This is a genomic window from Streptomyces sp. SJL17-4, from assembly GCF_036826855.1.
Lineage (GTDB): Bacteria > Actinomycetota > Actinomycetes > Streptomycetales > Streptomycetaceae > Streptomyces.
The window spans coordinates 8,396,866-8,454,536 of sequence record NZ_CP104578.1 but is presented as its reverse complement, the minus strand read 5'-3'; the positions used below and the strand labels follow the sequence as shown (position 1 = coordinate 8,454,536).

Annotated in this window: 44 protein-coding genes and 3 pseudogenes (1 of these 47 running past the window's edge); 23 read left to right on the top strand and 24 right to left on the bottom strand. The window is 69.6% G+C overall.

Annotated elements, in window-relative coordinates:
• Nucleotides 1–10,298 carry the 5' portion of an amino acid adenylation domain-containing protein gene (locus tag N5875_RS38040; protein ID WP_338499008.1) on the bottom strand. The gene continues 2,602 nt to the left of window position 1, outside the view, so 10,298 of the gene's 12,900 nt are visible here — the first part of the coding sequence; the start codon lies at nucleotides 10,296–10,298; the stop codon falls past the left edge of the window.
• Between the two features lie 253 nt (nucleotides 10,299–10,551).
• Here N5875_RS38040 and N5875_RS38035 point away from each other — a divergent pair, with 253 nt between their 5' ends.
• Nucleotides 10,552–11,817 (top strand): cytochrome P450, encoded by a 1,266-nt coding sequence (locus tag N5875_RS38035; protein WP_318212293.1) that lies wholly within the window; start codon nucleotides 10,552–10,554, stop codon nucleotides 11,815–11,817.
• Nucleotides 11,818–11,890: 73 nt separating this feature from the next.
• Here N5875_RS38035 and N5875_RS38030 read toward each other — a convergent pair whose 3' ends face one another.
• The gene (locus N5875_RS38030) at nucleotides 11,891–12,859 is read right to left on the bottom strand and encodes a TauD/TfdA family dioxygenase (RefSeq protein ID WP_318212292.1); all 969 of its coding nucleotides are present in this window, start codon (nucleotides 12,857–12,859) and stop codon (nucleotides 11,891–11,893) included.
• A 484-nt stretch (nucleotides 12,860–13,343) separates the two neighbouring features.
• On the opposite strand from N5875_RS38030, the gene N5875_RS38025 reads away from it, so the two are divergent.
• Nucleotides 13,344–14,204: an alpha/beta fold hydrolase gene (locus N5875_RS38025; protein ID WP_338499005.1), complete on the top strand. Its 861-nt coding sequence runs from the start codon at nucleotides 13,344–13,346 to the stop codon at nucleotides 14,202–14,204.
• A 9-nt stretch (nucleotides 14,205–14,213) separates the two neighbouring features.
• A complete protein-coding gene (locus N5875_RS38020) occupies nucleotides 14,214–14,858 on the top strand; it encodes a GNAT family N-acetyltransferase (RefSeq protein WP_318212290.1) in 645 nt (214 codons plus the stop codon).
• Between the two features lie 86 nt (nucleotides 14,859–14,944).
• On the opposite strand, the gene N5875_RS38015 is transcribed toward N5875_RS38020, so the two are convergent.
• From N5875_RS38015 to N5875_RS37990, 6 genes are all read right to left on the bottom strand, one after another.
• A complete protein-coding gene (locus N5875_RS38015) occupies nucleotides 14,945–17,410 on the bottom strand; it encodes an aminotransferase class I/II-fold pyridoxal phosphate-dependent enzyme (protein WP_338499003.1) in 2,466 nt (821 codons plus the stop codon).
• Nucleotides 17,407–18,426, bottom strand: a complete 1,020-nt coding sequence (hppD, locus tag N5875_RS38010) for a 4-hydroxyphenylpyruvate dioxygenase (protein ID WP_318212288.1) — start codon at nucleotides 18,424–18,426, stop codon at nucleotides 17,407–17,409. The genes N5875_RS38015 and hppD overlap by 4 nt, the downstream gene beginning before the upstream one ends.
• Before the next feature lie 217 nt (nucleotides 18,427–18,643).
• Nucleotides 18,644–20,227, bottom strand: a complete 1,584-nt coding sequence (locus tag N5875_RS38005) for an MBL fold metallo-hydrolase (RefSeq protein ID WP_318212287.1) — start codon at nucleotides 20,225–20,227, stop codon at nucleotides 18,644–18,646.
• A 288-nt stretch (nucleotides 20,228–20,515) separates the two neighbouring features.
• Complete coding sequence (locus N5875_RS38000; protein WP_338499001.1) at nucleotides 20,516–21,049, bottom strand: YbaK/EbsC family protein; 534 nt, start codon at nucleotides 21,047–21,049, stop codon at nucleotides 20,516–20,518.
• 286 nt (nucleotides 21,050–21,335) lie between these two features.
• The gene (locus N5875_RS37995; RefSeq protein ID WP_318212285.1) at nucleotides 21,336–22,202 is read right to left on the bottom strand and encodes an ABC transporter permease; all 867 of its coding nucleotides are present in this window, start codon (nucleotides 22,200–22,202) and stop codon (nucleotides 21,336–21,338) included.
• Nucleotides 22,199–23,110 carry an ABC transporter ATP-binding protein gene (locus N5875_RS37990; protein WP_318212303.1) on the bottom strand — a complete coding sequence of 304 codons (912 nt, stop codon included), beginning with the start codon at nucleotides 23,108–23,110 and terminating at the stop codon, nucleotides 22,199–22,201. The genes N5875_RS37995 and N5875_RS37990 overlap by 4 nt, the downstream gene beginning before the upstream one ends.
• A 133-nt stretch (nucleotides 23,111–23,243) precedes the next feature.
• Between N5875_RS37990 and N5875_RS37985 the strand changes: the two genes are divergently transcribed.
• The gene (locus tag N5875_RS37985; RefSeq protein WP_338498999.1) at nucleotides 23,244–24,476 is read left to right on the top strand and encodes a sensor histidine kinase; all 1,233 of its coding nucleotides are present in this window, start codon (nucleotides 23,244–23,246) and stop codon (nucleotides 24,474–24,476) included.
• A pseudogene (locus N5875_RS37980) lies at nucleotides 24,385–24,750 on the top strand (transposase); the annotation flags it as partial. The gene N5875_RS37985 and the pseudogene N5875_RS37980, both read left to right, overlap by 92 nt.
• A 71-nt stretch (nucleotides 24,751–24,821) precedes the next feature.
• Here the strand turns inward: N5875_RS37980 and N5875_RS37975 are convergent.
• The 3 genes from N5875_RS37975 to N5875_RS37965 are packed head-to-tail and all read right to left on the bottom strand — an operon-like array spanning nucleotide 24,822 to nucleotide 27,798.
• Complete coding sequence (locus tag N5875_RS37975; RefSeq protein WP_318212283.1) at nucleotides 24,822–25,211, bottom strand: DUF6009 family protein; 390 nt, start codon at nucleotides 25,209–25,211, stop codon at nucleotides 24,822–24,824.
• Nucleotides 25,208–26,740: a phage/plasmid primase, P4 family gene (locus N5875_RS37970; protein WP_338498997.1), complete on the bottom strand. Its 1,533-nt coding sequence runs from the start codon at nucleotides 26,738–26,740 to the stop codon at nucleotides 25,208–25,210. Before N5875_RS37970 ends, N5875_RS37975 begins: the two co-directional genes overlap by 4 nt.
• The gene (locus tag N5875_RS37965) at nucleotides 26,737–27,798 is read right to left on the bottom strand and encodes a bifunctional DNA primase/polymerase (protein ID WP_318212281.1); all 1,062 of its coding nucleotides are present in this window, start codon (nucleotides 27,796–27,798) and stop codon (nucleotides 26,737–26,739) included. Before N5875_RS37965 ends, N5875_RS37970 begins: the two co-directional genes overlap by 4 nt.
• A 556-nt stretch (nucleotides 27,799–28,354) precedes the next feature.
• Here N5875_RS37965 and N5875_RS37960 point away from each other — a divergent pair.
• The 3 genes from N5875_RS37960 to N5875_RS37950 all read left to right on the top strand — a co-directional run bounded on the left by N5875_RS37960 (nucleotide 28,355) and on the right by N5875_RS37950 (nucleotide 29,378).
• Nucleotides 28,355–28,501: a hypothetical protein gene (locus tag N5875_RS37960; protein WP_338498996.1), complete on the top strand. Its 147-nt coding sequence runs from the start codon at nucleotides 28,355–28,357 to the stop codon at nucleotides 28,499–28,501.
• 80 nt (nucleotides 28,502–28,581) lie between these two features.
• The gene (locus N5875_RS37955; RefSeq protein ID WP_338498994.1) at nucleotides 28,582–28,713 is read left to right on the top strand and encodes a hypothetical protein; all 132 of its coding nucleotides are present in this window, start codon (nucleotides 28,582–28,584) and stop codon (nucleotides 28,711–28,713) included.
• 14 nt (nucleotides 28,714–28,727) lie between these two features.
• Nucleotides 28,728–29,378 (top strand): response regulator transcription factor, encoded by a 651-nt coding sequence (locus N5875_RS37950; RefSeq protein ID WP_338498993.1) that lies wholly within the window; start codon nucleotides 28,728–28,730, stop codon nucleotides 29,376–29,378.
• A 652-nt stretch (nucleotides 29,379–30,030) separates the two neighbouring features.
• On the opposite strand, the gene N5875_RS37945 is transcribed toward N5875_RS37950, so the two are convergent.
• Nucleotides 30,031–31,065, bottom strand: a complete 1,035-nt coding sequence (locus N5875_RS37945) for a hypothetical protein (RefSeq protein ID WP_338498992.1) — start codon at nucleotides 31,063–31,065, stop codon at nucleotides 30,031–30,033.
• A gap of 269 nt (nucleotides 31,066–31,334) precedes the next feature.
• Between N5875_RS37945 and N5875_RS37940 the strand changes: the two are divergent.
• Both N5875_RS37940 and N5875_RS37935 read left to right on the top strand, forming a co-directional pair.
• Nucleotides 31,335–31,758, top strand: a pseudogene (locus N5875_RS37940) (transposase family protein); the annotation flags it as partial.
• 133 nt (nucleotides 31,759–31,891) lie between these two features.
• Nucleotides 31,892–32,041, top strand: a complete 150-nt coding sequence (locus N5875_RS37935; protein ID WP_318212276.1) for a hypothetical protein — start codon at nucleotides 31,892–31,894, stop codon at nucleotides 32,039–32,041.
• 513 nt (nucleotides 32,042–32,554) lie between these two features.
• Here the strand turns inward: N5875_RS37935 and N5875_RS37930 are convergent.
• A complete protein-coding gene (locus tag N5875_RS37930) occupies nucleotides 32,555–33,406 on the bottom strand; it encodes an NAD(P)H-binding protein (RefSeq protein ID WP_318212275.1) in 852 nt (283 codons plus the stop codon).
• Nucleotides 33,407–33,511: 105 nt separating this feature from the next.
• On the opposite strand from N5875_RS37930, the gene N5875_RS37925 reads away from it, so the two are divergent.
• The 6 genes from N5875_RS37925 (at nucleotide 33,512) to N5875_RS37900 (ending at nucleotide 38,946) form a co-directional block, all read left to right on the top strand.
• Nucleotides 33,512–34,405, top strand: a complete 894-nt coding sequence (locus N5875_RS37925; protein WP_338498990.1) for a hypothetical protein — start codon at nucleotides 33,512–33,514, stop codon at nucleotides 34,403–34,405.
• Between the two features lie 259 nt (nucleotides 34,406–34,664).
• Nucleotides 34,665–34,934: a hypothetical protein gene (locus N5875_RS37920; RefSeq protein WP_338498988.1), complete on the top strand. Its 270-nt coding sequence runs from the start codon at nucleotides 34,665–34,667 to the stop codon at nucleotides 34,932–34,934.
• Nucleotides 34,935–35,997: 1,063 nt separating this feature from the next.
• Entirely contained in the window at nucleotides 35,998–37,185 is a 1,188-nt protein-coding gene (locus N5875_RS37915; protein WP_338498986.1) for a hypothetical protein, read from the top strand.
• On the top strand, nucleotides 37,182–37,460 hold the full coding sequence (locus tag N5875_RS37910; protein WP_338498984.1) for a hypothetical protein: 279 nt from the start codon (nucleotides 37,182–37,184) through the stop codon (nucleotides 37,458–37,460). The genes N5875_RS37915 and N5875_RS37910 overlap by 4 nt, the downstream gene beginning before the upstream one ends.
• A 330-nt stretch (nucleotides 37,461–37,790) precedes the next feature.
• Nucleotides 37,791–38,623 (top strand): IS5 family transposase gene (locus N5875_RS37905; protein WP_338498982.1). Its coding sequence is split into 2 segments (ribosomal slippage): nucleotides 37,791–38,114 and nucleotides 38,117–38,623, totalling 831 coding nucleotides; the frame shifts between segments, so codons are not numbered across the junction.
• Complete coding sequence (locus tag N5875_RS37900) at nucleotides 38,620–38,946, top strand: hypothetical protein (RefSeq protein WP_318212270.1); 327 nt, start codon at nucleotides 38,620–38,622, stop codon at nucleotides 38,944–38,946. The genes N5875_RS37905 and N5875_RS37900 overlap by 4 nt, the downstream gene beginning before the upstream one ends.
• Nucleotides 38,947–39,126: 180 nt before the next feature.
• On the opposite strand, the gene N5875_RS37895 is transcribed toward N5875_RS37900, so the two are convergent.
• On the bottom strand, nucleotides 39,127–39,258 hold the full coding sequence (locus tag N5875_RS37895) for a hypothetical protein (protein WP_338498981.1): 132 nt from the start codon (nucleotides 39,256–39,258) through the stop codon (nucleotides 39,127–39,129).
• 3,349 nt (nucleotides 39,259–42,607) lie between these two features.
• Here N5875_RS37895 and N5875_RS37890 point away from each other — a divergent pair.
• Nucleotides 42,608–42,805 (top strand): hypothetical protein, encoded by a 198-nt coding sequence (locus N5875_RS37890; protein WP_338498979.1) that lies wholly within the window; start codon nucleotides 42,608–42,610, stop codon nucleotides 42,803–42,805.
• Between the two features lie 1,346 nt (nucleotides 42,806–44,151).
• Nucleotides 44,152–45,102, top strand: coding sequence for a hypothetical protein (locus tag N5875_RS37885; protein ID WP_338498976.1), 951 nt, complete (start codon nucleotides 44,152–44,154; stop codon nucleotides 45,100–45,102).
• A 758-nt stretch (nucleotides 45,103–45,860) separates the two neighbouring features.
• On the opposite strand, the gene N5875_RS37880 is transcribed toward N5875_RS37885, so the two are convergent.
• Complete coding sequence (locus N5875_RS37880) at nucleotides 45,861–46,304, bottom strand: hypothetical protein (protein WP_338498974.1); 444 nt, start codon at nucleotides 46,302–46,304, stop codon at nucleotides 45,861–45,863.
• Nucleotides 46,305–46,428: 124 nt separating this feature from the next.
• Between N5875_RS37880 and N5875_RS37875 the strand changes: the two genes are divergently transcribed.
• A complete protein-coding gene (locus N5875_RS37875; protein ID WP_338498971.1) occupies nucleotides 46,429–46,737 on the top strand; it encodes a hypothetical protein in 309 nt (102 codons plus the stop codon).
• Between the two features lie 53 nt (nucleotides 46,738–46,790).
• Here N5875_RS37875 and N5875_RS37870 read toward each other — a convergent pair whose 3' ends face one another.
• Nucleotides 46,791–47,666, bottom strand: a complete 876-nt coding sequence (locus tag N5875_RS37870; RefSeq protein ID WP_338498969.1) for an IS5 family transposase — start codon at nucleotides 47,664–47,666, stop codon at nucleotides 46,791–46,793.
• A gap of 135 nt (nucleotides 47,667–47,801) precedes the next feature.
• On the opposite strand from N5875_RS37870, the gene N5875_RS37865 reads away from it, so the two are divergent.
• The gene (locus tag N5875_RS37865; RefSeq protein WP_338498966.1) at nucleotides 47,802–48,251 is read left to right on the top strand and encodes a nuclear transport factor 2 family protein; all 450 of its coding nucleotides are present in this window, start codon (nucleotides 47,802–47,804) and stop codon (nucleotides 48,249–48,251) included.
• Between the two features lie 21 nt (nucleotides 48,252–48,272).
• Here N5875_RS37865 and N5875_RS37860 read toward each other — a convergent pair.
• Both N5875_RS37860 and N5875_RS37855 read right to left on the bottom strand, forming a co-directional pair.
• A protein-coding gene (locus N5875_RS37860; RefSeq protein WP_338498965.1) for an IS5 family transposase occupies nucleotides 48,273–49,146 on the bottom strand; the annotation gives its coding sequence in 2 pieces (ribosomal slippage) (nucleotides 48,273–48,759 and nucleotides 48,758–49,146; 876 coding nt in all).
• A gap of 938 nt (nucleotides 49,147–50,084) precedes the next feature.
• Complete coding sequence (locus N5875_RS37855) at nucleotides 50,085–51,335, bottom strand: HEAT repeat domain-containing protein (protein ID WP_338498963.1); 1,251 nt, start codon at nucleotides 51,333–51,335, stop codon at nucleotides 50,085–50,087.
• Between the two features lie 420 nt (nucleotides 51,336–51,755).
• Between N5875_RS37855 and N5875_RS37850 the strand changes: the two genes are divergently transcribed.
• Nucleotides 51,756–52,070: a hypothetical protein gene (locus N5875_RS37850; protein WP_338498961.1), complete on the top strand. Its 315-nt coding sequence runs from the start codon at nucleotides 51,756–51,758 to the stop codon at nucleotides 52,068–52,070.
• A 170-nt stretch (nucleotides 52,071–52,240) separates the two neighbouring features.
• Here N5875_RS37850 and N5875_RS37845 read toward each other — a convergent pair whose 3' ends face one another.
• The 4 genes and pseudogenes from N5875_RS37845 to N5875_RS37830 all read right to left on the bottom strand — a co-directional run bounded on the left by N5875_RS37845 (nucleotide 52,241) and on the right by N5875_RS37830 (nucleotide 54,681).
• The gene (locus N5875_RS37845) at nucleotides 52,241–52,744 is read right to left on the bottom strand and encodes an N-acetyltransferase (RefSeq protein WP_338498959.1); all 504 of its coding nucleotides are present in this window, start codon (nucleotides 52,742–52,744) and stop codon (nucleotides 52,241–52,243) included.
• A gap of 189 nt (nucleotides 52,745–52,933) precedes the next feature.
• Nucleotides 52,934–53,557, bottom strand: a complete 624-nt coding sequence (locus N5875_RS37840) for a hypothetical protein (protein WP_338498957.1) — start codon at nucleotides 53,555–53,557, stop codon at nucleotides 52,934–52,936.
• Nucleotides 53,558–53,616: 59 nt separating this feature from the next.
• Nucleotides 53,617–54,145 (bottom strand): annotated as a pseudogene (locus N5875_RS37835) (transposase).
• Nucleotides 54,142–54,681: a winged helix-turn-helix domain-containing protein gene (locus N5875_RS37830; RefSeq protein WP_338498955.1), complete on the bottom strand. Its 540-nt coding sequence runs from the start codon at nucleotides 54,679–54,681 to the stop codon at nucleotides 54,142–54,144. The pseudogene N5875_RS37835 and the gene N5875_RS37830 overlap by 4 nt, the downstream one beginning before the upstream one ends.
• Nucleotides 54,682–54,861: 180 nt before the next feature.
• Here N5875_RS37830 and N5875_RS37825 point away from each other — a divergent pair, with 180 nt between their 5' ends.
• The gene (locus N5875_RS37825; protein WP_338498951.1) at nucleotides 54,862–55,449 is read left to right on the top strand and encodes an Imm21 family immunity protein; all 588 of its coding nucleotides are present in this window, start codon (nucleotides 54,862–54,864) and stop codon (nucleotides 55,447–55,449) included.
• Nucleotides 55,450–55,898: 449 nt separating this feature from the next.
• On the top strand, nucleotides 55,899–56,177 hold the full coding sequence (locus tag N5875_RS37820; RefSeq protein WP_338498948.1) for a hypothetical protein: 279 nt from the start codon (nucleotides 55,899–55,901) through the stop codon (nucleotides 56,175–56,177).
• A gap of 674 nt (nucleotides 56,178–56,851) precedes the next feature.
• Here N5875_RS37820 and N5875_RS37815 read toward each other — a convergent pair.
• Both N5875_RS37815 and N5875_RS37810 read right to left on the bottom strand, forming a co-directional pair.
• Nucleotides 56,852–57,130 (bottom strand): hypothetical protein, encoded by a 279-nt coding sequence (locus N5875_RS37815; protein WP_338498945.1) that lies wholly within the window; start codon nucleotides 57,128–57,130, stop codon nucleotides 56,852–56,854.
• A 190-nt stretch (nucleotides 57,131–57,320) separates the two neighbouring features.
• On the bottom strand, nucleotides 57,321–57,611 hold the full coding sequence (locus N5875_RS37810) for a hypothetical protein (RefSeq protein ID WP_338498942.1): 291 nt from the start codon (nucleotides 57,609–57,611) through the stop codon (nucleotides 57,321–57,323).
• Nucleotides 57,612–57,671 lie beyond the last annotated feature (60 nt).

Below are 57,671 nucleotides of genomic sequence, written 5' to 3'. Positions count from 1 at the left end.
TCGGCGCGTTCGACGCCCCCACGGGCCTGGGCGACGAACGTCCGGAACGGCAGCGGGTCGGGCAGGGTGTCGCCGCGCCCGGCGAGGAACGCGGTCACCTCCTGGAGGAGCACGTCGAGCGCGGTGCCGTCACGGACCATGTGGTGGGCGCGGATCAGCGCCAGCCACCGCTCGGGACGCTCCTCGCCGGGCACGGCCGCGCGGTGCAGGTCGAGCAGCGGAGCCGTACCGAGGTCCATGCGCGCGCCGCCCGCGTCGACGAGGTCGGCGACGGCGTCGGTGGTGCCGGGGTCGAGGACGACGTCGGTGACGGACAGTTCGGCGTGGCGCCGCACCACCTGGACGGGTTCGCGGAGCCCTTCCCAGGCGTACGAGGTGCGGTAGATGTCGTGCCGGTCGACGACCCGCCGCAGGGCGTCGGTGAACGCGTCGAGTCTCTCCCGGGAGTCGAACTCCAGGACCGCCGGCATGACGTAGGCGTCGTCGCCGCCGTCGGCGAGGATGTGGTGGAAGAGCAGGCCTTCCTGGAGGGGGGCGAGGGGGTAGATGTCGGCGATGTTCGCGGCGCCGCCGTCGACGGTGGCGACGACGGCGGCGAGCTCGTCCTCGGTGAGGTCGACCAGCGGCAGCATCGCGGGCGTCAGGGCGGTGGCCCCCGCCGGGATCAGGTTGTCGGGGACGGTGACCTGCGGGGCGCCGGAGGTCGCGGCGAGGCTCGCCGCGGTCGGGTGGTCGAACAGGGCGCGTACGGAGACGGAGACCCCGCGGGCGCGCAGCATCTCGATGAGGCGGACCGCCACCAGCGAGTGGCCGCCGAGCTCGAAGAAGTCGTCGTCGACGCCGACGTGGTCGAGGCCGAGGACCTCGGCGAAGGCCGCACAGAGGATCTCCTCGCGGACGTCGGCCGGTGCCCGGCCCGCGCCCGCGGTGGCGGCGAAGTCGGGTGCGGGCAGGGCCTTGCGGTCGAGCTTGCCGTTGCCGGTGAGGGGCAGGGCGTCCAGGACGACGACCGCCGACGGGACCATGTGCTCGGGGAGTCGCTGCCCGGCGAACTGGCGGATCGTGGTGGAGAGTTCGGTGCCCGACTCGTGATGGTCGACGGGGACGACGTAGGCGACGAGCCTGCGGTCGCCCGTGGTGTCCTCGCGGGCGACGACCGCTGCCTGGTCGATCAGCGGGTGGCCGGTCAGGACGCCCTGCACTTCGCCGGGTTCGATGCGGTAGCCGCGGATCTTGACCTGGTCGTCGGCGCGGCCGAGGAAGACGACCTGGCCGTCCGCCGTCCACTTCGCGCGGTCGCCCGTGCGGTACATGCGCTGACCGGTCTCGTACGGGTTGGCGACGAACCGCTCGGCGGTGAGGGCCTCCCGGCCCACGTATCCGCGGGCGAGGCCGGCGCCGGAGACGTACAGGTCGGCCGTCACGCCGACCGGGACCGGTTGGAGGCGGGAATCGAGCAGGTAGAAGCGGGTGTTGGCGATCGGTGTGCCGACCGGGACGGTCCCGTCGGCGATCGCCTCGGCGGTGAGCCGGGTGGTCGCGATGCCGATGGTGGTCTCGGTCGGGCCGTAGTGGTTGTGGACCGCTCGCACGCCGGCCGCGGCGAGCAGCTCGCGCAGCCAGACCGTCGAAGCGGCCTCACCGCCGAGGACCACGGACTGCGCGGGCAGTACGGCCTCGATGCCGGAGGCCGTCAGGGCGGCGAGGTGCGAGGGGACGGCCTTGAAGTGGTCGATCCCGTGCTCGGTGAGGTAGGCGGCGACCAGTCCCGGGTCGGTGACCGCCGCCTCGTGGAGGATGTGGAGTTCGCCGCCGGTGGTGAGGCTGGCGAAGACGACGGTGTTGCCGAGGTCGGTGGCCTGGGCCTGGAGGAGTGCGTAGCGCGCACCCTCGTCTCCGAAGCCGAGGCGGTCGGGGATGGAGGCGGTGTAGTTCGCGAGGCCGCCGTGGGTGACGGCGACGCCCTTGGGCTGGCCGCTCGAACCCGAGGTGTAGATCACGTACGCGAGGGACTGCGGGTCGACAGGACGCTCGGGGCGGTCGGTCGGGGCGGCGGCGAGCTGCATCTCGACGAACGTGTCGTCGATCGCCACCAGACGCGAACGGCCCGCGGGCAGTTCGTCGAGGATCTCCTCCGTGGTCAGGGCCAGGGCCGCGCGGCTGTCGCGGAGCATGTACGCGATCCGGTCCGTCGGCTGCGCCGGATCGATGGGCAGGTAGCCCGCGCCCGCCTTCCAGACGCCGAGGATCGCGGCGATCATGTCGGCGCCGCGCGGCATGCACAGGCCCACGACGGACTCGGGGCCGATGCCCTGACCGATCAGGTAGTGGGCGATGCGGTTGGCCCGCGCGTCCAGTTCCGCGTACGAGACCGACGTTCCGTTGGCGACGATCGCCTTCGCGTCGGCCATGCGGTCCGCCGACTGCTCGAACCGCTCGTGGACCAGGGCCGGTCGGCCCTCGGTCGCCGTGTCGTTCCAGATCGTCAGGACCCGGTGCCGCTCCTCCTCCGGCAGGACCACGATCGAGCCGAGCGGTGTGTCGGGGCCGCCGTCGAGGGTGGTCTCCAGGGCGGAGAGAAGCCGGTCGGTGGCGGTGCGGACGAGGACGCCGACCGCGAAGGAGTCGATGGGGGCGACGGAGTCGACCGCCACCTCGGTCCGGTCGCCGTAGTCGTCGACCAGGATGACCAGGGGGTAGTTGGTGCGCTCGCGGACCGAGAGCAGCTGCACGCCATCCATGCCTTCGTCCACGGCCCGGCCGCTGTTGCGCCGGTAGTTGAGGAAGGAGGTGAAGAGGGGGGTGTCTCCCGTGATCCCGCTGGCGCGCTGGGCGACGGCGAGGGGGGCGTGCTCGTGTTCGAGGAGTTCGGCGAGCTGTCCGCGCGTGGCGGCCAGGGCCTCGTGGGCGCCGAGTTCGCCGGTGCGTATGCGGACCGGCAGCGTGTTCATGAAGGGGCCCGCCACGCGGTCGGCGCCGTGGCCGGCGTTCAGCCGGCCGTACAGCACCGATCCGAAGACGACGTCCTCGCGGCCACTGAGGGCGGCCAGGACACGGGCCCAGGCGACGTGCAGCACGGTCGCCGTGCTGGTGCCGAGGCGCTGGGCGACGCTGCGCAGCCTGTCGTGCAGCTCCGGTGCGAACGGCACGACCGCGTGGACGGTGTCGGCACCGTCGCCGCGCGCGTCGGTCACGCCGTAGGGGGCGGTGGGTTCGGTGACGTCGCCGAGGAGGTCGGTGAAGTACCGGGTGTGGTCGGTGCGCGCGGCCGCTCCGCGTACCTGGGCGACGAACGTCCGGAAGGGCAGGGGCGCGGGCAGGGTGTCGCCGTGGCCGGCGAGGATCGCCTCGACCTCGTCGAGGACGATCTGCAGGGCGGTGTGGTCGCGGACGGTGTGGTGCATGCGGACGAGGACCAGGTGGCGGTCGCCGGCGGGGTCGGCCGCGACGTGCGCGTCGAGCAGGGGGGCCTGGCCGAGGTCCATGGTGCCGCCGGCGGCGGCGAGGAGCTGCTCGGTCGGGTCGCCGCCGTCGGCGTCGAGGGTGACCTCGGTGACGGGCAGGGTGGCGTGGCGCCGGACGACCTGGACCGGTTCGCGCAGGCCTTCCCAGGCGAAGGAGGTCCGGTAGATGTCGTGCCGGTCGACGACCTGCTGGAGAGCCGCGGCGAAGGCGGTGGCGCGGTCGCGTGAGTCGAGTGCGAGGACGGCGCGCATGACGTACGCGTCCTCGCCGCCGTCGGCGAGGATGTGGTGGAAGAGCAGGCCTTCCTGGAGGGGGGCGAGGGGGTAGATGTCGGCGATGTTCGCGGCGCCGCCGTCGACGGTGGCGACGACGGCGGCGAGCTCGTCCTCGGTGAGGTCGACCAGCGGCAGCATCGCGGGCGTGAGGGCGGTGGCGCCGACGGGGATGAGGTTGTCGGGGATCTCCGCCTGGTAGGCGCCGGCCGAGGCCGCCAGGCCCGCGACGGTCGGGGTGTCGAAGAGGGCGCGGACGGAGATCGTGACGCCGTGGGTGCGAAGGGTCTCGATGAGGCGGACGGCGAGGAGGGAGTGGCCTCCGAGGCGGAAGAAGTCGTCGTCGACGCCGACGTGGTCGAGGCCGAGGATCTCGGCGAAGGCCGCGCAGAGGATCTCCTCGCGCACGGTGACCGGGCCGCGGCTGCCGGGGCCCGCGGTGTACGCGGGGGCGGGCAGGGCCTTGCGGTCGAGCTTGCCGTTGACGTTCAGCGGCAGGGCGTCGAGGACCACGACGGCCGACGGGACCATGTAGGAGGGCAGCCGGTCGGCGGCGAGGGCGGTCAGGAGCTGCGGCAGTTCGTCGGCCGCCTCGTCCTGGGCCGGCACCGCGTAGGCGACCAGGCGCTTGTCTCCCGGGGTGTCCTCGCGGGCCAGGACGGCGACCTGCGCCACCTGGCCGTGCCCGGCCAGGACGGACTGGATCTCGCCGAGTTCGATGCGGAACCCTCGGATCTTGACCTGTTCGTCGGCGCGGCCGAGGTATTCGATCTGGCCGTCGGTGTTCCAGCGGACGATGTCGCCGGTGCGGTACATGCGCTCGCCCGACTCGAAGGGGTTGGCGACGAAGCGTTCGGCGGTGAGCCCCGTACGTCCCTGGTAGCCGCGGGCGAGCTGGACACCGGCGAGGTAGAGCTCCCCCGCCACACCGACGGGTGCCGGGGAGAGCGTGGCGTCGAGGACGTACACGCGGGTGTTGGCGACGGGCGCGCCGATCGGGACCGACGCGCTGTCCGTGCCGGGAACGCACTGCCAGGACGTGACGTCGACGGAGGCTTCCGTCGGCCCGTACAGGTTGTGCAGCTCGACGCCGGGGAGGAGGGAGAAGAACCGGTCCTGCACCGCCGCGCCCAGGGCCTCGCCCGAGCAGATGACCCGCCGCAGACCGGTGCACTCCCCCGCCGCCGGGTCGGCGACGAACGCCTCCAGCATCGACGGCACGAAGTGCACTGTCGTCACCGCGCGTTCACGCACGACCGACGCGACATACGCCGGGTCGCGGTGACCGCCGGGTCGCGCCATCACGAGGGCGGCGCCGACCGACAGGGGCCAGAAGAACTCCCACACCGACACGTCGAAACCGAACGGCGTCTTCTGCAGCACCCGCTCGTCCGCGTCGAGCCCGTACCGGTCCTGCATCCATACCAGCCGGTTCACGATGCCCGCGTGCGGAACGACCACGCCCTTCGGGCGGCCCGTCGAACCCGACGTGAAGATCACGTACGCGGGAGACCGCGGGTCGACACGTACGCCCAGCGGGCCGTCGTCGAGATCCGCGACCGGAGTGTGGTCGAGGACGACGAGGGACGTGTCCGACGCCGGGATGCCCGGTGCGATGTCGGCCGAGGTCACCACGGCGACGGGGGCGGCGTCGGTGAGGATGCTCGCGATGCGGTCGGTGGGGTGGTCCGGGTCGATCGGCAGGTAGGCGCCGCCGGCCTTCAGGGCCGCGAGCAGCGCGACGACCATCTCCGGACCGCGCTCCAGACACACCCCGACGACCGACTCCGGACCCACGCCCAGACCCGCCAGGTGCCGGGCCAGACGGTTCGCCCGGGAGTCCAGCTCCCCGTACGAGAGGACCTCGTCGTCCCAGACCACCGCGTCCGCCTCCGGCGACCGCGCCGCCTGCGCCTCGAACAGCTCCACCAGCGAACCCGAAACCCGCTCCGTGGCGGTGTCGTTCCACTCCACCAACACCCGGCCGCGCTCCCCCGCGTCGAGGACGCGGAGCGTGCGCAGCGGCACGTCGGTGCCGCCGTCGAGGGCGGTCTCCAGGGCGTCGAGGAGCTGCTCGACGGTGGTGCGGGTGAGGGTGGTCACGGCGCTGGGGTCGATGGGCTCGGCGGCGTCGACGGACAGGCTGATGCGGTCGCCGTTGTCGTCCACGAGCAGGGCCAGCGGGTAGTTGGACATCTCACGGGCGAAGAGCAGGCGGGTGCCGTCGAGTGTGGCGTTCCAGCTCGCCTCGGCGTCCTGGCCCGCGTTGTGGCGGTAGTTGAGGAAGGAGGTGAAGAGCGGGGTGTCTCCCGTGATCCCGCTGGCGCGCTGCGCGACGGCGAGGGGGGAGTGCTCGTGTTCGAGGAGTTCGGCGAGCTGTCCGCGCGTGGCGGACAGCGCCTGGAGCGCGCCGAGTTCGCCGGTGCGTATGCGGACCGGCAGCATGTTCATGAAGGGGCCCGCCACGCGGTCGGCGCCGGACCCCGCGTTCATCCGCCCCAGCAGGACGGTGCCGAAGACGACGTCGTCGCGGCCGCTGAGGGTGGCGAGGACGCGGGCCCAGGCGACGTGCAGCACGGTCGCCGTGCTGACTCCGGCCCGGCGTGCCGCGGTGCGCAGCCGGGCGGTCAGTCCGTCTGCGAGGGGCAGCAGGGCGAGTCGGGCGTCCGAGCCGTCGCCGCGTACGTCGGCCATGCCGTAGGGGGCGGTGGGTTCGGTGACGTCGCCGAGGAGGTCGGTGAAGTACCGGGTGTGGTCGGTGCGCGCGGCCGCTCCGCGTACCTGGGCGACGAACGTCCGGAAGGGCAGGGGCGCGGGCAGGGTGTCGCCGTGGCCGGCGAGGATCGCCTCGACCTCGTCGAGGACGATCTGCAGGGCGGTGTGGTCGCGGACCAGGTGGTGCATGCGCAGGAGGACGAGCACACGGCTGTCGCTCGTGGCGGCGAGGTGCAGGTCGAGCAGCGGAGCCCTACCGAGGTCCATGGTGCCGCCGGCGGCGGCGAGGAGCTGCTCGGTCGGGTCGCCGCCGTCGGCGTCGAGGGTGACCTCGGTGACGGGCAGGGTGGCGTGGCGCCGGACGACCTGGACCGGTTCGCGCAGGCCTTCCCAGGCGAAGGAGGTGCGGTAGATGTCGTGCCGGTCGACGACCTGCTGGAGAGCCGCGGCGAAGGCGGTGGCGCGGTCGCGCGTGTCGAACTCGAAGACCGCCGCCATGACGTAGGCGTCGTCGCCGCCGTCGGCGAGGATGTGGTGGAAGAGCAGGCCTTCCTGGAGGGGGGCGAGGGGGTAGATGTCGGCGATGTTCGCGTCGCCGCCGTCGACGGTGGCGACGACGGCGGCGAGCTCGTCCTCGGTGAGGTCGACCAGCGGCAGCATCGCGGGCGTGAGCGCGGTGGCGCCGACGGGGATGAGGTTGTCGGGGACCTCGATCCGCTCGGCTCCGGCGGAGCGCGCGACGGCGTGGGGGGTCGGGGCGTCGAACAGCGTCTTGAGCGAGATCGTGACGCCGTGGGTGCGGAGGGTCTCGATGAGGCGGACGGCGAGGAGGGAGTGGCCTCCGAGGCGGAAGAAGTCGTCGTCGACGCCGACGTGGTCGAGGCCGAGGATCTCGGCGAAGGCCGCGCAGAGGATCTCCTCGCGCACGGTGGCCGGGCCTCTCCCCTCGCCCGCGACCGCGGTGAAGTCGGGAGCCGGCAGGGCCTTGCGGTCCAGCTTGCCGTTCACGCTGAGCGGTAGCTCGTCCAGGACCACGACGGCCGACGGCACCATCGCGGCGGGCAGTCGCTCGGCCGCGAACTCGGTTACGCGGGAGGCGATTTCACTGACCGATGCGCCGCCAGTCGATGCGGCGCCGGCCGATGCGTCCGCGGTCGGTACGACGTAGGCGACGAGCCTTACGTCTCCCGGGGTGTCCTCGCGGGCGACGACGGCGATCTGGGCGACCTGCCCGTGCCCGGCCAGGACCGTCTGCACCTCACCCGGCTCGACCCGTATCCCTCGGATCTTGACCTGTTCGTCGGCGCGGCCGAGGTATTCGATCTGGCCGTCGGTGTTCCAGCGGACCACGTCGCCGGTGCGGTACATGCGCTCGCCCGACTCGAAGGGGTTGGCGACGAAGCGTTCGGCGGTCAGTCCGCTACGTCCCTGGTAGCCCCGGGCGAGCTGCACACCGGCGAGGTAGAGCTCCCCCGCCACACCGACGGGCACCGGGGAGAGCGTGGCGTCGAGCACGTACACGCGGGTGTTGGCGACGGGCGCGCCGATCGGTACCGACGCCGTGCCGGGGGTGCACTGCCAGGACGTGACGTCGACGGAGGCTTCCGTCGGCCCGTACAGGTTGTGCAGCTCGACGCCGGGGAGGAGGGAGAGGAACCGGTCCTGCACCGCCGCGCCCAGGGCCTCACCCGAGCAGATGACCCGCCGCAGACCGGCGCACTCCCCCGCCGCAGGGTCGGCGACGAACGCCTCCAGCATCGACGGCACGAAGTGCAGCGTCGTCACGGCACGTTCACGGATCACCGAGGCCACATAGGCCGGGTCGCGGTGACCGCCGGGTCGCGCCACCACGAGGGCGGCACCGACCGACAGGGGCCAGAAGAACTCCCACACCGACACGTCGAAACCGAACGGCGTCTTCTGCAGCACCCGCTCGCCGGCTTCCAGCCCGTACCGGTCCTGCATCCACACCAGCCGGTTCACGATGCCCGCGTGCGGAACGACCACGCCCTTCGGGCGGCCCGTCGAACCCGACGTGAAGATCACGTACGCGGGAGACCGCGGGTCGACCCGCACGCCCAGCGGGCCGTCGTCGAGGCCTGTCAGAGGCGTCTGTTCCAGCACCACCAGCGTGGCGTCCGAGGCCGGCAGTGACGGGGCGATGTCCGCCGAGGTCACCACGGCCACCGGCGCGGCGTCGGCCAGCAGTTGCGCGATGCGGTCGGTGGGGTGGTCGGGGTCGATCGGCAGGTAGGCGCCGCCGGCCTTCAGGGCCGCGAGCAGCGCGACGACCATCTCCGGACCGCGCTCCAGACACACCCCGACGACCGACTCCGGTCCCACGCCCAGACCCGCCAGGTGCCGGGCCAGACGGTTCGCCCGGGAGTCCAGCTCCCCGTACGAGAGGACCTCGTCGTCCCACACCACCGCGTCCGCCTCCGGCGACCGCGCCACCTGCGCCTCGAACAGCTCCACCAGCGAACCCGAAGCCAACTCCGTGGCGGTGTCGTTCCACTCCACCAACACCCGGCCACGCTCCCCCTCGTCGAGGAGGTCAGCGTGGGCGGCGAGGGCGGTGGGTTCGGCATGGGCCAGCCAGGTGGCGACGTTGAGGTAGTGGCGTGAGACGGCGGCGGTCGCGTCGAGGTCGTGGGCGTCGGGGTTGGCGTCAATGTTGATCTGCATGCCGCCGCGGTCGTAGATGTCGATGCGGAGGTTGTCGACGGGGCCGGTGGACAGGTTGTGGGTCACGGTGAGGCAGGTGCCGAACCGCAGGTCGTAGTCGAAAGCCATCACGTTGATGTGGAGGCCGCACAGGTCGCCGTCGGTGATCTTGAGATCGCCGAGCATGTCGCGGTAGCGGTAGCGCTGGTGCTTCATGCCGTCGCGGACGGCGCGGGAGGTCTGGCGTACGAGGTCCTCGACCGTGGTCCGGGGGCCGATGCTCAGGCGCAGGGGCAGGATGTTGGAGGTCATGCCGGGGACGGCGAGCGTGTGGCGGTCACCTCGGGCGCGTACGGGCAGGCCGACGGTGATCTCCCGTTCGCCGCTGACCCGGTGCTGGTAGAGCGCGGCGGCGGCGATCATGAGGCCGGGGAAGCTGGTTCTGAGGCGGCGTGCGCCGCGCTTGAGGCTGTCGGCCGCGTCGGTGTCGATGCCGTCGGTGTGCCGCAGCGGGGCGTGCTGGGCGCGGCGGGACTTGTAGGCGTCGCCTCCGTCCAGGGCGGGGTGGCCGGCGAGGCGGTCGAGCCAGTAGAGCCGGTCCTGCTCGTACTGCGGGGAGGTGCGGTAGGCGCGGTCGTCCTCGTGCAGGACGGAGAAGGGGGCGAGCGCGCCTTCGGCGGGGTCGCGGCCTTCGAGGAGGGCGGCGTAGATCTCGGCGCCTCGGGCGGCGGCGACGACACCGCTCTGGCCGTCGAAGACGAGGTGGTGGACGCGGATGTACCAGTAGTGGAGTTCCTCGTCCAGCGTGATGATCGCGGCGTTGTAGAGCGCTCCGCCGTCGAGTTCGGCGGGACGGCGCAGGTCGGCGTCCATCCAGGCGCGGGCGGCGGCGCGGGGGTCCGTCTCGCCGCTGAGGTCAACGGCCTGCACGGGGTAGTCGGCCGCGTCGTGGAGGTATTGGACGGGGGTGCCGTCGGCGGTCTTCAGGCGCAGGCGTACCGTCTCGGTCTCGCGGATCCGCAGTTCGGCCGCGCGCACGAGCAGGGCGTGGTCGACGGGTCCGTGGATCTCGATGTACTCGGCGAGAAAGAATGACCGGTTTTCGGGGGCGAGCTGCTGTGCATACCAGATGCCGAGCTGTCCGCCCATCAATTCGATGAACTCGCCCTCGTTCTTGGTCATGCCCACGCACTCCAATCGTTTGAATCGTCGACTGGAACAGCACGGGCTGCCTCAACCGGGGCACGCGCATGACCGCCCAGCTCCTGTTGAACAAAGCTGCGACCTGAGAATTCGTCTTCATCGAGCACTGGCGCGGCGACCCACTATGACCGAGCCACGGTGGCGGATCAACGTACGTCGGGGGTGCGTTCAACTGTGCGAGAAGGGCAGTTGAACGGCTGCTTCACAGGTCAGGGGCAGACCTTGACGGGGTGTGAAGGCCTTTGGGACGGTGAATGGCGCCTATGGCTTCTCTCCCTCCTTCCCGCTTTCACTGCGAGGCACCCGTATGCCCGATTCAGCGCCGCACATCGATCTGGTGGATCCGGAACTCTATTCCCGTGGCGATCCCTTTTCGCAATGGGCCTGGCTGCGTGCCAACGATCCGGTGCACTGGCACCGGCCGGGGGAGCTTCCGGGTTTCTGGTCCCTGACGCGTTACGAGGACATCCGTACGGCTTACCGGGACGCGGAGACGTTCAGTTCGGCGCAGGGGATCCTGCTGCGGCCGGCCGAGCACGGGGCGGACCCGGGCGGTGGGCGGACGCTGGCCCTCACCGACGCGCCCCGTCACAAGCAGCTGCGGGGCCTGGTCGACGGCTGGTTCGCCGTCCGCTCGGTCCGCGCGCTGGAGGCGGAGATGGCGTCGATCGCCGAAGGGGTGGTCGACGCGGCGCTGGAGCGGGGCAGTTGTGACTTCGTCGCCGATGTCGCGGCCCGGATCCCGCTCTATGTGATCTGCCGGATGATGGGGGTCCCCGAGTCGGACTGGGAGCGTCTGTACGACCTGACGAGCCAGGCGTTCGCGGCGGGCGATCCGCTCGCGCGGCGCTTCGCGCACCTGGACATCCTGGGGTACTTCGAGACCCTGCAGGCCGACAAGGCGCGCAACCCGGGTGACGACCTGGTGAGCGTCCTGGCGACGGCGGTGGTGGACGGTGAGCGGCTGAGTCCCGACGACGTGATCCTGAACTGCGACAACCTGCTGGTCGGCGGTACGGAGAACACCCGGATCGCCGCGGCCGGGGGGATGCTCGCGCTCCTGGAGCACCCGGAGCAGTGGAGTGCGGTGCGCGGGGATCCGGCGCTGCTGCCGTCCGCGGTCGAGGAGGTGCTGCGCTGGACGTCGACGGCCACGCACATCATGCGTACGGCCGTGAAGCCGGTGCGGATCCATGACCGGCAGATCGAGGCCGGCGACAAGGTGGTGTTCTGGCTGCCGTCGGCGAACCGGGACGAGACGGTGTTCGACGCGCCGGACGTGTTCGACGTGCGGCGCTCCCCCAACCGTCATCTGTCGCTGGGGTTCGGTGAGCACTTCTGCCTGGGCAGCATGCTGGCGCGGGTGGAACTGCGGCTTCTGTACGGCGAGTTGGTGAAGCGGGGGGTGCGCATCGAGCTGGACGGTGAGCCGAAGCTGCTGGATTCGATCGTCGTGAACGGTCCCGAGCTGCTGCCGGTGCGCCTGAAGGCCTCCTGAACCGCGTACGCGAGCGGGGCGCCCACCGTGGAGGTGGGCGCCCCGCTCGCGTGTGCGTGTGTGTGCGTGGGGGTCAGCCGGACATGGCGACCAGGACCCTGCGGTCGCCGGTGTAGGGACGTCGGCCGTGGGCGGTGGCGACGTTGTCGATGACCATGAGGTCGCCCTTGCGCCAGTCCACGTCGACGGCCGTCTCCAGGCCGCGGTCGTGGATGTGGAGGATGTAGGCGTCGGGGATGGGGCTGCCGTCGGCGAAGGTGACGGACTGGGGCAGTTCCTCGGGGGGCAGGATCTGTGCCAGTTCGCGGGCGGTCTCGTCGCCGAGGGCGGCGGGGTGGAAGTGGTCGGCCTGGTTGAACCAGACCTCGGTGCCGGTGACGGGGTGCCGGACGGTGGCGGGGCGGACGGGGCTGATCATGCGCAGGCCGCCGTCGGTGTCCCAGTGCCAGGTGAACTCCCCTGCCTTCAGGAAGGCTTCGACCTCGTCGCGGTCGTCGGTCTCGAACGTCTGGCGCCAGCTGCGGCCGAGGCCCATGCCGTCGTGCAGGTTCTGGGTGTAGCGGATGCCGCCGGCGAAGGCCTTGCGGACCTCGTCGTCCAGGGCGGCGAGCCAGCGCGCGCCGTCGGCGACGGGTGTGGCGCCGCCGCCGCCCGGGGTGGTGGCGCAGTAGAAGAAGAGCCGCTCGGGCCACTGGTGGCTGTACGACAGTTCGCTGTGCATCGCGATCGTCATGTGCTGGGGGTACTCGGTCGACGTGTAGAGGTTGCCGCCGAGCTGCGTGCGGGGCGAGGTGCCGTGCAGGTAGCCGAGCCGGTTGGGCAGCAGCAGGTCCATCACCGTCTCGACGTCCTCCTCGGGCACGTCGAAGTCCCGGAAGACCAGTGCCTTCTCGCGTGCGAGGAGGTCCCCGGGGTCTCCGAGGGCCGCCAGCCTGTCGCGTACTCCTTCGGCGCCGGTCGGACCGCCCTCGGGGCGTATGACGAGCGGGCTCCAGGCGGTGCTCGTGACGGGTGTGCTGGTGATCGTGGTGGTGTCGCTCATGGCTGGGCTCCTCGGCTCCTGACTCGATACGCGTGACCGGACGTCGTCGGGGCGGTGAGGCGGGCCGTGCTCCCGGGCCCCGCCGGGCGGGGGTCTGTCGAAGGCGGGGGCCGGGAGCCGCGCGGGGCCACGGCCCCGGCTCCGGCCGCTGTGGGCTGCCCGACGGGCGCGGCCGGACGCCCACTATGACCACGGCCCACCGGTGCGGGTCAACGCACTGTTCAACCGCGCGGTCGTCTTCGTTGAACGGCGTTGATCGGCGGGTCGTGGCGGTGTCATGGTGGACCGTCCGGCACGGCCGGGGGCCGTGGCCCCGGGTGGCCGCCCCGCTGTGGCCGGCGCCGTACGCGCGGTGTGCGGCATGGCCGCGCCGTCGCGGCCGGTGACGTCCCGCGCCGCCTCTTGTGCCCGCTGACTGCGACGACTTCGTCCCGGACGACCTGGAGTTCCTCTTGCGCACCGAGACTGTGACCGGAGGCATGTCATGCCGTATGTGACCTCCAACGGGATCCGGCTCTCCTACCAGCGTCAGGGCAGCGGCGAGCCGGTGCTGCTCATCATGGGCTCGGGCGCCGCCGGGCACGTGTGGACGACGCACCAGACACCGGCGATCAACGCGGCCGGCTACGAGACGGTGATCTTCGACAACCGGGGCATCGGCGCCTCCGACGCACCCGAGGGCATGTACACGCTGGCCGACATGGTGGCCGACACCAAGGGCCTGATCGAGGCCCTGGGGATCGGTCCCTGCCGGATCGTCGGTACGTCGATGGGCGCGATGATCGCGCAGGAGCTGGCGGCGCAGTATCCGCACCTGGTGCGCTCTGCCGTGCTCATCGCCACCCGTGCGCGCTCGGACGCGACCCGGCGGGCGCTGACCGAGGCGGATCTCGCGCTGCGGGAGAGCGGGGTGCGGCTGCCACCGAAGTACGCCGCGATGCGGACCGTCCTGGAGATGCTCTCCCCCGCCACGCTCAACGACGACACGTCGGCGCGGAGCTGGCTGGAGATCTTCGAGCTGACCGACGGTGGCGACGGCGGTGGCGGGCAGGCCGGCGTCGACCGGGCCGGCGACCGGCGCGGGGTGCTGCGTTCCATCGGGGTCCCGTGCCGCACGATCGCCTTCTCGGACGACCTCATCTGCCCTCCGCATCTGGTGGCCGAGGTGGCTGACGCCATTCCCGGGTGCGACCACGTGGAGATCGCGGACTGCGGGCATCTGGGGAACCTGGAGCGTCCGCAGGCCGTGAACGACGCGATCATCGAGTTCCTCGACAAGCACTGGCCCCGGGCGCGCACCGCCACCCGCCCCGCCCTTCCTTCTTCTTCCGTCCCTTACACGTAAGGCCGCGCCATGAACCAGCCTGAGCACGTCGATCCGGGTCCCGGGGCGAAGATCGTCCGGCAGGACGTCACGACGTGGACGCTGCGGATGTCCTCGCCCGAGCAGCTGCGGCCGGCCCGGTCGGAGACCGAGATGCGGGTGGAGCGTTCGCAGGTGCCGTCGGTCGATCTGAGCCGGGCCCTGTACGCGGCCGTCGGGTCCCACGTGTGCTGGACGGACCGTTTCTCGTGGAGCCACGAGACGTGGCGCGCGTGGGTGCACCGGCCGTCGATGGCGACGTGGATCGCCACGGTGCAGGGCACGGTGGCGGGCTTCTTCGAGCTGGAGGCGCAGCCGGACGGCGGGGTGGAGGTGGTGCTGTTCGGGCTGCTGCCCCAGTTCTACGGGCGTGGCCTGGGCGGCGCCCTGCTGACGGCCTGCGTGGAACGGGCTTGGCGCGGTGGTGTGGAGTGGGGCGGGCCCGAGGCGCTTCCCGCGCGGTACGTGTATCTGCGGACGAGCACGCTGGATCACCGTCATGCCGTGCGGAACTATCTCGCGCGGGGTTTCGAGACGGCGGAGGCGCGGACCGATGCCAAGCCGATCCCCGATCTGCGGATGGCGCCGTGGCCGCTGGCCCGGGATCCGCGGCAGGTGCCGGCTGGCGACCTCTAGGCCTGTTCGGAGTCCCTTGGAATCCGTTGGACTCGGTGAAGACGGCGGTGGCCCCTTCCCTGTGGGGAGGGGGCCACCGTCGTCTCTCATCGTCCGTTCGTCGCGGCCCTGGCTCTGGTGAAGCGGGCCAGGCGGCCGATGCCGTCCTTGATCTGCTCGTGCGTCAGGTAGCTGACGGAGAGCCGCAGGGCGTGTTCGCCGCCGCCCTGGGGGTGGAAGTACGCCATGGGGGTCCAGATGACGCCGAACTCCTCGGCCGCCTGGGTGAGTGCGGCCTCGTCGGCGCGGAAGGGAACGGTGAGGGAGAGGAAGAAGCCTCCGCTCGGTTCGTTCCAGCGCACGCCGAGCGCGGTGCGCTCCTGCGGCGGGAAGGCGTCCTCGAGGGCGTCGAGAGTGACGCGCATCGCGTCCCCGTAGTAGGCGGCGGTGGCCGTGTTGAGTTCGCCGGCCCGGCCGTCCGCCGTGAGCAGCATGCCGGCCACGAGGGCCTGGCTGATCGGCGAGGTGTTGACCGTCACCATCGACTTGATCTTGCTGAGCGCGTCGGCGAGGACCGTGGTGCGGCCCGTTTCGTCGGTGACGGGCTGGTCGGCGACGGCGAACCCGACGCGCGCACCGGGGAACAGCGTCTTGGAGAGCGAGCCGATGTGCACCACGCGGTGGTTGCGGTCCAGTGCCTTCAGCGTCGGGAGCCGCTCCCCCGGGCTGACCAGCCGGTAGGGGCTGTCCTCCAGGAGGAGGATGTCCTCGCGTTCGGCGAGGTCGAGCAGTTCCTGGCGTGCCTTGAGGGACAGGGTGGCGCCGGAGGGGTTGGAGTGGTCGGGGATGACGTAGAAGGCGCGGGGCCTGCGGCCCCGGGCGCGTTCGGCGTCGATCGCGGCGGCGAGGCGGTCGACCCGGACGCCGTCCTCGTCCTCCTCGACGGCGACCGGGGTGATGTCGAGGAGCCGGGCGGCGCCCGTGATGCCGACGTAGCAGGGGCTGGAGGCCAGCAGGACGTCGTCGGGGCCGGTGATCAGCGCGCGGACGGCGAGCAGCATCGCCTCCTGGGCGCCGACGGTGACCACGACGGCCTCCGGCGGGACGTCGATGCCCTCGTCCTTGCGCAGCGAGTCGGCGATCAGCTCGCGGATGTGTCCGCTCGTGGGCCCGTACTGGAAGAGCGTAGTGCGTATCTGCTCGGGTGTACTGCCCTGCTGGTGCAGGTGGTCCACGTAGTGGCGCAGGTAGGTGAAGATCTGCTCGGTGTCGAAGAAGCCCTCGTAGGGGCGTCCGGGTGCGAAGGAGACGGCGTCGGGGTAGCGGGTGGTGATCTCGTTGAGGAAGTTCATCGTGTCCAGGACGGGGTCCGAGACGCTGGCGTGGAGGTCCCGCGTCCGCAGCCCGCTGCCGGCGGGAGCGGCGACGGCGGGCCTGACGGGAGCGGGCCCGGCCGTCACGAGGGCGGGGGTCACGAGGGCGGGGGTCACGAGGGCGGGGGTCACGAGGGCGGGGCCCGCGTTCGTCACCGTCCCGGTGCCGGTCAGGGCCATGGCGTCGGTCAGTTCGTCGCGGACGATGCCGAGCACGTCGGCCACGCCGTCGGCTCCGGCGACGGCCAGTCCGTGCAGGGCGGGCCGGCCGAGGAGGACGGCATCGGCGCCGAGCGCGAGCGCGGTCAGGACGTCGGTGCCCCGGCGTACGCCGCCGTCGAGGAGGACGGGGCAGGCACGGTCGACGGCCTCGGCGACGACGGGCAGCGCGGTGAGGGTGGCCGGGGCCCCGTCGAGCTGGCGTCCGCCGTGGTTGGAGACGACGATGCCCTGCGCGCCCTCGGCGGTGGCCCGCCGGGCGTCCTGCGCGGTGAGGACGCCTTTGAGGAGGATCGGCAGGGAGCTGACGGTGCGCAGCCAGGCGAGGACGGACCAGTCCAGGGCGGGGTCGAACTCGGCGAGCGCGTGTGCGCTGGGCGAGTCGAATCCGTCGCCGGTGAGGTTGGCGGGTGCGATGCCTCCGGGGAGTTCGAAGCCGTTGCGCAGGTCGCGCAGCCGGCGGCCGAGGCGTGGCGCGTCGACGGTCAGCACGAGGGCTTCGAAGCCGGCCCGTTCGGCGCGTTCGATCAGCGCCCGGGTGACGCCCCGGTCGCGGAAGCAGTACACCTGCAGCCACAGCGGGGAGGTGGCGGCGGCGGCGATGTCCTCGAAGGTGCGGCCGGCGAAGGTGCTGACGGTCAGCGGGACGCCCGCGGCCCCCGCGCCGCGGGCGGTGGCGACCTCGCCCTCGGGGTGGGCCAGGACGTGGTAGGCCATCGGGGCGATCCCGAGGGGGGCCGCCCAGTCGCGGCCCAGGATCCGGGTCGTGGTGTCCGGTGCCTGGTGTCCGGCCAGGACGCGGGGGTGCAGGTGGACGGCGTCGAAGGCGGCGGTGTTGGCGGCGAGGGTGCGTTCGTCGCCCGCGCCGCCTTCCAGGAAGTCCCTGACGGCCGGCGTGAAGCGCGGCCGCGCCGCCGTCGCGTAGTCGGCCAGGGTCAGCGGACGGTCGGCGGCGGTGGGTGGGCGGTCGGCGGGGCTCATCCGGTGGTCAGCCGCTCGCGTTCCACCGCTTCGTACAGGGCGCGGATGTTGGAGCTGCCGAAGCCGCGCGATCCCTGGCGCTGGATCAGTTCGTAGAAGAGGGTGTTGCGTTCGTGCGGGGAGCGGCTGAACAGCTGCAGCAGGTGTCCCCATTCGTCGCGGTCGGCGAGGACCTGGGTGTCGCGGAGTTCGCCGACGATGGCCCGCAGGTCGGGGAAGCGGTCGGCGAGGACGTCATAGTAGGCGTCGGGGGTGGTGAGGAAGTCGACGCCGCGCTGCTTGCACTCCCGTACGGCCGGGATGATGTCGTCGACGAGGAAGGCGAGGTGCTGGACGCCGGGGCCGCCGTTGCGTTCGAGGAACGAGTCGAGCTGGCCGGTGTGCTTGTCGGGGTCCGGTGCGACGAGGGTGAAGGTGACGCCGCCGCGGGGGTTGCGGACGACGATCGAGTCCATCGCCTGGTCGCCGACGCTGACGTACTCCGAGTAGAAGCGGTCGAGGCCGAAGCCGTCCTGGTAGAAGCGCGCGTACGGGTCGAGGGTGCCGCCGGAAAGGCAGACGGCTATGTGGTCGAGGGACTGCACGCGGCCGGGCGGGTGGTGCGGTCCGTCGAGGGGGACCCAGGTGCGGCGGGGTGGCAGCCGGTCGGCGGCGGAAGCGGGGGCGGGGACGAGGGTGTGGACGACGTCGCCGAAGCCGCTGACGACGGTGTCGCCGCGGGGGGAGGTCTCGGTCCTGGCGCCGGCGCGCAGGGCCGCGTCGCGGGTGGCGGTGACGTCGTCGCAGGTCATGGCGATGTCGGCGATGCCGTCGCCGTGTTCGTCACAGAACTTCCAGGTGCCTCGGCCGGTGGTGACGACGACTTGGACGTCGCCCTGTCGCAGCAGGACGGAACTGCGGTCGACCTCGACGGAGTCGGCGACCCGGGTGAAGCCGAGGGCGGAGACGAAGTAGTCGGTGGTCGAGCGTTTGTCCTTGGTGAACAGCTCTACGTACGCGATGTCCTGCACGACCATGGAGCGGCCTCCTCAAGGCAGATGCCGTGTGACGTGTGTGCCGACGGCCGGGCGGGACACCCTGGGCAGTGCCTGGGTGCCCCGCGCCGGGCCGTGCTCGATCGGGTTCGGTTGCGATCGGGTTCGGTTGCGTTCGGATGCGGTCAGGTGGGGATGTGGTCCGGGTCGGACAGGGGTCGAGGACCGGTTCCGGCCGGGTGGGGGCCGGGCGGGCGGGTTACCAGCGCCACTCCTGCTGCTTGAAGAGGTGGCCGGCGGGGATGTCGCGCTCCTTGCACCAGGTCAGGAACTCCTCGATCTGCTTGATCTGGTAGGTGTCCTCCGTGTACGTGGTCGCCATGACGTGTCCGAGCCAGTCCTCCTCGCCCATCGCGTAGACGTAGGCCTCCTTGGCGCCGAGCTCGGTCATGATCGCGGCGGCCTGCTCGGCGTTGGAGCCGGAGAGCTTGCGGGAGTTGCTCATCTTCTTGGTGACCGGGATGGTCAGCAGCGCCTGGTAGAGCCAGGTCAGCGGCGCGCCGTCGCACTCCATGCCGAGGAAGGCGATGTCGGCCTGGCCGAGGTGGTTCTTCATGTAGCGGTAGAGGGACGGCTCGATGCCAGAGGAGTCAGCGCCGATGAAGACCTTCTTGCCGGCCAGTTCCGCCCAGTAGGTGGACTTGGCGCGGATGTCGAGGTCGCAGTGCTCGCCGAGGAACGGGGTGGCGGTGATCTTGCCGCCGGGGAAGGGCACCTCGTCGAAGTCGTCGACCTCGATGACGGTGAAGCCCTGGTTGCGGAGCATCAGCGCCATGGAGGGGTCGGCGAGGTTGCCCCGCGAGGAGCGCGGGACGACGATGGCGCCGAGCCGGCCGCGCAGCTGCAGCAGCGTCTCCAGGACGATGTGGTCCTGGTGGCCGTGGGTGATGAGGACGAGGTCGATGTAGTCGGGCAGGTCGTCCAGCGTGTATCGGTCCGTCTTGTCGCTGTCCGCGCTGATGAACGGGTCGGTGACGATGGCGGCCTCGGGTGTCTGCAGGACGAGGCAGGCGTGCCCGAAGTAGCGGATGCGGCCGCCGCTTTCGATGTGGCGGTCCTCGGACAGGCTCGGCTTGTCGGTGAGCAGGGTCCGCAGCTGCTTGGTCTGGGCGTCGTCCAGGCCGAGCGCGTCGCGCAGGTGCGCGAGGGTCGTGGGGTGGACGCGGCTCTTGAAGAGCTCGGCGAGGCCTTCGTGGCGGAAGGGGATCTGCAGCTCGAGGACGTCGGGCGAGGGCAGGCGCGGGGTGCTGAGGATGAACGGGCGCTCGATGCCCGTCTCCAGGGAGAGCTGCACCGACTGGCGCTCCTCCTGGTAGACGTTGCTCTTGTAGACGACCGGCTCGAGGAAGCGCATCTGCGCCTGGTTGTCGGTGTCGTAGGCGAGCTCGACGAGGCCGGCGAGCTCGGTGGGGAGCTTCGGGTAGAGCGGGGTCAGGTCGAAGCCGGTCGCGTTGGCGCGCAGGATCTCCTGGCCGGCGGCTATGGCGTGGGCGAAGCGGAGCATGTCGGCGCGGTCGCGCTTGATGGTGGCGAGCAGGTCGCGCACCTCGTCGGCGCGCTCCTCGGGGATGTTGATGAAGTAGCCGCCGCGGAGCTCGGGGTTGTTGCTGGCCGCGACGTGGACCTGCGGGGACTGCAGGTAGGACTCGAGGAGCGGGACCTGGAGGAAGGCCAGGTTCATCGCGGCCTGGACCGGCGCGATCGTGTAGGGCCAGGCGAAGAAGCGGTCCACGAGCGGCTCAATGATCGCCTTCGACCGCAGGTACAGCTGTTCGTCAGCCATGGGTGCTTTCCCTCCAGGAGAGCCAAGGAAGAGGACCGCCTGGGGGCACACGCATGCCCGTGACGCACAGCGGACCGTGAGAAAAGGAGAAGGAGTGCGGGGACGCCGGGTGTGTTTTCGGGCGTGCCTGCCGCAGCAGAATGACCGGCTGTGCGGGTGACGATCAATACGCGCTGGGTGGTGGCGGGTTGAACAGGCGGTCGAATCGGGCGTACGCCGGTGTTCCCCCTGGGTGGGGGGTGTTCAACCGCGGTGGTGGTGGCGGTTGAACACCGGTGGGGGTGGTTCTCAGGCCGCTACGGGTGCGGCGATGGGTGCCACGGCAGGCATGGCGACTTCGAGGTAGTCGGATACCGCGAGGGCGACGGACAGGTCGAGGCGTCCGGCGTTGAAGTAGATCTCGTCGTGGACGAGCAGGCCGTCGTCGACGAGGAGGTCGAGTTCGCGGCTGAAGGCGAAAGGGGCGATGGAGCCGCTGACGCTGCGGGTGAGGCGTTCGGCGACGGTCCGTTCGGCGAAGTTGGCGGTGCGCCCGCCGTAGCGGGCGGCGAGGGCGGTGAGGTCGACCCGGCGGTCGCCGGGGACGACGGCCAGGACGTAGCGGCGGGAGCGTTTACCGGTGGCCACGCGGACGACGAGGGATTTCGCGGCCTGTTCCAGGGGGTGGTCACGCAGTGCGCTGGCGGCCTCGGTGGACCCTTCGGGTGGGTGCCGGATGATCCGGTACGCGTCGGGGCGGGCGGTCAGGAGGGCGGTGATGCGCTCGAAGGCGTCGGGTGCCGTGACGGGGGTGGGGAGTGTGGCGGTGTCGGGTGGGTGCACGGTGCCTCCGCGAGGAGAGGAGCGGGAAAGGGAGGAGGGGGGTGTGCTCCTGCGGGGTGTCCGCCGGCATGCGGGGGTGCACCGCTCGTGGCGGCCGTGGCGGTCGCGGTGGTCGTCATCCTAGAAATTCGGGGGCGTGACCGGTACGTGTTCAGGCCGGGGTCCGGACGGCGGCGCGGGGGCGTGCGGGTGCACGGGCGTGCGGGCGTGCGGGCGTGCGGGCGTGCGGGCGTACGGGAAAGCCGCTGCCGTTTCCGCGTGGCAGCGGCTTCTTCGTGCGCGGGTGTCACTGGTCGCGGCGTTTGACGGCGAAGATCGTGATCGCGGCGGCGGCGACGGCCCAGACGGCGTAGACGGTCCACGCGCCCTCGGCGGACCAGGGGTGGTGCGCGGGCTTGTCGGCGATCTGCATCAGTCGGGCCCAGGCGCTGTAGGGCAGGGCGTGGTCGATGACGGCGGAGCTGTAGTGGTCGTCGCTGACGCCCATGGGGACGAGGAGGAGCAGGGCGAAGCTGGTTCCCATGGTGGCGGCGCTGGCCCGGATGATCGTGCCGACGGCCATGCCGACGAGGGCGGCGAGGGGGGCGGCGAGGACGCAGGCGGCGAGTGCGGACAGGACGCCGGGGTCGGTCAGGGAGAGGCCGGTGTCGCGTGCGGACAGGATGGCCTGGGTCGACCAGAAGGAGCCGCCCGCGGCGAGGAGGCCGAGTCCGGTGGTGACGACGCTGACGACGACGACCTTGGCGGCCATGACGGCGCTGCGGTTGGGGACGGCGGTGAAGGTGGTGCGGATCTGGCCGGTGCTGTACTCGCTGACGACGCTCAGTGCGCCCATGGCGCTGGCGATGAGCAGCAGACACAGCAGGGCGGCGTCGGTGAAGGAGTCGAGCATGGCCCAGTTGGGGGCGAAGTCGGCCTTCTCCTGGGCGCTCCAAGCGGGCCAGTTGCTGTAGTCGTCGTAGGTGGTGAAGACGTTGAAGCCGATGATGGCGAGGGTGCCGACGGCGATGGTCCACGCGGTGGAGCGCAGCGACCACATCTTGATCCACTCGGATGCGACGAGGTCGGCGAATCGGGCCCGGGGGGTGGGCTCGGGGTCGGGCTTGCGGGAGGCGCCAGTGGGGGTGGCGGGGGCGGTGGAAGTGAGGGTCATCGGGCTTCTCCTGCCGCGTACTCGACGCTGTCGGCGGTCAGTTCCATGAAGGCGGACTCGAGGGATGCGTTGTTGTTGGTGAGTTCGTGGACAGGGATCATGTGGCGGAAGGCGATGTCGCCGATGTGGGGTGCGCTCATGCCGCGGACGGTGAGGGCGTCGTCGGGGTGGGTCTCGACGGTGGCGCCGGCGTCGCTGAGGAGGGGGTGCAGCGAGGCGGCCTTGGGGGTGCGGACGGTGACGCTGCGCTGGGTGCCTCGCGCGGCGAATTCCTTGAGGCTCTCGGCGGCGATGAGCCGGCCCCTGCCGACGACGACGAGGCTGTCGGCGGTGTTCTCCATCTCGGACATGAGGTGGCTGGAGACGAAGACGGTGCGTCCTTCGGCGGCGAGCCGCTGGAAGAGGCCGCGGACCCATTTGACGCCTTCGGGGTCGAGGCCGTTGAGGGGCTCGTCGAAGAGGAGGACGGGCGGGTTGCCGAGCAGTGCCGTGGCGATGCCGAGGCGCTGCTTCATGCCGAGGGAGTAGCCGCCGATGCGGCGGTTGCCGGCGTCGGCGAGGCCGACCTCTTCGAGGACGTCGTCGACGCGGCGGCGGGGCAGCCGGTTGCTGACGGCAAGGGAGGCGAGGTGGGCGCGGGCGGTGCGGCCGCCGTGGACGTGGTGGGCGTCGAGCAGGGCTCCCACGTCGCGCATGCCGCGGGTGCGGTCGGTGTAGGGCCGGCCGTTGATGGTGACGGAGCCGCTGGTGGGCCGGTGCAGTCCGAGCATCATGCGCAGGGTGGTGCTCTTGCCCGCGCCGTTGGGGCCGAGGAAGCCGGTGACGTGGCCTGGTTCGACGGTGAAACTGAGGCTGTTGACTGCGGTCTTCTGTCCGTAGCGCTTGGTGAGTTCCCTTGCTTCGATCATGTGATTCATCATGGCGAGGGCCGCGCGAAGCGTCATCAGTCCCAGGGTGACACCGTTTGAACAGGGGTGTCATCCCTGGTTGTACGGCGGTGGGCTGATCCGGCGGGCGGGGCCGCGTGGTTACGATCCGCTTATGTCCTTCTCGTACCGTGCTGTGTTTCGTCGGGTGCCGCCGGGTTGGTGGGCGGGTGGTCTGTGGTCGCTGGCGGCGTTGTCTCCGCTGGTGTGGTCGGGGCGGGGGGCGGGGGGTGCTGATCCCGGGCCGGTCGCCGACGCGTTGGGCGGGTTGCGGGGGCAGTTACTGCTGGTGTTCGCGGTGCTGGCGGCGTGGGGCGGGTGTGCGGTGCTGATGCGCCGGCCGTGGGTGGGATCGGCGCTGCTGCTGGCGGGGACGGTGGCGTACGCCGGGGCGTGGGGGCTCGATGAGCTGCCCGTGCTGCAGTTCCTGGCGGTGGACGTGGCGGTCGCCCTGGTGGCGGCGGTGCGGGCGCCGCGGGTGTCATTGCCAGTCGCGGGGGCGGCGCTGGTGGTGCTCGGTGTGTTCGCGGGGGTGAGGTGGGGCAGCGGTGTGGAGACGGGGACGGCGTCGGAGCCGTATGTCGCGCTGACGGTGGTGGTGGCGTGGCTGGCGGGCCGGTCGGTGCACCAGTCGCGTACGTACGAGGAGGAGGTGCGGCGGCAGTTCTCCGAGCGGGTCGCGGCGGGTGCGGTGGCCAGTGAGCGGCTGCGGATCGCGCGGGAGCTGCATGACAGTGTGGCGCACAGCATCGGGATCATCGCGTTGCAGGCGGGGGCGGCGGCGCGGGTGGTGGAGGCGCGGCCTGATGAGGCGCGTGTGGCGATGGTGGCGGTGGAGCGTGCGGGCCGTGAGGCACTGGCGGGGCTGCGCCGGATGCTGGGGGCGCTGCGGGAGGCCGAGGGCGGGGACGCGGCGGCGCCGTTGGATCCGCTGGAGGGGCTGGGTGGGGTCGAGCGGCTGGCGGCGGAGGCCGGCGGAGCGGGGGTGCGGGTGGAGGTGTGCTGGGAGGGGGAGCGCCGGCCGTTGCCGCAGGAGGTGGATTTCGCGGCGTTCCGGATCGTGCAGGAGTCGGTCACGAATGTCATCCGGCATGCGGGGACGGGTGCGTGCCGTGTGGTGATCGCCTTCAGGTCCGGTGAGCTGGGGGTGGAGGTCACGGACGGCGGGTCGGGTCCTGCGGACCGGGTGGGAGTGGGGTACGGGCTCATCGGGATGCGTGAGCGGGTGGCGTTGCTGGGTGGTGAGTTCTCGGCGGGTGGTGTGCCGTCGGGGGGGTTCCGGGTGGCGGCGACGCTGCCGGTGGGGCGGGTGTTATCTGCGGGGCCTGATGCTGGACGGGCGGCGTAAGTCGGTCCAGCCGATGGCCGGGCGGTTGCCGGACGGGAACATGCAGGCCCTGCAGCAGTTCGTGAACCAGTCGCGTTGGGATCCGCTGCCGGTGCGGCAGCGGATCGCCGAGCGATTGAGCAAGGCGATCAGCCTTGAGGTGTGGGTGATCGACGATGTGTCGTTGTTCCTGCCCGAGGAATGGGCGGACGACGAGGGACGGCGAAGAAGGGCTGGGATCCCCGACGACGTCCGGCGCGTCTCCAAAACCCATCTGGCTCTCGGGCTGCTGGACCGGCACCTGCACCACCTGCGGCCGACGCCCGCCCCGCAACAGAACCAGACGAAGAACCTCACGAAGCACTACTAGGCGGGTGGTGGTGGTGTGGGGCAGTCGTGCCGGTCGCCTTCGGAGCGGGGAGTTTTCCGGCCCTTCTCGCGGGCGCTGACGGTGCGGGGGTCGACGGCTTCGGCGGGGGTGCATTTGGTGTAGAGGCCGTCGGGGGTGGTGTCGCGGTCGTTGGGTGTGAGCCAGAAGACGCGGCGCAGGAAGGTTCCGGAGGCACGTGAGGGCTTGGCCTGGGGGGTGAGGGTGGCGTAGCCGATCATGCGGCCGTCGCGGTGGTAGGGCGGTCTGCCGCGGCGGGTGGGGAGCCGGTCGAGTGACTGGCGTACGTAGTCGAGGGTGTCGACGGGTTCGAGCCAGACGATGTCGTGCTCGTGGGTGAGTTCGTCGTTGGTGATCAGGGAGCTCACGGGGCCTCCGCGTCGGCGAGCAGACCGATGCCCGGATAGTACTTTCGCGAGTTCGACAGGACCATCTCCTTGGGTGAGGTCAGGCCGGCCAGTTCGCGTGCGCGTTGCGCGAAGGCGCGTGAGGTGATGGCCGGGGCCCCTTCGCTCTGGCACCACTTTTTGTAGGCATCGTACAGGCGTGCTTGTTCGGCGCGGTGGTGATGTCCGAGGGTGCACCGTTCTTCGAAGAAGCGGCCGGTGTGGTCCTCGGTCTCGGCGTAGGAGGTGGTGGCGACGCGGATCTGTTCGGGGCCGGTGAGGTCGCGGTCGCCGGAGAGGTAGCGGCGTGCGCCGTCGATGAGCCAGCCGAGGATGCCGGGGCCTTCTTCTGTGACGAGGATGTCGGCGAGGTTGTCGACCTTGCGTTCGTCTCTGACGACGCGTTCGAAGGGGATGAGCCGCATGCGGCGCCAGAAGGCGAAGCCGCCGGTGCCGACTTCGGGGCGGTGGTTTCCGAGGAGCCAGAGTTTGTGGGTGGGCTGGAAGGAGAAGAAGTCCTGGCGCATCCGGCGGGCTTTGATGCGGTCGCCGCCGGTGAGGAGTTTGACGCGGGCTTCGTCGAATTTGTCGCCGGGGCGGACCTCGTTGCAGACGACGACGCGGCGGCCGTGGAGTTCGGCGAGGTCGGTGGGGTGTCCTTCGTAGGGGCGGGCCATGAGGAAGCCGGGTGGTGCGGCGTCGGCGTAGTCGCCGAGGAGTTTCATCAGGACGTCGAGGAGGACGGATTTGCCGTTTTTTCCGGCTCCGAAGAGGAAGGGCATGACCTGGCCGCCGACGTCTCCGGTGATGGAGTAGCCGAGTAACAGCTGGAGGAAGTCCGTCATCTGCCGGCCGTCGGTGTCCTCGCCGAAGGTGTCGGCGAGGAAGCGGTGCCAGCGGGGTGTGGGCATGTGGCTGGCGGCTGTGGTGGTGGAGCGGGAGTGGAAGTCTTTGTCGGGGTCGGGCAGGCGGGTGCGGCCGGTGCGCAGGTCGACGATGCCGCCGGGGGTGCACAGGGCGTAGCTGTCGGTGTCGAGGAGGGCGGCGTTGAGGGTCATGCCGGGGGCGCTGCGGGCCTGGACGAGCATGGCGTTGATGCCGGTGGTGGACAGGGCGCGGCGGCGGTGCTGGAGGAGGGTGTGGACGGTGTGGCGGCCGGTGATGTCGGTGGTGGCGAGGGTTTCGGCGAGGTCGCCCGCGGCCCACAGGACCGTTTCTTCTTCGTCGGCCTGCCAGCGGGAGCCATCCCAGCGGTACCAGCCGAGTCCGGGGACGTAGCGGTAGTCGCGGGCGTAGAGGCGGGCGAAGAGTTTGGCGTTGCCGCGGTCGGTGAGGGTGTCGGGGAGGAGGCCTTGGTCGGTGACTCCGGCGGTGCCGTGGGCGGCGAGGGGGCTGGGGTTCTGGTGGGGGGTGGTGGCGGACTGGGCGAGGATCTGGGCGGCGACGGTGTGTGCGTCGAAGACGTCTGCTGCGGGTCTGGTGGTGGGGGGCGGGGTGGTGGGGGTGCTCACCGGCGCCTGCCGGGGGTGAGGGGGCGGGCCAGGCCGGCGCTCATGCCGCCGGCGATGATCTGCATGGAACGCCGGTCCTGTCCGGGGCGGGCGGCGTGGGCCGCTTCCCGCAGGGCCTGGGTGGCGGCGTCCTGGGTGATATGGCCGGCGGCCACCAGTCCTCCTAAGGTGTAGGCCGCCCGGTTGAGGACGGCGGTGAAGCCGGCACCGTCGTGGACGCGTCCGCAGTCGTTGATCTCCTGCAGGACGGTGGTCATGATCCGGGTGATCCGCTGGTGACCCGCGCCTGCGGCCTGTACGGCCTGCTGGGCGCGTGCGGGGGTGCGGCGGGGGTTGCGGGGGTGCGGGACGTGGGGGCGGTGGTGGCCGGTGCGTTCGAGTTCGGCGGCGAGCCAGCCGGGCAGGGGGGCGGGGGTCAGGGAGCCGTCGAGGGGCTGGTAGGTGCCGGTGGGGGTGGTGGTCGTGGGGGCGACGATGTAGCCGCCGTGGGCGCGGATGTCGACCTGCCAGGCGAGGGCGCGCTGGGGGCTGTTGCCCGAGGAGCAGCGCCAGTGGCGTGTGGCGTCGGCGCGGTACCAGAGGTGCAGTCCGCCGGAGGGTGTCCGTACGCGCAGGGTGGAGGTGTCGTGGGCGGGGTTGTCCTGGCCGCGCAGGGCGGCGAGGACGGCGAGGGTGTCGAAGCCGTTGGTGAGGCCGGTGAGGTCGACGGTGTCGCCGATCTCGATTCCGGGCCAGATCCGGTCGCGGGCGGGCGGGGGTGCGGGGTGGGTGTCGATGTCGATGACGACCAGGCGGGCGGGGCCGCAGGCGACGCCTACTCCGTGGTGGGGGTTGTCCGTCCACCAGCGGGTGATGCGGTCGGTGTCGAGGGTGGCGGCGTGGAAGCCGTGGCACCAACGGTGGGCTGCGGGGCAGGGGCAGCCGGCGGGTGTGTGTCCCGGGGTGCGGCAGGCGGTGCAGTTGGCCAGGGGGATCTTGCGCCCCGGGAGCAGGGGGTGAACCGGCCAGCCCTGCTCGGCGCACCACAGCGCGGTGGCGAGTCGTGTGTTGCCGGGCATGGCGCCGCGCCATGCATCAGTGTGATGACGTCGCAGGTCATCAAGCATCCGCATCCCCCCAGAGCGACCGAAGCGACCCTTCGGTGAACACAGACTAAAACAGCTTGTCGATCGAGGACACAGCCAAATTTTTTGCGGCCACCGCCGCGCGCAGCGACCGGACTTCGCTCGGTCGCTGCGCGGCTCTGGCGGCGAAACCCCAGCTGGGAGAGGCTCGGCGTCCCCTCAACAGCGACTGAAGCGACCGAAGTTCCGGTCTATGAAGGCGGCAGCACACTCCTTCATGGCTTCCATATATGGAAGATGAGAGTCGCTTCGGTCGCTCGCCGCGCCCCGACAGGCCCGTGACCTGCGAGAATGCACTTCCAGTGCAGCGACCGAAGTCCCCGTGGGCGCAGGTTTCTTTGAGTCGCTGCCCCGCCCCTGCCGGACAGGAGTGGCTTTTTGGTGTGGGAGATGCGGATGCTTCGTGTGGCTGTCCAACTGCGCCCGGGGCGCTGTCCGTCCGGCGGGTGTGGCTGTCAGGCTCGCGGCCCTGTGCAGAAGGGAGCGGGGCATGGACGACGAGTACCGGTGCGAGATCTGCGGCGAGAGGAACAGTGTGTGGGACAGGCCGTCCGGGCTGTGGGCGGAGCAGTACCTGCTGCCGGTGGAAGCGGACTGCTGGAACTGCTCCGCCGTCAACATGCTTCCGGACTGCTGACGGTGGGCCTGCGGGAGTGGGCGGAAGGGGTGGCCGTGGGTGGAAGGGTGGTCGGGGGCGGGTCGCACTACGATGGACGGATGCCCGCCGCCACACCCGCGCCACCGCCCGCCCGCCGCACCCCCGGGAACCACCACCCTCTCCTCCCTTCCTCCGGCACCCGCGCCGTCGCGGGACGCGCGGACGCGGGTGCCGAGCGGGGTGTCCGGTGATCAGGGTCGGGCTGGTGGACGACCAGCCGCTGGTGCGGACCGCGCTGCAGATGGTCATCGCCCAGGCCGATGACATGGAGGTCGTCGGCGAGGCCGGTGACGGGGCGGAGGCGGTCAGGCTCGCAAAGGACGCGGCGCCGGACGTCATCGTGATGGACATCCGGATGCCCGGCATGGACGGCATCGAGGCGACCCGGCGGATCGCGGCGGGCCCTTCGGCGGCACAGGTCATCGTCCTGACGACGTTCGACGAGGACGAGTACGTGTACGGGGCACTACGCGCCGGCGCGGCGGGTTTCCTGGTCAAGGACATGGCCCTGGAGGAGATCCTCGGGGCGATCAGGGTGGTCGCCGCCGGGGACGCGCTGATCGCGCCGGGAATCACCCGGCGCCTCATCAAGGACTTCACCGCCCAGCCGCCGTCGACCACCGCCGCCGCGCCCACGGGCCGGCTGCAGGGCATCACGGACCGGGAGAAGGAGGTCCTCGTCCTCATCGGCGCGGGCCTGACCAACACCGAGATCGCCCACGAGCTGACCATCAGCATCGCGACGGCCAAGACCTACGTGACCCGGCTCCTGGCGAAACTCGGCGCCCGCGACAGGGTTCACCTGGTGATCCTGGCGTACGAAAACGGCCTGGCGGGCCCCTCACCACACCCCTGACACACCACACACCGGCACTGTACGCCCACCCGCGCGGCGCCCTGGAGCACGTCCGGGCCCAACAGGTACGCGCCACGGACGGCGCGGGCGGCGGACTGCTCGCGGTCACCGGTGCGCAGGAGGCCCCGTCTCCCCCGCAGCTGCGGCAGGACCCCCGCCGACGACCTGGCTGCCGCCGGTCACGTCACCGCCCTGATCGGCGAGCGCGCCAACGCGGAGCCCGCGGCACTGCCCGTGCACTGCCCGTCTGACCCGCCTACCGAAACGGTCCGAGCGGCCGCCCCAAAACGCCCACCCGGGAACCGGCCACGACCGCCCCAGGGCCGGCCACTCACCCCTCAGTACCTCAACTCACCCCCATCACCCCCACAGGGGAAAGGGGGAACCCACCAACGGGGGAACCCACCAACATGGCGCACCCGGCATCAAAGTCCGGCACCCGCTCCGCGCCCCCCGGAGCGCGGAGCGCTCCAGGACGGAACCGATCGGAACAGAAGAGATCTCCGTCTCCCTTCTTCTCCCCCCCTTTCGCCGCGGAGCGGCGAAGACGTGTGTGCAGGACTCGCCGCGGAGCGGCGGGGAAAGCACCCGCCGACCGTCGCGTAGCGACGGCGCGATGAGTCTGCGGAGCAGACCGCGCGCAAGGGTCACGTTATTTACTGGTGCCGGTAAAGGGCACGGGGAGGGGTTCGGGGGTGAGGGCGCGGCGCAGCTGCTCCATGCGGATCGGCATGGGCTCCCAGCCGGGCTGGCCGGCCATGACCCAGTTCAGCGCGGTCATGCCGCGGGCGAAGGCCTGGGTCAGTCCCTGGTGCCGCAGGGTGATGCCGGGAGGCCCCGCCTTGGTGGGGACCAGCGTGACCCACAGCGCGTTACGTCCCCCTTGGAGGGGCTCCACGAGCCGTTCCCGCACCTCGAACCAGCGCCGCAGGGCCACTTGGGTGCCGGGCTGCAGCGCGTACCACTCGGTGTCGGGCAGCGGCTCGAGCTGGTCCCGGGCGGCTTCGACACGCCGGCGCAGCGACTCGGAGAGCCGGTGGCCCTGGCCCCACAGCACCGCACGCGCCGACGACGGTGCGACTCCGGCGAGTTCGGCGATCTCCTCGGCACGGTTCGGCGACGCTTTCTGCTGCCGGCGCCGCAGCCCGACGGTCTGACGGCCGGGCGGCAGATCGTCCAGGCGCAGCGCCGCGAGCTCCCCCGATCGCGCGCCGGTGTCCAGTACGAGACACACCATGGCCAGCAGCCGCGTACGGTCCTGGAAGGACAACGTCTTGCCCTCCCGCTCCACAGGGCCCCCCGCGGCCAGCTCCACCAGTCCCCGGTACACCTCCCCCAGCATCTCCACCCGTACCACCGCCTTGGGTTCCGGCTGCTCCACCACAGGCAACGACACCGTGACCCCCTCGGGCACCACCAGCCCCGCCATGATCCCCAGGCAGTCCCGCACGATCCGCAACGTCGCCACTGGCAAGGCTCGTTCACGCCCCTGCCCGGGCTCCAGCGCACGCAGCTCCCCCGCGCGCGCCAGGTCCCAGAACACCCGCAACACGGGCCGCTCGAACAGCCCCTGCACCGGACCGGCCCCGATCTCCCGCAGGCGTTGCGAACTCAACGCCCGCTCCCACATCCCCACCACCATCCACAACTGCCGCGCCCGCACCCGCGACACCTTCACCCCCACCACGGGCAATCGCTCCTCCCACACCCCACCCCGAGGAGCCACCCGCTCCACCGCCCCCACAAGCCCCCGCACCGCCCGACACGTCACACCGGACAACCCAACCCCCACAAAGCCAGACACCATCCGACACACCACCGACCACACCCGAAGCGCATGAGCAAGGGTCACGTTATTTACCGTACCCAAGCGCATGCCTGAAGCGCAGGATCACGTTATTTACCGTACCCACTCCCGCGCCACCCCACGACGGCACGAACTCCCCCACCAGCGAGCTGTCAGCCGACAGCCCGTATTACTCCCGTAAGCACAAGCGGCACGGCATGAACGTCCAGGTCCTGACCGACCCCTTCGGGCGTCTGTTGTGGGCTTCGCCCGCGCTGCCCGGAGCCACCCGCGACCTGACTGCCGCCCGTACCCACGGAAATCATCGATGCCCTCGCCGCTGCTGGGCTGAAGTGCTGGGTGGACAAGGCGTACCAAGGCGCCGGCCACCTCGTGCGAGTGCCCTTCCAGAGCCGCCGCCTCAAGGGATGGAGGCGGCGTCACAACAACACTCAGGCCAAGATCCGGTGCCTCGGCGAGCACGCCATGGCCACCCTGAAGGGCTGGCGCCTGCAACAGAAGCTCCGCTGCAGCACCAACCGGATCACCAACATCGTGAAGGCCGTCCTCGTCCTTCACCACGCCTCAACCTGAGGTTGGAAAGGCTCAGCAACTGCTGGCGCATCTGAACGACCGCGCCGGGAAGTACGCCCAGCGCAACAACGGAATCTCGCCGTACGACGTCGGAGACATCAGAAAGCTGTTCGCGACCCGCGAGCGGGCCCACATGCTGGAACCCCGCTTCCACACCATCGTCGCCCAGCCCGGCCTGCACGCCGGTCAGGCCACCAACGACCAGCTACTTCTCCTGGCCGGTGCGGAGAAGTACGTCCGCGAGACCACGGCCGGCGACTTCACTATCCACTGCAGTCAATAGCCGGGCCTGACAGCGCCGCGCAGAACCTCTCGGAGTCTGCGCGGCAAAGTGGAAGACGCCGTTCGCCCCCGTCCAGACCGACGACGTCGAACAGCGCGGCTGGATCGGCGACCTCTTCCGACCCACCCGCACCCTCACCGCCCACGGCTCCGTCCCCACCGCCGAGACCGACCGCCCCGGGCGGCGGTCTCGGCGGACACCTGAACTGACACCACTGCCGCGTGCCCGCCCTCCACCACACGGTGGCCGTACTGGGTGTTCAACTTGTCGATGGGCGGAGGGCGGAGGGCGGCGGGAGGCGTTTGGCGCGCTGGGTGGTGGCCCGCCGACGAGGTGTACGGCGAGGGTGAGGCCGCGGGTGATCTGTCCGCGGCTGCGGATCCGGTCCCAAGCAGACGATGGCCTTGCCTGTGGACAGTGTCCGCCCCTCGGCCCCCGGTCCCCGGTCCCCTGCCGTGGCGGGGTCTGGTGTGACTTGCTTCGTTGGTGGCCAGGGGCGTACTGACGTCCCTCTCAGCGGAAGTCCGCCGCGTGGTCCACCGCCCACTCCCGGAAGGATTTGGCCGGCGTGCCCGTGATGCGCTCCACTTCATCGTTGACCGGTTCCGGATTGCCGAGCATCTCCACCTGGGCCGGCAACACAGCCTCCACCAGCTCTGCCGGATAGCCTGCGGCCTTCATCTGCTCGATGGCCTCGTCCAGCGCGACCTCCTCGAACCGCACTGGTCGCCCGATCGCCTCACTGATCAGCGCCACCTGCCGTTCCTGGGTGATCAGTTCGAGGCCGGTGATCAGGGGGCGGGCGCCGAGCAAGGCGTCAGTCGTCAGCGCCTGGACGGCGACCGCAGCCATGTCCGCCTCGTGGATCAGCGGGCGGGCCAGCCGTGCCAGCGGCGCCCGCACCACGCCGGTGGTGCGGACCTCCTCCGCCCAGCCCAGCGTGTTGCTCGCGAACCCGGTGGGCCGCAGTGCCGTCCACTCCAGGCCCGATGCCTCGATCAGCCGCTCCAGCTCCGTGTGGAACATGGTGATCGCCTCGCCCGGCCTCTCCCTCTCGCTCCCGACTCCGGCGGATGACAGGTACACCACCCGCCGGGCGCGCTTCCCGATCGCGTCGATCACATCGGATGCGCCCTCGGCGCTCAGGAACGGCCACACCAGGAAGACCGCATCGACGCCCTCCAGCGCCGCGCCCAGCGACGCGGGATCAGCGAGATCACCGTGTATCGCCTGCACACCCTGCGGGAAGGAGGCCTCCCCTCGCACCAGCGCCCGTACGGGCACCCCCGCCGCGTGCAGTTGGGCGACCACCGCGCCGCCGACCCTTCCCGTTGCGCCGGTCACCAGGATCTTGGGCTGTTCCATCGGAATCTCCTTGTCTCGCCGTTCGATGGCACAACTCTCGAACATCAACCAAGGTTCAGGTCAAGCACCGGCCGGTCGGACATCACATCTGGGAGGATCCGGGGCATGCTCACAAACCAGGCCTCGGTGGCCGGCTTCGACGACGACGCCCCCTTCAGCGCCCTGCACGAGCAGGCCGCCCACGACGCCAACGACCTCGTCTCGGAGGTGCGCACCGCGGTCGAGTACGGCATGTGTGATCCCCGGGACTCGGTGGAGATGGTGTGCGCGGGCGCGGAGACCGCCGAGGCCGTCGTGACAGCACTGTCGAGTCCGTGGTCCCTCTACACCCCGCAGGACGCCGCGACGGTTGCTTCCGCGCTCTTCGTCCAGCTCCGACACACCGCCGACGCACTCCAGGAGCTCGGTCGGGCGGTCGGGCGGGTCGCCGAGCGCGGCGAGGCCGTGGTGCCCGCCGCGGCCGGTCCCGGACAGCCGGCAAACCTGGGTGATGCCCTGGCGACACTGCGGGCGGTGTCCGGACAGATCCACGGTTTGGTCGCCCGGCACGCCTCCACCACCGTGCGCGCGCTGCACGCGGCCCCGGGCACGGCTCCGGTGCCCGCCGATGCCCACGAAGCCGTGGCGGCCGTCGCGGCCCTGCTCGCCGAACAGCACGACCACGCGGTGACACTGAACACCCGCCACGCGGACGGCGAGTACGAACCTGAGTCCGACGGCGGGTTCGGGTGTGGCTGCGACGTGACAATCCTGGCTGCCGGCAAGGAGTACAACTTCCACCGCGGCGACTCGGAATGGTCGCTCACCAGGGAGTCGGACGGCCGGGAGCTGTCGGACGACTCCACGGTCTACGGCACCCATGAAACCCTGAGCACGACCCTGAAGACCGCGCACCCGCAGCAGCTCGTAGACGACGTCCTGCGGATCATCTCGGACGACGTGAGCGCGCCGCAGGGCTTTGCCGGCGGGCTGCCGGGCCGTCCCGCCCATCGAGGGTGACTGCTTCTGGGCGTGGGCTCGCCCGGCGCCTGGACCTGGACCAGGATGGGGGAACCGTCCGCGCGGCCCTACCCCCCGAGCGCGGGCAGCCGGCCGCCCCTCCACAAGGGGACGTGTACTGGTCAGGGAACCTTCAGGCCGGAACCGAGCCGGACGACACGGCCCCCTCGCCCCATGGCCGGCAGGTAGGGCCTGGCGGACGAAGCGCCCCTCGTTGGTCCGGCCCGGCTCCGGCCGGCCGGGCCATCGGGGAGCGCTCATGGGCCAGAGGCGTGGAGCGACCGTCGGAGCCTTCGCCTTCGGTCTCCCCCGCGACCGCGGGCCCTCCCACCTCACCCTCCTGTGTGTGCTCGCCGCGCTGTTCACCGGCTCCCTGCTCCTGATCGAGGACATCGACACGCCTTTCTCCGGCCAGATCAAGATCACCAACGAAACCATGGCGCAGACCGCGCAGGACATCTCCGAGGACCACGCCACCGGCCACCCCGACGGCACCCTGCCGTGCGACGCGGACGGGAACCGGAGTTGACCCGGATGCGACGGGGCGAAGGCTCGCGTCAGGGGAGGTCTGCGGGCCGTTCGCCGGTGTGGGCGGCCCAGTTGGTCGGCGGAGGTCCTGGCGTCCATGAGGAAGGCGCTCAGGTAGCCGTTGTGCGGGAGGTGGGCAGGGGCCGACGTGCAAGGCGCGGATGGTGGGGTCGGCGGCGCAGCGGGCTGCCAGGTCCTGGTCGTGGGTGAGGAGGGTCAGGGCGAGGGAACCGCCGAGTGGAGCGATCCCCTCCCGCCGGCTCCACGGGGCCGCCCCTACGCAGGAAAAAGGGGGAACTCGAAGGCATCGCGAGCTCCGTCCGTGCTGCTCATGCGGGTGACCGCCGGCCGGAGCAGAGCACTGCCGCCGCCGGGGTCGGCGACGAGCTCGGAGGTGTCCGGCCGCCCCGTCCACTCCCCCGTCCCAGAGTCCCGCCACCATCCCGGGGGCCCGCCGACTCACCCGGCGCGGAGCTACCGACCATCGAATTCCCCAGGACCGGCCAGTGATCAGCACCCTGGGCACGGCGGAAGCCACCGGGGCCCCTCGGCACCGTCGACTCCAACCGGCGCACCCATGCCATCGAATTGGCCACATTCCTCGTCCTTGACCCCAGCGCGAGCGCGGCTCCGGCGCCGTCCAGACAGGCGTACGGAACGGCGTGCGGCATGATGCTCACCTCGTTGGCGGCCTGGTGCCACAGCTCCTCGCCGGTCTCCGTGTTCCAGGCGACCGCACCGTTGCCGTACTGCGACACGTGCCGTACTGCACCACGGCGGTCCTGCCGTCCGGGGAGATGGCGAGGCCGTCGTCATCGATGGCGCCGTCCGTATCGATCCCCGGCTCCTCTACGAGCCGGCGGCCGCCCATCGATCAGCGTCATCAGCGCTTCGGAATCACCCTACGAGGACCACCCCAGGAGGGCCTCGTCGCGCCGGTACGGCATCAGCCGGGCACTGGCACTCCCCGACTCCTCGCCGGACGGCGCATACGGCGTGCCGCTTGGCTCGCTCGGGCTGCGGACCATACTGGTCGGGCCCCACATCGCCCACCGAACGGTTCCATGGACAACAACAGCACCTCACCGACCACCGTCCACGACACCGCCTGGCTCGGGCGGGGGCGTCACCTCGGGCCCGAACCCGAGCGGGACGTCCGGCGCAACCTGCTCGCTCTCAAGGCGGCCCGGGTGATCGACGACTTCCTGGACCTCGACCCCGTCGAGGCGGCACGTTCCACCGACCTGTACCCCCGGGACGAGTCCGCCGACCCCGGCCCGTTGGCCCGCCGCCTCTTCGAAGCCCGCTGGCACGTCGCCGACGACGTCGCCGTACGCGCGCAACTGACCACCTACGAGCCCGAGTCGCGCCGTACGAAGAGCGAAGGTGTCACCTGGGTTCTCGCCGCCGAGGCCGAGCAGGCGTGGGAAGCGAGCTGGCCCTCACCAGCCACCATGTTCTGGCCCGACAGCGACCAGATCGCCTGGGACCACGAGACGGACAACGTACGCCTGCGAACGACGAACCACCTGCCCAAAGACGACGACGACCTGCGCCGCCTGCTGCGGGCCTGCACGCGGCAGAGCTGGTTCATCCATGTCGTGGTACACGAGGCGATGACGCCGAACGCCCTGGGAAGCCGGCCGGTCACGGCGTTCTTGCCACCGAGCCTGCGCCACCGGGTGGTCGAACACCGGGCCACACCCGAACAGGCACTGATTGCCGACTTCGTGATCAAACGTGAGCTGGGTGTGGGGATACCGCGCGGCGGCGCCGTCATCCTGCCCCCGACACCACAGGCCCCCGGCTACGACGCGGATTACTTCACCATCCGCAATGTCATCCTGGACGGCACGGAACCCACCCAACTCCTCGACAAAATCAAGGAGTTCGCCTCACTGCCCCGGCCACTGCCCGCCGGCGCGGAACAGGCGCTGACACGGCTGCGCCAAGGCTGGCACCTGCTCACCCCCACCGAAGAACTGGCCCACGCACGGGCCATGGTCACCAGGTACGCCAAGGCGCTCGAAGCCATGACAGCATCCTGCGACCTGTACCGGGAAGCCGCCGAGTCAGCCCTCGACGCCCTCGCCGAGACCACCAACAGCAACGCCCCCCGGACAGCATCCCCGGCAACAGCCAAGCACGACCCTTCACCGTGGAAGACCCTCACGAAGACACTCGCCCGCTTCCGGGGCCCCAACCCCCAAACGCCGCAGCCGCAGGCCCCGCAGCGTCCGCACAGCCAGTGAAACGCACAGGAACAGCCACCGATCACACTCCGGCCTCCCCGGACAAGGCCAACCGGCCACAGTTCGGACACCCGGTCGCCGACGCCGCCCCCCTCTCCTCGGCCAACGCCGAGGAGGCCGGCGACGTCCGCCACCCCCGGAACATGACGGCCGGCCGCCGGATACACACCCACCGCCCTCAACACCGAACCCCCATCTCCACACCGGCCGAGTTCAACGCCACCAACCGCACACGCGCCGCCAAGGGCCTCGGACGAGATTTCCGCGATGAGTGAGCGGGGAACAGCCCCACGCGAACGGGAAGCCAGGGTGACTGCGGTGGCATCACACCCCACCCCCATCCCATCCCGATCCATCCTTCCCTGCCCCCGCCCAAACAGAACGGGTATCCACCGCGCCATCCAGCACCTGGCCCTGAAGACCACCCCGGCTGCACCCCCTGCCACCGAGACAGCCATCAAGCTCCTCCCACACGTCCTGACCACTGCCGGCTGGCACCAGGCGAACCAGTCCTGGCCCAGCTCCCCCCTAAGAACGCCTAACACAATGAGGTGGATCGATCCTGGTGGCCGTGTCCGGTCGGCGGGTTCGGCATTGTCGGGGCTATGGGGGCTTCACCGTGGATCGTGCCGGATGACCTGGGGGAGCGGATCGAGCCGCTCCTGCCGAAGCGGGAGAGGCGGTTCAGATACCCGGGTCGCAAGCCGGTCCCGGACCGGCAGGTGCTGTGCGGGATCCTGTTCGTGCTGCATACCGGCGTCCAGTGGGAGCACCTGCCACAGGAGTTCGGCTTCGGGTCCGGTATGACGTGTTGGCGCCGGCTGCGGGGCTGGAACGAGGCCGGAGTTTGGCAGCAGCTGCATGAGGTGCTGCTGGCCGAGTTGAACGCAGCGGCCCGTCTCGACTGGTCGCGGGCGGTCGTCGACTCCAGCCACGTCAGAGCGTTAAAAGGGGGCTCCAGACCGGTTTGTCGCCAGTCGACCGGGGACGGGCCGGCTCCAAACACCACCTGATCACCGACGGCCACGGCACCCCGCTCACGGTCATCCTCACCGGCGGCAACCGCAACGACGTCACCCAGCTCATGCCCCTGCTCGATGCCGTCCCACCAGTCCGAGGCAGGCCTGGACGGCCCCGCCGCAAGCCCGAGTCGGTCTTCGCCGACCGAGGCTACGACCACGACATCTACCGCGACCAGGTCCGGGCCCGCCGGATCCTCCCTGTCATCGCCCGCCGCGGCACAGCCCATGGCAGCGGCCTGGGCGCCTACCGATGGGTGGTCGAGCGCACCTTCGCCTGGCTCCACGGCTTCAGACGACTCCGCGTCCGCTGGGAACGCCGAGCCGACATCCACGAAGCCTTCCTCAAGCTCGCCTGTTGCCTGATCACCCACCGCCAGGTGGTGTCCCTTGGCCGGCCCGGCAAACTGATCGCATGAACCGATACGCCCTGCAATCAGCACTGTCCCAAGACAGCAGCGCATCTGCCCGCGCAGCCCGGGTCGAGCTGGAGGCAGGCGCGGACTTCGAGGTCTTCCTGAACCAAACGGCTTCCGCAGAACAGCTCTGGGCCACCTGGTCCTGGCGGCACGAAGTCATGCTCGACACGGGCGTCACACCTCGGCCCGGACTCGCCGAAGCCGTCACCAGACTTCAAGCCGCAGGAACCGCTCAGGTCTACATGGCGACCGTCACTGCACCGCAGAGACGCTTCATCCTTGTCCTGTCGGAAGACCTCACCCAGTGCGTCGCCTGCTGGTGACGACAGCTCATTGTGTTAGGACCTCTAAGACGATGTCCACCGTCCGAGACATCGCTGTGGTCCGCCTTCACACTCCTCAAAGCCCCGAAACCGCAGATACAGACACCGCCACCAGATGAACGCCATCAAAGGCCGCGGGCGCACCAGCCGGAGCAAGTACGCGTTCGGTCTGCCGACTCATCAATCACCCCTGCCCTCGACCTGCCGTTCGGCGACCGGCCGCGGAGGCGAGGCGGGTCCGTCGACTGCCACTTCCTTGCTGACCGTCCGCCAGTTCAGGCCCGTCTCCTTGGCGACCTCGGTCAGGCTCATCGATCCGGACTCGACCAGGCCACGAAACGCCGCGGTTCCAGCCGGCGCAGCGGATCCAGGACCACGGCCACCCCATCTCTGCGAACTCGACCAACAGACAGCAGAATGCCGAACCTCAGCACCTCAGGAACTCTGCACCTCTGCACCTCAGGAACTCAGGAACTCTGCACGTTCATCCGTGCGCGGCCATGCACGTTCATTCGCGTGTACGCCGACGGGGCCAGAGGCAACCGATACCCGGGGCGAATAAGACCGTCCTGGACAACCACCGTCCCAAGAGATTCTGCGGCCTGTAGAGCGCCTCCGAGTGAGCGGACCATCCCCGGGGACGCGGGGTGGCGTGTGTTCAACGGTTGTGCTTCCCCCGGCCATGCTGTCGACTGCACGGACCCTGTTCTCTCAAGCATCCGTGCCCGATCCCTGGTCGCGGTGGGCCGTCCAACAGATGCGAAGATTCGGCCCAGACCCGGGCCGCTTTGCCGCACTCCGTCTCACACCCTCGCCGGTCCCTCTTCACACCGTTCAGGCGCCCACGCAGCCAGGCCAGATCCGCCAGTGCCCAATCGAAAACAGCCTCACCGAGTGCAGAGGCCAGGGCCTTGCCGCTGCTGCAGCAGAAGCGCCGTAGCCATCCACGCAGCCCTTCACCCTGGCGCTCTTTGGCAGGCCTTGCGTGAACCAGCGGGCCGCTCGCGCACTCGGACCAGTCACACAGCTGACATTGTCGGCACCTCAGGACCGATCAGCGGCACCCAGCCAGCCAGCCAGCCAGCCAGCCAGCCAGCCAGCCAGCCAGCCAGCCAGCCAGCCGACCAACGCCGCGACCTCTTGTGCGGCATCAGCTTCCTTTCCCCGATCTCTGGGCGTGCCACCCCCAAACAGGCTCTCCCGCATGGGGCCCCATGTACCCGGGACGGCACGAAAGGCCCGTTCATGGTTCGCTGGTGTCGCCCGGCAGGCACGTGTGGGCAGGGCGGGTCCACATCGAACGGCCTGGTCTTGTCATCGACAACCCTGGTGAGCTCAGACAGAGCTATGAGCAAGGACCCTTTCCTGTTCCCATCTCTGTGCCGCACGGTATAGGCGGTGCTTGCGCTCCCTGTGCATCACTTCTGGGAAGACAAACTGTCTTGGCCACGGGCCGGGGTCACCGCCCGCGGCTGAAGGCACACTCAGGCCTACACATCGGCTGACCTGCGGATCCGTCACAGTGCGCGCGCCGCAAATAGCCGGCGTCCCGCCGAAGGCTGCTTCACACGGGCCTGTCAGGCAACTGCAGAGGTGCGCTCGCGGAAGGCAGCCACCCTCTTGGGAGGGGCTCGGTTCCTGCCTGGGGGCACCGTGGAACAAAACCCAGTACAGGGATCCCACTCCAGCAGGCCATGACTGTCTGGTGTGTCTGCGCAGGTCAAGACACACGTGGATGAGTCCACATCCCTGTGATCCCTGTATGGAACGAGGATCACAACATGCTTCCCCGGAGGTCCCCGCACCTTCTGCAGTGAGTGGCGTGAAGAGTAACCACTGGAGGAAGGACTGAGAGCAAGGCAGAGGAAGTGGAGAGGGCATCGCCCAGTGCGTTACGGTGTATCTACCTCTGCAGGCTCGCCTACAGTGGTAAGCAACGACAACGGCTCCTGCTCCGGTCAAAGAAGAAGGAGCCGCTGCACTCGATGGGACTCGTCCCGTTAACCTGCCCTCTTGGCGTTGGCGCGCCAGGGGGCAGAGTGCGTTTCTGGGCTGGTCAGAGCGTTACGCAGAGCGCTTCTGCGCTCAGGTTGCTGCGTTGGTGTGTTGCTGTGTTGCTGTCGCATCGACGTACACGGTTTCGCCCTGCGAACGCTGCGTCAGCGGTACGGGCCGTTACCGAGGCAGCAGCCTTCTGGATGTCGTTCCCAGCGCACCGCCCCTGTGTGTTGCCGCGGCCAGAACCAGCGCTTCGCACTCCACGGCATCCGCAGCCGTACAGCGGGCATCTGCCAACCGGTGATGCGCCGGGCGCAGGACAGTCGCAGAGACTTTCACCGTCGAGTGCGACGTCTGACGGCAGTGGCACGAGGCAAATGGCCATCACAGCTGAGGACGGCTTGACTGCTCGAGCCGGCCTGCGGCAAGCGTCGCGCGGCAGGTCCCTTTCACCGGCGCCTGGACACTCCGGGCTGCCTGTCACCGGCCGGGACGAACGCGGGCAGCAGGCCTCAAGCACACCCTCACCTCTGCCGCCAGCGGTAGGCGGCAGAGGTCACGAACCCACCCAGGCACCTCTCCGGTCCGGGGGCCACCCTCTGGTGAGCACGCTACGAGCGGCGCACACGGACACTGGTACGCCGACTGCGGCTTCGGCCAGGGCGCAGCGAGAGCTGCAGCTGGAACTGGAGCTGGAGCTGGAGCTGGAGCTGTGCCGGCTCGGATGCCCGTCATCGCCTGTCCCCAGCGACTCGAAGGCGACTCTCGTGATGCAGCGTCAAAGAACTTCCACGATGGATCGTCACGCGGAGAACAGCCCCCGGATAAATGCGTGGACAAGATGACGCCCCTACCTCGCTCTTACTCTGGCACATTCCCGGGCCGAAGCGGAACAGACCTTCCTCTGGGCAACGGGCCGAGAATCACCGGCACCGGTCCGTGGCAATCCGCCGGCGCTCTTCGCTTCCACCGCGGACGGGAAACAGCTTCGGCCCATCTCATACCGCCCACAGTCATGTGACGGAGCGCCAGGCACACGTCGGCGAACAATACTTCGCCATCGAGTCCCCTCCAGAGGCGCGGCCAGCAGAATCCGGATCGACTCGCGAACGGGAGACCGCTTACCCAACCCGCAACGATTAACCAAAGCAAATGGGCCTATGCGGCATGAGGCCGGGTCAGGTGGGGCCTTTCGCATGCCCGGTCCCACATCGCCGGGGCGCCCCGCGTGCGCGGCCCGCCTGACCGCCCGGCGGACGAGATCAAAGCCGATTCGTATAGAAGTTCGATCTCGCCCGGGTGGCGGCACCTCGGCGCCGTCACCGCGAAAGAGCGGAGCCGCCGCGCGAGGGGGGCCGGCGCGGCGCCCTTTCGCGCCGATACGCCTCACGCGGCGGCCCCTTCAACTCGACACGCGCACCACCAACGGCACGGAAGCACTGCTTCCGTACGCGATCTGGAGCTCCATCCCAGCCTCACAGGTGAGGAATTGCCTGGTCAGACCTCGAAGGATTCACCCCTGGAGCGCAGTTGACGTCGCGGGAACGATCGAGCTGCCCACCGCCTGTAGAGTGTGACTACGCTCCGCGTCGATCCGGGAGGGCCGTGGTTCACCCGTGGCCCGGCTTTCCTGGTGGGACACGGGGTCCGGAAGGACAACTGAATGAGCGGTACCGGCGACTACGACGGCGAGCCCCCCACCCCGGAAGGGGAGGAGGAGAAGCCGGCGGAGAGCCGGGGCAAGAACCGTGAGAAGCGGTCCAAGGCGCTCGACATCATCACGATGCTGTTCGCCGACGACATCTCGGACTGGATCATCCATACCGGGAAGCAGCTGCTCGAGTATGTGAGCGGCATGTAGCAGCTTTCTGCCCCCTGGCGCGCCAACGCCAGAACGGCAGGTTCACGGGACGAGTCCCATCGAGTGCACAAAGGCGGCCCCCTCTTCCTGACCGGAGCGGGGGCCGCTGCCGTTCCCCTCACCGCCCGCGATCCGTTGACGAGTTCACACCAGAACCAGACTCGCCCTTCAGTCACCCCATGTCCACGCAATCCGCGGGACCCGGCGCACGATCGCGTACGGCGGTGACCTCACCCGAGGCCGCCGGGAACTGCGAGTGGAACCCGAGGCCGAAAGCGCCGGGCCGCGCCGGGCCATTACCTCAACCGGTACTTTGCGAACGCCATCATTGGATGATCAACCTGTGGATGGCCAGAACCCTTACGAACCGGGCTTTCTGACGCAGTGCCTCATCGAAGACTTAGCCCTGCCCACACGGCACTCACAGTGCATTGCCCGAGCCAGCCCCGACCTCCACCCTGCAAATGAATCCTCGAGCTTTCCTACCGTTACAGGGCCAAGACACGAAGCAGGACGGACCATTGAAACCCCGCTCCTCCTCTCAGCCCTCCCCCACGCCTCGAGCAGGAGAAAGATGGTGCCCCCTCTCTCATTGCGTCCACCCGGGGAGAGATGAGACGAGGAATGGCCCTTGCATTCACGGCTGACGGCCGGCCAGTGACATCCGAAGAGCCAGACCGGCCTCTCGGTCTTCGACCGGTGTCTTCCGAGACGTTCGAAGGACTCCACGCCCGGCAAAGGGCGATCCGTGGAGGAATGCTGCGCCCGCGGGCAGCCACGCCAGGTTGCCTGCCGAGTCGTACGCGGGCGTACCCGGACCTTGCTGAGGTGTCGCCGACGGGGGACGCGGCGTGAGCGGACAACCCTCATCCCGAGGGAGCGGGCGGAGCACCCGGACATCGTTGACGTCCGCGGCGGACACCCCGACGACCACAGGCAGCCCCCGCGCAACTTTCGGATCATGCAGCTTGCTGCCCAAGCGACCTGGGTCGTCGAGGGACGGGGCTCGCGCACCCGCTGGTTCGAGGGCGATCGACGCACGTTGTCCCCGCCGGCCATCCGAGCGGGCACAGCAGCTTCAGCTGCCGGTCCAGTTCGTGAAACGAGGGACAACCGAGCTGACTCGCAGGACATACGGCCGACCAGGACAACCGCTACTGACATCGGCCGGCCCCCACCTTCCTCGCGATTTCGGGACGGATGGACGCGAACAGCGGCCTCAGGAAGGACCCTCGTCGGCCCCCGTCTCCCTCCCCCACCACCCAGGCCCCGAGCAGCCCCGTCCCCACCCCAGCACCACGAGCACCCCAGCGCCCGCCGTCGATCACAAAGCCAACGACTCCGCCATGAGCACCCTCCTGTCCTCGGCAGGGGGCACTCTGGTCGCCAGTGGCGTCGTGCTGATGCTCCGGCGGCGGCGCACCCTGCAGCGGCGCCGACGCGACAACGGCACAGCCATCGCGATGCCCGCTGGTCATGCAGCGGTCACCGAGCAGGCGCTGCGCAGCGTGAACTCGACTGCGGAACTGCTGCTGTTGGACACGGCGTTGCGTAGGCTCGCCTGCCACCTTGCTGCTGAGGAACGGGCGCTGCCGCCTCTGGCCGCGGTTCAGCTGGGTGCCGGGGGCGTGCTGCTGCACCTGTCCGAGACCGCGGTCAGCAGTGAAGGGATGAGCCCGCTGGACGCGGTGGCTCCGTTCACTACCGTCCAGGTCCGGTCAGGGGTGTGGTGGCGCCCGGCCGGCTCCACCGAGCTCCTGGGCAGCGACGATGTTGCCGAGGTCGCCGCTCCGTACCCGGGGCTCGTACCGCTGGGGGAAGACACAGGCGGCAGCGTCCTCCTCGTCGACGTGGAGGAGTTCGGTGCGCTGCACCTGACGGGAAGCCGCCGCCTGCAGATGCTGCGCACCCTGGGTATCTCGCCGGCTTTGTCTGCGCTCGGGCAGGTCGATGCCGTGGTCGCGGGTGGGGACACGGCCCCGGGTCTGTCTCTTCTCGACGCCCAGCGGGTCCAGCCGCATCCAGACCTCGCATCAGCTGCGACTGCAGCGGGTGCGCACCATGCCGACCAGCAGCGGCTGATGGCTGATGTGGATCTGCCGGATCTGTTTCACGCCCGTGTGTCGGATAACGCCGAGGAGTTCCCGCCCCTGGTGGTGCTCTCCGATCTCGACACCTGCCCGGCTCCCGGAGCCGTCAGCCGGCTCGACGACATCCTGGACGCCGAGCCGCTGTCGTCCACCGCGGTGATCACCAGCGGTGCCCAGCCCGCCCGTGCGGCAGCCAACGAGGTGTGAAAGATCGACACCGACGCCCCCGTCCTCGCGGTGCCGAACACCACGCTGCACTTTGTGCTGTCGATGTGCAGCGACGACGAATACGCCGACATCCTCACACTCGCGGTGACAGCGGGCTCCCCCACCGGCGTACCCGCCGCAGAACGAGTCCCCCTGGCCAAACTCCTCCCCGGCCTCGAACCCACCACCGCCTCCGCCCCCCTCACCAGTGCCAGGCTCCGATACAGGCGGGGCGACGCCGAATCTGCTGTCACTCCTCGCTGATCTCGATGAGGACCCTGAAGACGCGGGTGAAGAAGAGGAGGAAGAGGAAGAGGAGGGGACCGAGGGCGGCGGCGAAACGGTTCCCGAGGCATCGGTGACCGTCAGTCCTTCCTCGTCCGCTGCCGTCGCCACGGTTCGCAGCGCCGGCGTTGTTCCTGTAGTGCCGGTGCTGCCTGCCTCCACGGCGCCAGGGCAGGTTGTCCTGCCCTCCTCGCGGGCCCTGCCACAGATCAGTGTCCGGCTGCCCAGTCCCGTCCCGCCCACTCCCCCACCCCAGCCCCCGGCACCACCCCTGGGCCCGCCGGCTCACCCGGGACAGAGCAAGCGGACGTCGTCTTCCCCCAGCACCGGCCAGTGGTCAGCATCCTGGGCGCGGTTGACGTCACCGGGGCCCGCGGCACCGTCGACTCCAACCGCCACACCCGGGCCACGGAACTCTCCGCGTTCCTCGTCCTGCACCCCGGCGCGACACCCCCCCGATCGACGAAGTCCTCTCACCCCACGGCGGGCTGGCCAACCCCAAAGCCCGCAACACCCGCCTGCGCGATGTACGACGGTGGCTCGGCCTCGACGATGAAGGCCAGCCCTACTTCCGCCGCATGACCAAACACGCCGAAGGCCACCGCCTCGTAGGAGCGGAATGCGACTGGATCCAGTTCCAGCTCCTCCACGACATCGCTCTCCAAGTTCCCCGCAACCAAGGCCAGGCCCTGCTCCGCCGCGCACTCGAGTTGGTACGCGGCAGCCCCTTCACCGGCGTCAACACCACCTACTACAGTTGGGCCGAACCAATCATCGAAGACGTCAACGACAAGGTCGTCAACAGCTCCAGCCTGCTGGCGAACTGGTACCTCGAAACCGGAGACGGCCCAGGCGCACTCTGGGCCGCCCGGCGCGGCCTCGAAGTCGCCCGGGAACGCGAAGAACTCTGGCGCCACCGCTTCCGCGCACTAGGCCGTGTGTCGAGAGTCGCTGAGAGGCAACGTTGTGGCGGGCCAGAGCGTCCATGGGATTGCCGGACTCGGCTTGGCCAGGGTGTTGAGGGGGCTCGTGGAGCGGGGTATGGGGAAGCAGGACGGTCCAGGGCGAGAGCTGAACGCTTACGAGAAGGTCTACGCGGAGGACCGCCGCGCCATGCGCGCGATGTTCCGCGTGAGCATCGGCGGTGCCCATGCCGGGCTCGCCATTACGCTCTTCATCGTGGTCTTATTCGCTGCGATTGGCTGCAACGTATGGGCTCTGATCGCTGGCGGAGCGGTTGCGTTCTGGTTCACCGTCGCCCTTATCGCGGTTGTCGGTGGCGGTCGCCGCAGGTGGGCCGCGGTCAAGCGCGCTTACCTCTTAACTTTCGGCTGGGCCGGCTGGCTGTGATCGTCGGCGAGGGTATGGCCGACGCGAGTAGGCAGCATCGGCAGCTCCGTCGGTCACAGCCATTCTCCGATCGCGGCGACAACGACGGTGGCTTCGAAGCGGACGGCGAGTTTGCCGAATCGGGTGGCGACCGCCCGGTGCCTTTTGGGGCGGTTGATCCCGCACTCGACCGCATGGCGTTCGCGGTAGTCGACCCGGTCGAAGCGCGGCGGCCTTCCGCCGCGGGCGCCGAGCTTTCGGCGGTTGCGCGCCTGGTCGGCCTTGTCCGGGATGGTGCAGCGGATCCCGCGGCGGCGCAGGTAGGACCGGTTCCTGCGGGAGGCGTACGCCTTGTCCGCCCGCACCCGATCGGGGCGGACACGTGGCCGGCCTGGACCGATGCGGGGCACCCGGGCCTTCTCCAGCATCCGTTCGAATTGCGGCGAGTCGCCGCGCTGCCCGGCCGTGATCACGATCGCCATGGGCTTCTGGCCCTGCTCAACAGCCAGGTGCAGCTTGGTGGTGAACCCGCCGCGTGAGCGACCCAGTCCGTGATCATCGGGCTCGGTGAACACGCCGCCCGGCGCTTCCTTCTGCAGGTCAGCCTGCTTGCGGGCCCCGGCCGCATGCTGATGAGCACGACAGACAGTGGAATCGACGCTCAGGTCCCACGTGATCGCCCCCTTCGCATCGGCCAAAGACTGCAGCCGAGTCAGGACCCAGTGCCAGATGCCCTTCCACTGCCACCGGCGAAACAAGTCGTAGACCCGGCCCCACGGCCCATACTCGACAGGTACGTCACGCCACGGAACACCAGTCCGGACCCGAAACCATATGCCATCGATCAACCGCCGCCGAGACCAGACGGGCAGCCGGCCCACCTTGGTGCCCTTCGGCAACAACGGCTCCAGCACCGCCCACTGCTCGTCCGTGAGATCTCCCCGACCCATGAACCGTGATCATGCACAATCCAAGATCCACTTTCGACACACGGCCTCAAGGGTGTTGCCAAAGCGCTGACCGTGTCGCACAACGATGTCTGATTTCCGCGAGCGAGATGCGCCTTTGCTGATCATGCTGGCGCCATGACGATGTCATCCACTACAGACTCAGTGACAGTCCTCACCGGCATGTATGCGGCTGAGGCCGAGTACCTGGCGGCCGGAGGCCCTGGCGAGGCTTCGTTCAACGTGCTCGCCCCCTTCTTCGCGTTGAATGTCGAGCTGCACCAGGCGGATGCTCTGCCATACGGAGGTACTTGGCGTGGGCACAAAGGAATGACGCAGTTCTTCCTCACGATGGGACAAGTGTGGGAGACATTCGACATGGTGGAGCAGGAGTTTCTTGCCACCGGTGAGACTGCGGTCGTGCTCACTCAGGTCCGTGCTCGCGCTCGTGCGACCGGCCGTGAACTCAGCTTCCCAATCCTGCAAACGATCACGGTCAAGGACGGGCAGATCACCGAGGTCCGTCCGTTCTACTGGGACACTCAGGCTATCGCCGACGCCTGCGCCGGGTCCGCGCCGACACACTGAGACCGACTGCAAATCCGCTGGTCACAGCCACTCGTTGAGGACTGCGACCAATACAGTCGCCTCGTCGCGGACGGCAAGTTTGTCGTACCTTGTCGCCACGGCACGTTGGCGCTTGAGACGGTTGATCCCGCACTCGACGGCATGCCGCTGCTTGTAGTCGGTCTTGTCGAACTTCGGCGGCCGGCCGCCCCGGGAGCCGAGCTTCTGGCGGTTTCGGACCCGGTCCGAGGGCACTGGGATCGTCGCCTTGATCCCGCGTCGGCGCAGGTAGGCCCGGTTGCTACGGGAGTCGTACGCCTTATCGGCACGCACTCGGTCCGGGCGCTTGCACGGCCGCCCGAGGCCCAGCCGGGGGACCCGGATCGCTTCCAGGACCGACTCGAACTGCGGGGAATCACCCCGCTGACCGGCCGTGATCATCACCGCCAGCGGCTTCTGCCCCTGCTCGACTGCCAGGTGGATTTTGCTGGTCAGCCCGCCGCCGGACCGACCGAGACCGTGGTCGGCCGGCTCGACGGCAATGCCGCCGGGCGGCTCCTTCTGGAGATCCCCCTTTTCGCCGCCCGGCGGCGTGCTGGTGGGCCCGGCAGACCGTGGAGTCGACGTTCACCTCCCAGGGGATCAGGCCCTTCGCGTCCGCCTCGGCCTGGCGCTGGGTGACGATCAGGGCCCAGGTACCATTGCGCTGCCAGCGCCGGAACAGGTCATAGACCCGGTCCCACGGGCCGTAGCGCTCGGGCACATCACGCCACGGAGCACCAGTACGGGTCCGCCACCGTATGCCGTCTATCAGCTGCCGCCGCGTCCACACCCGTGGACGGCCCGGCTTGACGCCCTTCGGCAACAACGGCTCCAGCCGGGCCCACTGGCCATTCGTCAGATCACCGCGCCCCACAAGAAGTGATCATTCACGACCAAGATCTACTTTCGCAACAGACCCTAGCCCTCCTGGGCGACCACGACGGACTCGAGGAAGCCATACAGCGGCTTGAGACGCTCCTCGTAGACCACGGATGGGCCCTGGAAGAAGAAACCTCCCACACCATCCGCATGGTGCAAGTCACCCGCCACTGACCCGCCGCCAAGGCCGGCGGGACCGCCAAGCCGATGGCCCCACCCCCTCTCGATCCCGACCAGCTCCGGAGTACTTCGCGGGCTCGTGGCAACAGCCGCCACGCCCCCACCCGCAAACGGGTCCATGTCCTCACCCTGCCCTTCCGGTGCCCACCCCCCGGAGACGCCAGCCACGGGCAATCGCCGGAACAGCGACCCAGACAGTGACCCACCACTAGAAACGCAGGTCAGATAAGGCGGGCCACCCCTGCGTGGAGGTAATGCCCGATGTGCGAGAGGCACGGCCTGCTCCACGGGGTCAGGATCCGCGGCCCTGACCAGGCCGGCTCGGAGTACGAACGTGTCCGTGCCCGACCCGGAGGAATCCCGGCCTGGCTCGACCGCGCCGACGGCCTCGCCCTGACCCGCCGCCCGGTGGGAGGATCGCGCGACAAGCGCCACCAGCCTCGCCGTCCGCCGCACGGGCCGCCGAGGAACTGTGCCTCAACGTGAAAGACGGAAGACCTCTACCCGCAGGACAAGCGCGGCAGGATCACCGCCAACGGCGGGGCGACCGAGTGGATTCACTGGCAGTCCGGCACTGCCCACCCACTCCCCCGCCTCATCGCCCACCGCACCCGCGGCCCACTGATCCTCACCGACCCCAAGGCCCCGGCCCGAACACACCGACGCACAACGCGTACCCGGAGACCGCCCGCACCCGACTCCCCTACCGCCGAGCCGAGCAGATCTTCGAGAAAAACACCCGGCTGCGGGGCTTCAGGCTGTGCGGTGCGCGCCGACGAAGGACTGCAGGGCTGCCTGCGAGCACGGAAGGCCGAGTTCACCCAGCCGGTCGGCGGACGAGCGGATGACCCAGGCGTGCTGATGGCCGGCGAGACCGTCCAGCAGTTGCTGCTGCGCCACTGTCAGGTCGGCGTAGCGAGGGGCGGGATGGGGTTGCGGAGCGGGGAAGAGTTGCTCGATGGCCTTGCGGGTGCGGGATCCGGAGCGGTCCCGGGCGATGCGGGGCAGGCACGCGTCGAGCGCCTCGCGCGCGGCGGCCGGGTCTGAGGTGGGCGGGAGATCGTGGAGGGTGCGTTCGATATGGCCGTGAAGATCGCCTTCGGAGTAGTCGGTCACCTGATCGAACGTGCTGTGGGCTGCGGCGGTGAGTTCCGTGACGGCCCTGCCGAGCAGGTCGGGGTCGACGGGCGCTTCGTCGAGGCCCGCGAGGCGGACGAGGGCGGTGGCCGCGGCCCACCGCATCAGCGGGTCTGCGGCATCCAGGTACGGGGTGATGTCCTCGACCGTGGAAGGGGGGCCGACGAGGCCGGCGGCGAGCAACGCAGTGGCTGCAGTGACCGGGTTCTTGTCGTGTGCGGCAAGGATCATGAGGCGGGGCAAGGCGGTAGCGGAGAATTCGGGGAACCAGGCCAGGAGGTAGGCGATCCGGGTCCGCAGACAGGCGTCATCGTCGTCAAGCAGGACGAGAAGGCCGGGAAGTTCAGCGAGGACCGCGTCGTATGCCTGCAGCGCCGACCACCGGGAGTCGGGCGAGTTGCCGGCCGCCACCCAGTCCCGCGCCTCCTGCAGCTGTGCGCGCTTGTCGGGATCCGTCTCGACGGCCAGCTGCTCCTCGTACCACGGCAGAAGCTCCGCCGGCCCGCACTCCGCCGCGGCCGCACGCCATCCGGCCACGTTGATACCGGTGGTCACGTCGTACTCGTCGTGCCAATCCACAGCCAGGCGGGTGAGCAGCAGCATCGTGTCCTCGCGGGCGGCCGCAGGCCCCGCAATGGCGATCCTCGCGAGAAACGGCACGGTGACCGGAGAGGCCGAATACCGCGAGCCCTGATGAAAAATGCTGCTGAACAGGCTGATGAACGCCTGCTCCCGCGCCTCATCGTCACTCCCGCACAGGGCACGTAGATGCCCTGGAACGTCATGCGCCGACCTGTAGGCATGCGACAGGCCGGCCCAGTCCACATCGTCCAACCCTGCCAGTAGCTTCTCGTACTCGTTGATCACCGACGAAGGATGACAGCAGGCACTGACACCGATGCTGATACTCAGGTTCCGGAGGCCGTGGCTCAGGCACTGACTGATGCCCTGCCGGCTTGTCCTCAGAAACCGTATTTCAACCGAACGTGATCCGCTGATTTCTGCTGGTCAGGCATGGTAGCGCGGAATGAGAGAGGGCACCCCTCGCTCACGGAGCGGAATCAAGACGCCGAAACGCGATGGCGTCGGTGCTGGGAAGGCTGGAGGAGCGGGAGACAGCGGCGCGTGTGCGGGTGGAAGGACTACAGGAGGAAGTCGCCCGGTTGGCTCGGTTGTTGGAGGCCGCCGAGATCGAGCTGGACGGGCGATCGCACGGGAAGAGCTGGTCGAGGCCTGGCAGGCTCGGCTGCCGAGACCACCGCCGGGACCGAGGCCGAGGAGAAAGCGGTGCTGTCGCTCGCGCCGGTGCCGGGCTCGACGGTGCCGCCCTGGCGGGAAGGGCTGCCGGTGACGGTTCTGGCGTCGGACTATCAGCGCATTCTGGGTGTGCTGGAACAGCAGCGAACCACGGGTCACAGACCGCTTCGGGCCAAGGAGATCGCGGTGGAGCTGGGCCTTGACGTGACGTCGGCGAAGGTCGAGGGGCTGCGGTCGAAAGCCCGGCGCCTGGGGGAGGGCGGGTGGCTCCTCCTGGAAGCGTCGGAGGCATTCAGTGCCGGTCAGTGGCCCGAGGCCGCGCCAGACGCCGGCTCATCCGCGTGACCATCGACCACCGGATCATCGCTTCACTGGCGCATACCCGGCCCCAATCGGGGACGTCCGCGGGCATCGCCCGCCACGAGATCCCGCCCGAGACCAGGTAGCTGATCGCGTCCAACAACTGCCATCCCGTTCGACCGACAGCCTTCGAGATCGGTACGGGTGACAACCACTTACGTGTCGGGATGCTGCGGCAGGGCGAGCCAGTCCGACCAGGAGATCTCACGGCCGAGGAAGCGCGGCTGTTCGAACGGCCAGTCGGCGGCGATCCACTGCGGCACCAACGCGTCGAGGGCCTGCTCGACCTTGCTGCCCACCAGCTCGTCCACCACCCACCAGGAGATCTCGCCGTCCGCGCCGGCCCTCGTCGGCGGGTCGATGTAGACACAGCCGAGCAGAACTGTCTCCGCCGCGTCGAACAGCGCGTAGTTGAAGGACTGGTGCGCGGCGATCTCCTTCTCGTGCCGCAAAAGGTCGGCCTGGTCGGCCTCGTAGGTCATGGTGTCCGCGGGCCAGCCCCAGGCCGGACCGAAAATGGTCCACAGCCGCTCGCGCGAACCCATCACAGCCGGGTAGTCGAGCGGGGTGTCCGCCTCCCGGATCGGCCGCAGGTGGTGACCACCGCCCGGCAGCGGTACCAGGACGGGGTGGACGAAGTCATCGGGAAGCCAGCTCATGGCGCCCGACCGTAGCAGCGCGTGGCCGTCCGCTCCCCTGGATTTTCCCCGCATACCGCCAGGCTCTGCTCTCATGCCGGGCAAGGCCCGCGATCACACGATCGAGACTCCCGTTCGATCGACAGACTCCATGACCGGTACAGCAACGGCTTCCAAGAACTCCTACTGAGGTTGAACTCGTGATGTCGTCTACCAGCGGTGCCAGATCGCAGCGGGCGCGGCGTCACGCGTGATGGAGGGATCTTCTCCAGCAATGAAGAACAAGGCCCATGACACGACGTGGTCGCCGGCACGCTGCGCGCCGATTTCGAGCTGGAAGCCGTCGCAGAAGCAGTCGCCGCCGTAACTGAACCAGATGCCGGTGTCGTGTTCGCTTGCGTAGTCCTCCATCTCCCGCGCGAGCTGCGACGGCACACGGCCGATGAGCCGAATCCCCTGACAGGCCACCTGTGGGCCAAACCGGCCGTCGATGAGGACGTAGGCCAGTTCCCCGTCGTCGTGGAAGTAGCACTCCACCGCCGCCTTGATTACCGGGCTGCCTTCCTTGGCGAAATGTACAAAACCACACCCCTCGATACGCCCGTCGGACTGCGTAGCAAACCCATGCGCGGCCAGAGCCGCGATGACCTCCTCGCGATGCATATCCATGCGCAGCGGCCCCAGGGCCTGCCCTGGGAGGTAAACCCACTGATCCCGTTCCGCGTCCGGGAGCGTCGGCCACATAGCTGTATGCATCACACGATGATCGCCTACCTGGTTCACGTCCCGTGCATCCAGGGGTGGCAGACGGATGGCCGGGAAAGTGGCGGCCATCACCGACCATGACCGTTCACAGGGCGACTGGGATTGAACTCGTGGTGTTGCTGGGCTACTCAGGTGGGTCTCATGGTCAGGCCGGTCTCGGCGAGACAGCCGTCTATGAGGTAGCTGCGGTACTGGATGTGCCGTAGGCCGCGTCGGATGCGCTGGACCAGGTGTTCGGGTGTGCTGAAGGCGACGTTGGAGACAGCCGCGTCACAGCAGCGACCAGATCCCTTCGACGGAGTTGAGGTCGGGTGCGTAGGGCGGAAGGTGGTAGATGGTCAGCCACTCCCGGGCTGCCGCCCACTGCCGCACGCCGGCTGCCTTGTGGGCGTTGAGGTTGTCCCAGGCGAGGACGATCGGGCCGTCGAGTTGCTGGTGGGCGGCGATCAGCAGGTCCCGGTAGTCGCGCCAGGAGAAGCTTTTGCGTCCGTCGCGTTGGCCGTCGTCCCGGCGCGGCCGGTAGATCAGCCGAGACCGGTGGCCGGGTTTGCAGCAGGTCAGCGCGGCGATGGAGACCCGTCTGCGGGACCGGCCGCGGACCCTCACCACCGGGGCCCCTCCGCGCTGTGACCAGGTCCTGGCCTGCGGCGGCGTCATGGGGAATCCGGCCTCGTCCTCGAAGACCAGCCAGGCTCCACTCGCCGCCGCGAGTCTTCCGCGCAGGGCCACACCTCCATGACCCACCCGGCCACCGCGCGGTCGTCCCGCTCGTTCGCGCGTCGGGCCGGGACCTGGCAGGACCAGCCGTTACGCACCAACAGTTTCCGCACGCCCTGGATGGTGTAGCTCATGTGGAAGCGTCGGCCGATCGGCGTCTTGATCCGCGCGAGCGTCCATCGCTGGACCTCCCAGCCGTGGGCAGCTGGCCCCTTGGTCAGCTCCGCCTCCAGCTGCGCGAACTGCTTCTCGCTCAGCCTCGGGAGCGACGCCGGCCCCTGCGATCGCAGAGCCCGCGGACCTCCCTCGTTCCACATCCGCCGCCACCGCTGCACCGAGCGGACACTGACCCGCAAGCCCTTGGCGATCACCGAACTCGCCTCACCCCGGGCGAACTGCTTCGCTGCTTTGAGCCGCAAATCCTCACGGAACTGCTGCCGTTCGGGGGTCGGCCCGCCCCCATGTGGATACCGCATGCACGGGTGATACCGCACGGACGAGGAGCCGTCAGCCCCGACGAGACCACAAGTTCAACCTCAGTAGGTGTCCTGTGACATCGAACCTTCAGCGCGTAACGTCGAATGGTGAGTGACTGGGTCGGCCGACCAGGTTCCCGGCCTCCGGGCGGTGTCAGTAGGGGGCGGCAGACTGCGCGCGTGGATGCTTCTCACGACGCCGATCGCTGTGACCGTGCTGGGCTGGTGTGGGTACGGTCGATGGGCGGCCCCTTGATCGTCATTCCGGGGTCCTCTGTGAACGACTGGGGTGGATGCGCGGAGGACAGTTCCGTCCTTGGCAGTACCGATGGCCGTGATGACTATGACCGCGCCTGTGAGGTGGAGAACTGGGCCGGTGTGATCGCTGTGGCCGCGGGCGCCGCCACCGCGCTTGTTCTGGCCGACGAACCTGCAAAGACGTGCTTCCTGCCAGAGAAGCTGCTGTTCGTGCGGTGGCTGGCTGCGGACTCCGAGGCCGAATTGTTCGCGGCCGCCGAGGCGATCCTGACCGATCCAGACACCGCGTGGGAGGACGCCGGGCTGTGGGTCACCGATGGCCCAGCGGTGTTGATGGATTCGGCCGAAGCTGGCGCCGATCTGGGAGTGGCGTATCCCGATGGGGGCCAGCCGGACCAGGCTCCAATGGAGCTCCCGGCAGGTCAGTGGAGGGTACGTGCGGTCCATCAGACGGGCGAGTTCCCGTGGGTGGGTGTGGTGCAGCTCGTTGCCGAGGACGTCCACCCCTGACACCCAGCGCCCCGTGCCACTCAACTTCGGTGACACGAACCTAATGATCATCAACCTTCGACGGCAACGATCAAGGTTCGATGGCACAGGACATTAGATCAACCGCGACGAATGCGACCCTTCCTTGTACGCGCAGCACTGCTGGACCTGACCACCACACTGGCGCAGCGGACCTGCGGCCGCGAGCAGATGGCACGCAAGCTTGGTGAGGTGGCCGTACACGACCCCTTGAACCGGCGGACCCGCAGCTGGAGTGCGACGCTCGTATCGCAATAGGAATGTCAATGGGGAATCCGCATGCAGGAGCCGTGAACCTGAGCGGACCACGCTCCGCTCCGGGCACGAGGCACCTGCCCGGCCATGCCCGCACATCAACAAGCACTACTGCGACGTTCGCATCCGTGGCCCGGGCTGGGGTGGGTGCGGAGAGGCAGGGAGACTGGGGCTACATGGTCTTGAGCACCTTGGCCCAGTTCACGCTGGTGCCGGTCACCGCCATGACGATGGCGATGACGCCTGTTCCCACCAGGATGACCGCGGGGCTCCATCTGTCGGTGGGGAAGTTGCAGAAGGTGAGCTACAACAAGCAGAAGGAAGCGACCCTCAGGTCAGGGCGGCGCAGACGCTTCAAGTTCGAGATTCCGTGGCCCGAGGCCTCAGCGGCTGGGGCGGCTTTCGCGGTCTGGGCTCTCTCTGCCCAACACGCCCCTGCAGAAGCGCGGTGGTGAGACCCAGAGTCGCAATGAAGATCCCTAGCGCAAACCGCCAGTGCGCGGCCCACTCCGCCTTGCAGACGGACTGCCCTGGCAAACGCTTGGGTTCTCCCAGCGCCGTCAGCACAGCCAGCCAGACGGCCAAGGTCTCCGTGGGGATGAATGAGGTCAGCTGGCTGAGCACCGCGGTCCTGTCCACGATGACGAAGTCGTCTGTGCGGACCTCGACTGTGCCGTCCTCATCCACTGCCGCGCGCAGGCGGTGCCCTGCGGAAGAGCTTTCGGCTCCCGGCTTCACGATACGCAGGGCACTTGATTCCGCGAGAGATGTGCAGCTCAAGGCAGCCTCCGCTGTGCTGGCAAACTGCCCCGAACTGGACGCACTCGCCGGGCACGTGCGCTCCTTCGCCCGCATGCTCGCGCGCGCGTCTTGCGGTCGGTGTTGATCGGCACGTCCAGCCGCCCGCAGAGTATTCCGCTTTCGGTGAGGACACCGGTGCGCCAGCCCTCCGGCGTCGCCAACAGAACGATCCCCTCGGAACGCTCCAGGCGGGCCGCTCCCTCTTCTCCTTCTTGCGTCTCACCATGCCGTTCTCCAACATCGTCGAGTTCATGGTGATGAGTCTGGGTGGAGGATCAACCGCCGCAGCACGGTTTGGTGCCGGCCTTGCATGGCAAGCTGAAGTCCTTCAGGGCAGATCGTCGATGAGCCCGAATCCCGCCGGGAACTCCTCCAGGAACTCACGGCGAGCGGGGTTGGTCTCAGCGGCTGCCATCGCCCCGAGCAGGGCGATCAGCTCCTGCTGCTGATTACTCGACAGCGTGCTGACCACGTGGGCGACTCCCTCTATGACCTTGACCGCATCATCCTGATCCATCTGCTCGTCTTCACTGCCCTCGATGAACCACAGGACGTCGACCAAAGCCTCGGCCAAGGCACGAGTCAGGGACGGGTACGAAGACGTCACGATGGTCTCCCAGTGGATCAACGGCAGAGTCCGGCCATCCCACCACACACCGCTGACATCACGATCCGTGAGCCTCCACGGAAAGTGGACCAGAGCCACAACTGCTCGATTGAGCCAGGAGGGGGTACGGACCTTGCTGCTGCGACGGTGAGCATTCGCTGTTCCGGGGACACCTCACAGGTGGACCAGCTCAGGGCTGCCGCGCCGAGACCATCAACTTCACAGCCAAGTCCACCGACAAGGACGGCAACCTCGACTTCACCATGTGGCCCACCAACAAGTGGCACATCACCGGCGCCATGCTCCAGTCGACCGGAACGGTGTCCGTGGGCGGCGACACCAGCGCGGCCACGCGCACGACCCCAGGCTTCTCCACCAACGGCCTGGTCAACAACACCATGTACTCGTGGTCGGTCCGGGCGATCGACGCCGCCGACACCAGCTCGCCGTACACGCCGGCCACACTGCCCTGCCACTTCATCTTCGACAGCGCCCCCCGTTACCGTCTTCATGGCTCCGCAATGGGGCCTCCGGTATTCGG

What these genes read in the sequence shown, in the direction of transcription:
- N5875_RS38030 (WP_318212292.1), bottom strand. Translation starts at nt 12,859, where the DNA reads ATGAGCGACACCACCACGATCACCAGCACACCCGTCACGAGCACCGCC.
- N5875_RS38025 (WP_338499005.1), top strand. Translation starts at nt 13,344, where the DNA reads ATGCCGTATGTGACCTCCAACGGGATCCGGCTCTCCTACCAGCGTCAG.
- N5875_RS38020 (WP_318212290.1), top strand. Translation starts at nt 14,214, where the DNA reads ATGAACCAGCCTGAGCACGTCGATCCGGGTCCCGGGGCGAAGATCGTC.
- N5875_RS38015 (WP_338499003.1), bottom strand. Translation starts at nt 17,410, where the DNA reads ATGAGCCCCGCCGACCGCCCACCCACCGCCGCCGACCGTCCGCTGACC.
- hppD (WP_318212288.1), bottom strand. Translation starts at nt 18,426, where the DNA reads ATGGTCGTGCAGGACATCGCGTACGTAGAGCTGTTCACCAAGGACAAA.
- N5875_RS38005 (WP_318212287.1), bottom strand. Translation starts at nt 20,227, where the DNA reads ATGGCTGACGAACAGCTGTACCTGCGGTCGAAGGCGATCATTGAGCCG.
- N5875_RS37995 (WP_318212285.1), bottom strand. Translation starts at nt 22,202, where the DNA reads ATGACCCTCACTTCCACCGCCCCCGCCACCCCCACTGGCGCCTCCCGC.
- N5875_RS37990 (WP_318212303.1), bottom strand. Translation starts at nt 23,110, where the DNA reads ATGATCGAAGCAAGGGAACTCACCAAGCGCTACGGACAGAAGACCGCA.
- N5875_RS37985 (WP_338498999.1), top strand. Translation starts at nt 23,244, where the DNA reads ATGTCCTTCTCGTACCGTGCTGTGTTTCGTCGGGTGCCGCCGGGTTGG.
- N5875_RS37965 (WP_318212281.1), bottom strand. Translation starts at nt 27,798, where the DNA reads ATGCCCGGCAACACACGACTCGCCACCGCGCTGTGGTGCGCCGAGCAG.
- N5875_RS37960 (WP_338498996.1), top strand. Translation starts at nt 28,355, where the DNA reads ATGGACGACGAGTACCGGTGCGAGATCTGCGGCGAGAGGAACAGTGTG.
- N5875_RS37955 (WP_338498994.1), top strand. Translation starts at nt 28,582, where the DNA reads ATGCCCGCCGCCACACCCGCGCCACCGCCCGCCCGCCGCACCCCCGGG.
- N5875_RS37935 (WP_318212276.1), top strand. Translation starts at nt 31,892, where the DNA reads ATGCTGGAACCCCGCTTCCACACCATCGTCGCCCAGCCCGGCCTGCAC.
- N5875_RS37930 (WP_318212275.1), bottom strand. Translation starts at nt 33,406, where the DNA reads ATGGAACAGCCCAAGATCCTGGTGACCGGCGCAACGGGAAGGGTCGGC.
- N5875_RS37925 (WP_338498990.1), top strand. Translation starts at nt 33,512, where the DNA reads ATGCTCACAAACCAGGCCTCGGTGGCCGGCTTCGACGACGACGCCCCC.
- N5875_RS37920 (WP_338498988.1), top strand. Translation starts at nt 34,665, where the DNA reads ATGGGCCAGAGGCGTGGAGCGACCGTCGGAGCCTTCGCCTTCGGTCTC.
- N5875_RS37915 (WP_338498986.1), top strand. Translation starts at nt 35,998, where the DNA reads ATGGACAACAACAGCACCTCACCGACCACCGTCCACGACACCGCCTGG.
- N5875_RS37900 (WP_318212270.1), top strand. Translation starts at nt 38,620, where the DNA reads ATGAACCGATACGCCCTGCAATCAGCACTGTCCCAAGACAGCAGCGCA.
- N5875_RS37895 (WP_338498981.1), bottom strand. Translation starts at nt 39,258, where the DNA reads ATGAGCCTGACCGAGGTCGCCAAGGAGACGGGCCTGAACTGGCGGACG.
- N5875_RS37890 (WP_338498979.1), top strand. Translation starts at nt 42,608, where the DNA reads ATGAGCGGTACCGGCGACTACGACGGCGAGCCCCCCACCCCGGAAGGG.
- N5875_RS37885 (WP_338498976.1), top strand. Translation starts at nt 44,152, where the DNA reads ATGAGCACCCTCCTGTCCTCGGCAGGGGGCACTCTGGTCGCCAGTGGC.
- N5875_RS37875 (WP_338498971.1), top strand. Translation starts at nt 46,429, where the DNA reads ATGGGGAAGCAGGACGGTCCAGGGCGAGAGCTGAACGCTTACGAGAAG.
- N5875_RS37870 (WP_338498969.1), bottom strand. Translation starts at nt 47,666, where the DNA reads ATGGGTCGGGGAGATCTCACGGACGAGCAGTGGGCGGTGCTGGAGCCG.
- N5875_RS37865 (WP_338498966.1), top strand. Translation starts at nt 47,802, where the DNA reads ATGACGATGTCATCCACTACAGACTCAGTGACAGTCCTCACCGGCATG.
- N5875_RS37845 (WP_338498959.1), bottom strand. Translation starts at nt 52,744, where the DNA reads ATGAGCTGGCTTCCCGATGACTTCGTCCACCCCGTCCTGGTACCGCTG.
- N5875_RS37840 (WP_338498957.1), bottom strand. Translation starts at nt 53,557, where the DNA reads ATGGCCGCCACTTTCCCGGCCATCCGTCTGCCACCCCTGGATGCACGG.
- N5875_RS37830 (WP_338498955.1), bottom strand. Translation starts at nt 54,681, where the DNA reads ATGCGGTATCCACATGGGGGCGGGCCGACCCCCGAACGGCAGCAGTTC.
- N5875_RS37820 (WP_338498948.1), top strand. Translation starts at nt 55,899, where the DNA reads ATGGTCTTGAGCACCTTGGCCCAGTTCACGCTGGTGCCGGTCACCGCC.
- N5875_RS37810 (WP_338498942.1), bottom strand. Translation starts at nt 57,611, where the DNA reads ATGAAGTGGCAGGGCAGTGTGGCCGGCGTGTACGGCGAGCTGGTGTCG.